Source organism: Paenibacillus sp. LS-5 (assembly GCF_056121505.1).
On record NZ_JBWAVA010000026.1, the window covers coordinates 1 to 53,859 of the forward strand.

General features: G+C 51.5%; 39 protein-coding genes and 1 riboswitch. Of the genes, 5 read left to right on the forward strand and 34 right to left on the reverse strand.

Going from position 1 to position 53,859, the window contains the following annotated elements:
• Positions 1–320: 320 nt before the first annotated feature.
• The 10 genes from AC0MA3_RS24840 to AC0MA3_RS24885 form a co-directional block, all read right to left on the reverse strand.
• Positions 321–3,071, reverse strand: coding sequence for an alpha-mannosidase (locus tag AC0MA3_RS24840; protein WP_474658157.1), 2,751 nt, complete (start codon positions 3,069–3,071; stop codon positions 321–323).
• A 27-nt stretch (positions 3,072–3,098) separates the two neighbouring features.
• A complete protein-coding gene (locus tag AC0MA3_RS24845; protein WP_474658158.1) occupies positions 3,099–6,281 on the reverse strand; it encodes a beta-galactosidase in 3,183 nt (1,060 codons plus the stop codon).
• Positions 6,278–7,597: a glycoside hydrolase family 125 protein gene (locus AC0MA3_RS24850; RefSeq protein WP_474658159.1), complete on the reverse strand. Its 1,320-nt coding sequence runs from the start codon at positions 7,595–7,597 to the stop codon at positions 6,278–6,280. The genes AC0MA3_RS24845 and AC0MA3_RS24850 overlap by 4 nt, the downstream gene beginning before the upstream one ends.
• A gap of 190 nt (positions 7,598–7,787) precedes the next feature.
• A complete protein-coding gene (locus AC0MA3_RS24855) occupies positions 7,788–11,063 on the reverse strand; it encodes an alpha-mannosidase (protein WP_474658160.1) in 3,276 nt (1,091 codons plus the stop codon).
• On the reverse strand, positions 11,050–13,419 hold the full coding sequence (locus AC0MA3_RS24860; protein ID WP_474658161.1) for a glycoside hydrolase family 3 N-terminal domain-containing protein: 2,370 nt from the start codon (positions 13,417–13,419) through the stop codon (positions 11,050–11,052). The genes AC0MA3_RS24855 and AC0MA3_RS24860 overlap by 14 nt, the downstream gene beginning before the upstream one ends.
• Positions 13,420–13,447: 28 nt before the next feature.
• Positions 13,448–14,365 carry a carbohydrate ABC transporter permease gene (locus AC0MA3_RS24865; RefSeq protein WP_379164107.1) on the reverse strand — a complete coding sequence of 306 codons (918 nt, stop codon included), beginning with the start codon at positions 14,363–14,365 and terminating at the stop codon, positions 13,448–13,450.
• Positions 14,366–14,388: 23 nt separating this feature from the next.
• The gene (locus tag AC0MA3_RS24870; protein WP_379164200.1) at positions 14,389–15,321 is read right to left on the reverse strand and encodes an ABC transporter permease; all 933 of its coding nucleotides are present in this window, start codon (positions 15,319–15,321) and stop codon (positions 14,389–14,391) included.
• A gap of 84 nt (positions 15,322–15,405) precedes the next feature.
• A complete protein-coding gene (locus AC0MA3_RS24875; RefSeq protein ID WP_474658162.1) occupies positions 15,406–16,902 on the reverse strand; it encodes an ABC transporter substrate-binding protein in 1,497 nt (498 codons plus the stop codon).
• A gap of 176 nt (positions 16,903–17,078) precedes the next feature.
• Positions 17,079–18,605, reverse strand: a complete 1,527-nt coding sequence (locus AC0MA3_RS24880) for a response regulator (RefSeq protein WP_379164112.1) — start codon at positions 18,603–18,605, stop codon at positions 17,079–17,081.
• Positions 18,598–20,424, reverse strand: coding sequence for a cache domain-containing sensor histidine kinase (locus AC0MA3_RS24885; RefSeq protein ID WP_474658163.1), 1,827 nt, complete (start codon positions 20,422–20,424; stop codon positions 18,598–18,600). The genes AC0MA3_RS24880 and AC0MA3_RS24885 overlap by 8 nt, the downstream gene beginning before the upstream one ends.
• 579 nt (positions 20,425–21,003) lie before the next feature.
• Between AC0MA3_RS24885 and AC0MA3_RS24890 the strand changes: the two genes are divergently transcribed.
• On the forward strand, positions 21,004–21,129 hold the full coding sequence (locus tag AC0MA3_RS24890) for a DUF4023 family protein (protein WP_074084383.1): 126 nt from the start codon (positions 21,004–21,006) through the stop codon (positions 21,127–21,129).
• 72 nt (positions 21,130–21,201) lie between these two features.
• Here AC0MA3_RS24890 and AC0MA3_RS24895 read toward each other — a convergent pair whose 3' ends face one another.
• Both AC0MA3_RS24895 and AC0MA3_RS24900 read right to left on the reverse strand, forming a co-directional pair.
• Positions 21,202–21,915: a hypothetical protein gene (locus AC0MA3_RS24895; protein ID WP_474658164.1), complete on the reverse strand. Its 714-nt coding sequence runs from the start codon at positions 21,913–21,915 to the stop codon at positions 21,202–21,204.
• Between the two features lie 101 nt (positions 21,916–22,016).
• Positions 22,017–22,541 (reverse strand): GNAT family N-acetyltransferase, encoded by a 525-nt coding sequence (locus AC0MA3_RS24900; protein WP_474658182.1) that lies wholly within the window; start codon positions 22,539–22,541, stop codon positions 22,017–22,019.
• A gap of 281 nt (positions 22,542–22,822) precedes the next feature.
• Between AC0MA3_RS24900 and AC0MA3_RS24905 the strand changes: the two genes are divergently transcribed.
• Complete coding sequence (locus tag AC0MA3_RS24905) at positions 22,823–24,418, forward strand: acetate--CoA ligase (RefSeq protein WP_474658183.1); 1,596 nt, start codon at positions 22,823–22,825, stop codon at positions 24,416–24,418.
• A 113-nt stretch (positions 24,419–24,531) separates the two neighbouring features.
• Here the strand turns inward: AC0MA3_RS24905 and AC0MA3_RS24910 are convergent, their stop codons facing one another.
• The 3 genes from AC0MA3_RS24910 to AC0MA3_RS24920 all read right to left on the reverse strand — a co-directional run bounded on the left by AC0MA3_RS24910 (position 24,532) and on the right by AC0MA3_RS24920 (position 26,623).
• On the reverse strand, positions 24,532–25,422 hold the full coding sequence (locus tag AC0MA3_RS24910; RefSeq protein WP_474658165.1) for a lysostaphin resistance A-like protein: 891 nt from the start codon (positions 25,420–25,422) through the stop codon (positions 24,532–24,534).
• 73 nt (positions 25,423–25,495) lie between these two features.
• Positions 25,496–26,092, reverse strand: coding sequence for a hypothetical protein (locus AC0MA3_RS24915; RefSeq protein ID WP_474658166.1), 597 nt, complete (start codon positions 26,090–26,092; stop codon positions 25,496–25,498).
• 90 nt (positions 26,093–26,182) lie between these two features.
• Positions 26,183–26,623 carry a HEAT repeat domain-containing protein gene (locus AC0MA3_RS24920; protein ID WP_474658167.1) on the reverse strand — a complete coding sequence of 147 codons (441 nt, stop codon included), beginning with the start codon at positions 26,621–26,623 and terminating at the stop codon, positions 26,183–26,185.
• 484 nt (positions 26,624–27,107) lie between these two features.
• Here AC0MA3_RS24920 and AC0MA3_RS24925 point away from each other — a divergent pair, with 484 nt between their 5' ends.
• A complete protein-coding gene (locus AC0MA3_RS24925) occupies positions 27,108–27,527 on the forward strand; it encodes a GNAT family N-acetyltransferase (RefSeq protein WP_474658168.1) in 420 nt (139 codons plus the stop codon).
• Between the two features lie 19 nt (positions 27,528–27,546).
• Here the strand turns inward: AC0MA3_RS24925 and AC0MA3_RS24930 are convergent, their stop codons facing one another.
• Complete coding sequence (locus AC0MA3_RS24930) at positions 27,547–28,260, reverse strand: DUF554 domain-containing protein (RefSeq protein WP_379164140.1); 714 nt, start codon at positions 28,258–28,260, stop codon at positions 27,547–27,549.
• Positions 28,261–28,565: 305 nt separating this feature from the next.
• Here AC0MA3_RS24930 and AC0MA3_RS24935 point away from each other — a divergent pair, with 305 nt between their 5' ends.
• On the forward strand, positions 28,566–29,750 hold the full coding sequence (locus tag AC0MA3_RS24935; protein ID WP_474658169.1) for a nucleotidyltransferase domain-containing protein: 1,185 nt from the start codon (positions 28,566–28,568) through the stop codon (positions 29,748–29,750).
• A 252-nt stretch (positions 29,751–30,002) separates the two neighbouring features.
• On the opposite strand, the gene AC0MA3_RS24940 is transcribed toward AC0MA3_RS24935, so the two are convergent.
• The 8 genes from AC0MA3_RS24940 to AC0MA3_RS24975 form a co-directional block, all read right to left on the reverse strand.
• Positions 30,003–31,802, reverse strand: a complete 1,800-nt coding sequence (locus AC0MA3_RS24940; RefSeq protein WP_474658170.1) for an ABC transporter ATP-binding protein — start codon at positions 31,800–31,802, stop codon at positions 30,003–30,005.
• Between the two features lie 13 nt (positions 31,803–31,815).
• Positions 31,816–32,274, reverse strand: a complete 459-nt coding sequence (locus AC0MA3_RS24945; RefSeq protein WP_474658171.1) for a lasso peptide biosynthesis B2 protein — start codon at positions 32,272–32,274, stop codon at positions 31,816–31,818.
• Complete coding sequence (locus AC0MA3_RS24950) at positions 32,271–32,576, reverse strand: lasso peptide biosynthesis PqqD family chaperone (RefSeq protein WP_474658172.1); 306 nt, start codon at positions 32,574–32,576, stop codon at positions 32,271–32,273. The genes AC0MA3_RS24945 and AC0MA3_RS24950 overlap by 4 nt, the downstream gene beginning before the upstream one ends.
• Positions 32,573–33,514 carry an aldolase gene (locus tag AC0MA3_RS24955; protein WP_474658173.1) on the reverse strand — a complete coding sequence of 314 codons (942 nt, stop codon included), beginning with the start codon at positions 33,512–33,514 and terminating at the stop codon, positions 32,573–32,575. The genes AC0MA3_RS24950 and AC0MA3_RS24955 overlap by 4 nt, the downstream gene beginning before the upstream one ends.
• 114 nt (positions 33,515–33,628) lie before the next feature.
• Positions 33,629–33,754, reverse strand: coding sequence for a paeninodin family lasso peptide (locus tag AC0MA3_RS24960; protein WP_379164158.1), 126 nt, complete (start codon positions 33,752–33,754; stop codon positions 33,629–33,631).
• A gap of 30 nt (positions 33,755–33,784) precedes the next feature.
• Entirely contained in the window at positions 33,785–35,716 is a 1,932-nt protein-coding gene (locus AC0MA3_RS24965) for an asparagine synthase-related protein (RefSeq protein WP_474658174.1), read from the reverse strand.
• Between the two features lie 388 nt (positions 35,717–36,104).
• Entirely contained in the window at positions 36,105–36,758 is a 654-nt protein-coding gene (locus tag AC0MA3_RS24970; RefSeq protein WP_474658175.1) for a M48 family metallopeptidase, read from the reverse strand.
• 162 nt (positions 36,759–36,920) lie between these two features.
• The gene (locus AC0MA3_RS24975) at positions 36,921–38,030 is read right to left on the reverse strand and encodes a Gfo/Idh/MocA family protein (protein ID WP_379164167.1); all 1,110 of its coding nucleotides are present in this window, start codon (positions 38,028–38,030) and stop codon (positions 36,921–36,923) included.
• A 109-nt stretch (positions 38,031–38,139) separates the two neighbouring features.
• Between AC0MA3_RS24975 and AC0MA3_RS24980 the strand changes: the two genes are divergently transcribed.
• Complete coding sequence (locus tag AC0MA3_RS24980) at positions 38,140–38,538, forward strand: winged helix-turn-helix transcriptional regulator (RefSeq protein ID WP_474658176.1); 399 nt, start codon at positions 38,140–38,142, stop codon at positions 38,536–38,538.
• A gap of 109 nt (positions 38,539–38,647) precedes the next feature.
• Here AC0MA3_RS24980 and AC0MA3_RS24985 read toward each other — a convergent pair whose 3' ends face one another.
• The 10 genes from AC0MA3_RS24985 to AC0MA3_RS25030 form a co-directional block, all read right to left on the reverse strand.
• Positions 38,648–39,670 carry an ABC transporter ATP-binding protein gene (locus AC0MA3_RS24985; protein ID WP_379164173.1) on the reverse strand — a complete coding sequence of 341 codons (1,023 nt, stop codon included), beginning with the start codon at positions 39,668–39,670 and terminating at the stop codon, positions 38,648–38,650.
• The gene (locus AC0MA3_RS24990; RefSeq protein WP_379164176.1) at positions 39,667–40,683 is read right to left on the reverse strand and encodes an ABC transporter ATP-binding protein; all 1,017 of its coding nucleotides are present in this window, start codon (positions 40,681–40,683) and stop codon (positions 39,667–39,669) included. Before AC0MA3_RS24990 ends, AC0MA3_RS24985 begins: the two co-directional genes overlap by 4 nt.
• Entirely contained in the window at positions 40,650–41,594 is a 945-nt protein-coding gene (locus AC0MA3_RS24995) for an ABC transporter permease (protein WP_474658184.1), read from the reverse strand. Before AC0MA3_RS24995 ends, AC0MA3_RS24990 begins: the two co-directional genes overlap by 34 nt.
• Before the next feature lie 32 nt (positions 41,595–41,626).
• A complete protein-coding gene (locus AC0MA3_RS25000; RefSeq protein WP_379164182.1) occupies positions 41,627–42,598 on the reverse strand; it encodes an ABC transporter permease in 972 nt (323 codons plus the stop codon).
• Between the two features lie 114 nt (positions 42,599–42,712).
• Entirely contained in the window at positions 42,713–44,452 is a 1,740-nt protein-coding gene (locus tag AC0MA3_RS25005) for a peptide-binding protein (RefSeq protein ID WP_474658177.1), read from the reverse strand.
• 599 nt (positions 44,453–45,051) lie between these two features.
• On the reverse strand, positions 45,052–46,284 hold the full coding sequence (locus AC0MA3_RS25010) for a GGDEF domain-containing protein (protein WP_474658178.1): 1,233 nt from the start codon (positions 46,282–46,284) through the stop codon (positions 45,052–45,054).
• 45 nt (positions 46,285–46,329) lie between these two features.
• Entirely contained in the window at positions 46,330–48,711 is a 2,382-nt protein-coding gene (locus AC0MA3_RS25015) for a GH36-type glycosyl hydrolase domain-containing protein (protein ID WP_474658179.1), read from the reverse strand.
• 197 nt (positions 48,712–48,908) lie between these two features.
• Entirely contained in the window at positions 48,909–50,330 is a 1,422-nt protein-coding gene (locus AC0MA3_RS25020; RefSeq protein ID WP_379164193.1) for a flotillin family protein, read from the reverse strand.
• 22 nt (positions 50,331–50,352) lie between these two features.
• Positions 50,353–50,880, reverse strand: a complete 528-nt coding sequence (locus AC0MA3_RS25025) for an NfeD family membrane protein (RefSeq protein WP_474658180.1) — start codon at positions 50,878–50,880, stop codon at positions 50,353–50,355.
• Positions 50,881–51,056: 176 nt separating this feature from the next.
• A riboswitch (cyclic di-AMP (ydaO/yuaA leader) is annotated at positions 51,057–51,245 on the reverse strand.
• A 463-nt stretch (positions 51,246–51,708) separates the two neighbouring features.
• Positions 51,709–53,859 (reverse strand): InlB B-repeat-containing protein (locus AC0MA3_RS25030; RefSeq protein WP_474658181.1); only part of this gene is annotated, 2,151 nt, incomplete at its 5' end.

Sequence of the window (53,859 nt, forward strand, 5' to 3'; positions counted from 1 at the left end):
CTTTTTTTCAACTTCATTTCGAGCTCGGCGTTACTATTTCTTGGCCGGAATAAGAATATACCATGTACAGGTTTTGAATGCAAGCATTACTTTTAGTTTTTTTCAAATCCTATTCTGATGTCCTAGATCGTAGCTCTCTTCAGGTCTAAGGTCCAGGCGGCTAAGAGACATACGAACAAATCTGTCCGCTGCTAAACTGTTATAGCTCTTATGGTAAATAAGACGACCTAAGATTCAAGAAAGTGAATCCCGATGATCCCAGTGAACTATTAAAGGTCCCCCGGCAGGGAAGCGCCGGGGGATCTTTTGGACAAAAACATTTAAGCTCTTAAGTGGATACCGAATGTGGCAATTTCGCAAGGCCCGAGTTCCAGCTGATACTGGGCATCTTCCGAATGAGGCAGCGGAGCCGTTCTCTCTTCTAATATCCCTGTGCAGTACAAATGTTCATGTGGGAGCTCTAGCCCTACTTCTAGCTGAGCATGCAACTCACTCATGTTGTACCAGCGCAGCAGGAGGTCGCCGGTAGTTTCATTCATTTTCATGGAGGAAAATGCGGCTTCGGTACCTTTCCAGCTTAAAGGTGAATACCCGGAAGGAATCGCACCGTTATGGACGCCCGTCTGAAAAACGGTCCATGGAACCTGGAACTGGTGTGCTTTGGCATATGCGCCAGAAGTAATGCCGTCTCCAATATGCGGAATCAGCATTAACTGCGCGGTATGCTCGCCAAGACATTGTGCCTCAGGTGTCGGAAACCAGCCCCAGTCGCCCAGCTCCCCTACACTACGCAGCAAAGTAACAGCAATCGTATTACGTCCGTCCCGCAGTACTTCATATTCGTTCAGACCAAGATTGGCTACAGTCAAGCCAATTTCTGTGTCGCTCATATCCACAAAGGATTGTTGATGCTGGGTATTGCTCGGATTCTGCCATTCTGCCGCTGGCTCATTATCCCGTCTGGCAATCTCAAACATGGAATCGGCATGATGCACCGGAGTGTGAATATCTGTAGGGAACAGCATCCGCACCCGGTGATCCTTCGCAGTATTGTTAATCGTGGACTCAATGTGCAGCCCTTCGGCTTCACGCTCCAGTGAGATGACAGTACGAAGTTCCAGAGTCACAGTCTCACTGCTGCGCTGAGCTTTACGCTCCGGATAGTACACAAGTGCAAGCTGTTCCTCTTTCAGGGTAGCATCAGCTGAAGCAGGAATCTCCCAGGTATGCTTGATCTCCAGGGACGCCCGGTAAGCTGTATCCTCAAGCACAGTGATAGCTGCATCGAGTCCTTTGGTAGTCAAAGGAATCTCGCCATCCGGCTGTCTGTACATGTATTCATTGCCAATGTCTCCGGTATTTTCATAGATGCCAAGATCACGGTATATAGCTCCACTCGGCTTGTGACTCAGGCTGAAAGAGCCGTCTGGGGAAACTTCAACACGGATTGTCTCGTTCTCCAGCACATGTTCGCCACGGATAAGTGAGACCTTCTCCGGATCAGCTGCTGCCTGCCCGGCAACCCAGGCATAAGCACGCAGTCCGAGCGCAGGCACCTCTGAGGCTTCGAAGGTGAGTTTTATACGGCGGCACATGTATGGCTGACGGAACTGATCGTCCGGCAGGTCATAGCCGAATTCCAGACCCAGATCTTCTACGGAGCAGACCAGCACTTTGCCGCTGTCATCTAACAATATCCGGCCGGAGAGATCAAACTCCTTCATTCTTCGTGAGGTTTCCTCGAGGCCGAGGCCTTCACGAAGGTATAAGCGGGCCGCGTCGAGCTCGATACTCACAGTGCCCGTGCGGGTCCAGCCTGTAGTGTTCATCACTACAAAAGGAACAGCTTGCTCACCTTCAGGGATGCCTGCAAAAACAGAAGTATCCACAGCCTCTGCAATAAATCTGGCGCTGTCTTCAATGATACTTTCTGCTACGTGGCGGCTTTTATCAAAACGGGTAACCATTTCGCGGTGCACCTCATCTACACTGCAGCCGCAGATGCTGTCGTGCGGATGGTTCTGCATGAGCGTCTTCCAGGCGTAGGTAAACAGGTGATGCGGATACTCCTTGCCAGTGAGCGCCGCAATGGAAGCCAGTGGCTCGGCTACTTTTTCGAGAAGAGTCTGGCCCTTCTGGTTCATCTGTTTCAAGTACACACGTGCCGAAGCAGTATTGACGAGTGTACCCCAGCCGTCGGTCCGTTGGCTTCGCAGTTCCCCTGTAACGGATGAAAGCTCACGTCCGCCTTGCTCCAAATCCGCATTCAGTGCATCCAGGTAATCCGGAAAGTTCGAATGAACGAACTCCATCTCCGGATAAAGCGCCTGCGCGGTGGCGATAGCCTCAGGCAAATCCAGTTGCAACGGCTGATGGTCACAGCCATTCATGAACAGCAGCTCACCAGTGGAAGCATATTTCTCGGCATCGGCCAGCTTGCGGTCCCAGAATTCACGTGCAGCAGCCCCGTCCGCCGGGACTTCATTCCCGTTGGAATACCAGTTGGCGAAGAGGATGCCGAGAATGCGGGAACCGTCAGGCCCTTCCCAGATCAGTTCAGAGAAAGAAGACTCATACCCGCCATCCGATACGGTGTTGTTGAAGCCGGTAGGTTTTACCCCTCTGCCAAAGAAAGCATTCTTAATACCGGACTGGAGCATGAGCTGCGGCGTCTGGCCGACAAGACCAAAGGTATCGGGAAAATAGCCGATTTTGGAAGGTTCCCCGTACTTCAACGCATCCTGATGGCCGATCTGCATATTACGTACATTGGCCTCACCGCTTGTAAGAAAAGCGTCCTGCAGAATGTACCAAGGACCTATCAGAATCCGGCCACCGCGGATATACTGCTCCAGCCTTTCTTTATTCTCCGGGCGGACCTGCAGATAATCCTCCAGAATAATTGTCTGACCATCCAGATAAAAGCTGCGGAAGGCTGTACTGCTGTCCAATTTATCAAGCAACGCATCCACCAGCTGAACCAGACGGACATGATGCTTCTCGTAGGGCAAATACCATTCCCGGTCCCAGTGGGTGTGGGAAACGATATGTGCTGTTTTTTTCTTCGTCATGAGTCCCATCTCTCCCTTAAATCTTGCTCAGTGTATTGTAATCGCAGTTTCTCCCGCTCTGTATACAGAGATCAGCTGCCCCTGCTTATCTGCCGAAAATAGGACAGAACGTTCCTTCTCCAGCCGGAAGCTGTAGCTCACACCGGTCTGCAGGTCTTTAACTTCAACGTCAGCATCCCAGGCGTATTCGGATACGAAAATATAAAGTGCTCCTTCGTCAAATTCGAGCTTCCGTCCGTAGATACCCGGCAAATCACCGCCGCGGGTCCACTCCAGCTCCGCAGGAACAGATGAACGCTCCACCGCATAGCGGTACAATTCGGCGATTGGTTCATCGCGGTCATTCAGCTCAAGCGGGAGCGGGCACCAGATCAGACGCCCCTTGCCAAGCGGAAGATCGATTACGGCATCGCCATCTTGTGTCGGCAGAGTGGCTTGCTCTGCATCACTGATTTGCACTTCTCTGACCAATTCAGCAATCCGGCGCTGTCCGTAAGATACGGCAAAGGTTCGCTCGTCAAGCTTCATCCGCTCCTCACGCCGCACGTTGCTTAGCTCACGCGCACCGAGGGCTGACTCAAGCCGGCCCGAAGGCTGCCAGTAGGAGTTCAGTCCCAATGCTCCTGTTACAACAAGCACCGCTCCAGTCCGTTCCACAAACCCAATCAGCTGTTCCATGGCGCTATCATCCAGGTTGTGTGCACTAGGCAGGAGAATCAGCTTTGGCGGCTGAGCCTCCAGTGCTTGCAGGCCATACTCCGAAACCGCACGGAATGGCAGGCGCAGCTGATAGGACAAGATGCGGGTCAGCCGGGTGGTGGCATCATAAGCGAGCTTGCGGTTGGAGAAATCATTGGAATACGGGAAAATAACCGCGATATCCTCAAGCTTACGTCCGTCAAAAAGATGCCCGCTTTCTGCAATGAAACGCCCAAAATCATAGGATACATCTGCCTCTGGCTTCTCTGTCCCGTCTGCGCGCAGTGCACCAATCTGCGATTCGTTAGCATTATCCATATAGAAGTTGGTATTCCAAATCCACTGGACAGCACCTGCTCCGCCCGCTGCAAACGCGTAGGCATACTTACGTTCAAGCATAGATCGCAGCTCTTCCTCAGATCGCTTGGCACGCCCGTCCGGGGTTTCGACATACATAATTCCAGTTTCCTGCACCAGGTTGGGCTTATTTTCTGTTTTGGCAAAAATTCCGCTCCAAAGCAGATTGTCGTTCAGCCACCAGGTGTGGACGGTTGTGTAGTCTACAGCCTGTTCGTAAAAGAACGGTGAAGGCCTCTGTGCGCCTAGCGCTTCGTCCTGACCTACAGTTACGAGATGCGCCGGGTTCAGCTCCTTGATAGAATCATACAGCTCCTTGGCCCACACATTGTGCATCTCCATAGAGAACAGGCAGTAGTCCAGCCAGCGGGTTCCGCGTTTGCCGGAGTGAATGTCCTGAATGCTGAAGTTGATCTCCGCTTGTTCCGGGGGACGTGCCGATACAAAATCCGGAAGCTCCAGCGGCGTCATGTTCCAGCGCTCCTGAAGAACGGCAATGCTGTCATGGCGCTCCGCCAGCCAGGCGGAGAACGCCTGCTGTTCATGGATATCGCCTGCACTGCTCGGTCCGTCCGAAAAGATACGAGGCGGGTCAAACATCGATGGCTCGTTGATCAGATCCCAATCCACATGGGCTGTGTGAACATGTCTGGAAACAATAGAGCGGATAAACCGCTTTTGTGCCTCTACGCTGCGCGGGTCCAGATAGGGATTGCTGCCTTCCCACGTCTCCGGTGTAAAGGAGAAGAACGTAAAGGTCACCTGAAGGTCATGCTTCGCCGCGGTCAGCAGAAAAGCATCAATCGCCCGCATCACCTCTTCAGAGGCATGGCCATCGACCTGCATGATATTGCGGTAAGCTGTCCAGATGCCGGTGCGGATCCAGTTGATCCCTGCCTTTTTCATCTGCGCCATGTCCCGGTCCCATACAGCAGCATTGGGCAGAAAAAGGAACTTCCGCGCCACATCCGAGGTCATATAGGTCATCCCTACAACCGGCAGCGGGCGACCATTCTTCTGAAAATAATCCCGGCCGGCCGTGATTGGCTTGCCCTCCGAGAGCAGTGCAGCGTCATAGCCCCAGAAACCCTGGCGCAGCACGCGCTGCTCGCCGTCTTCCGCTTCGGCACGGCAGATCAGAATGTACAGGCCCGGCTCAAGCTCTACGGGGATAGGAATCCGGAGGAAGTTCATTTCAGTGCTGATGGCAATCGTGCAGCTTTGTTCAAAACAAGGTGAAACTGATCCTTGCTTCTGTAGGCTTAAGGTAAGCTTCCATTTGTCTTGATCGCCCCCGGTCTGGATACGGCTGAGCCGCTGGCTCTGCAGGCTGATTACTGGTCGCTCCCCCTGTTCATAAGAGGCGTAATTCGGCTTGATCCATAATTCGGTGACGCCTTTGGCGGCGAAGTCCGTACAGTCTGCGAGCAGCTTCAAGCCTGCTTCACCGCTGAAATCAGGTGTAAGCGGCTGGCCGATGAAGATCCAGCGGCCGCCTGTGAAGGGACCGCCGACATGCTCCCATAGTACAACGGGAGCAGATACCTCGCGGCCTTCAGCAGAAAGGCCCTTCAGCAGCGGATAAATCCGGGTATCCATGGGGCCGCTTGCGCCCATCTGCTCCGGCAGATCGCTGCTCTTGGTCACATGCGGCACCAGATTCCAGGTGTCCGCCGGGTTCAGCAGGCCCTCGCAGCCTGCGAACAAAGGGATGTCCGCGAGGGCAGCAAGCGACTGCACACGGCCGCCGTCCACACAAAGCGCTTCATGAATATGAAGCTGCCGGTGGTAGGCGGTCTGCTCCGCTTCCGCCTGCCAGGTGCCATTCTGCGCACGCACCGGATATTTGAACGGTGCGCCGCCGATGTTCAGCAGCCCGCCGCCGCGCTTCAGGTAGGCGAGGATGGAGCCCCAGGCTTCCTTGGGGAAGTAAGGGGCGTGAAGGTTGATGAAGCATGTGCCAGGCTCAGCGGCATCCAGTGCTGCTGCCAGCTGCTCCGCATCAACAATGTGGACAGGATGGGCGTTATGGGCGGCATGGGCGGCATGATATAATCCCCCCTGCTGCTCCACCTGTTCCCGGAGCAGTCCTGCGGCGTCCGCGTAGCCCGGGAATAACGGGTCAACAAACAGAATTGCAGCACCAGCACTCACAGCTGGCCTTCCTTCATCATCCGGTACACAAGCTGGGAGAACAGACTGTTCGACCAGGCGAACCAGCTGCGGGTGAACACGGAGGGATCGTCAGCGTGGAAACCTTCGTGCATAAACCCGGTATCTGCGTCCGTACTCTCAAGGATAGCGATCAGTTCCAGCTTTTCCTCTACAGACTGTGCGGTAATTCCCTGCATAGACAAGGCCATGTGCCAGATATAGTTCTTCGGTGTATGCGGGCTGCCAATACCTTTGGCTGCTGTTCCTTCATAATAGAAAGGATTCTCTGTACTGAGTGCAAAACGTCTGGTGTTCTGGTAGATAGGATCATCCGCCGTGGTATAGCCGAGATACGGGATGGAGATCAGCCCTGGGGTTCCGGCATCATCCATCAGGCAGTAATTACCGAAGCCGTCTGTCTCGTAGGCATAAATCGGCCCGAATTCCGGATGGCGGTAAATGCCGTACAGCTTGATGCCGTAATCGACCTCGAATTCCAGCTCCTTGAGCTCAGCCAGCAGATCCATGTCACGGAATACCCACTCGGCGAATTCCTGCATTTGCCGCAAGGCTACAACGGCAAACATATTGCCGGGAATGTTGTAATGGAAATCGCAGGCATCGTCACTGGACCGGAATCCGGACCAGATCATCCCTGTAAAGTTCACCGGCATGCCGAGACCGCTGTTACGCAGCGAGTCCTCAGGAATGCCGTTATTGCGGGAAAAACGGTACGGTGACTGCTCGAAATGGCGCTGCTCTCTTTTGAACAAATCGATGATGATCCGCAAGGCAGACTTGAACTCCGAATTGAAGAAATCGGTAAGCCCGGTTTCCTTCCAGTAGGTATAGGCCAGCCGCACAACAAAGCAAAGGGAGTCAATTTCAAACTTCCGCTCCCAGACCCACGGGGACATCTCGGTAACATCGGTGGTGTTCCAGTGCCAATCGTTAGCCGACTCATTAAAAGCATTAGCGTAAGGATCGATGTGGATGTACTGAATATGACGTTTGATCAGACCGCCGATGACGCGCTGCAGGTCCGGGTCGTTGGCAGCCAAAGGCACATAATGAATGACCTGTTCCACAGAGTCGCGGAGCCAGGAGGCCGGGATATCTCCCGTTATGACAAATGTAGTGCCATCCTCCATTAGCTTCGTAGTCGTCTCCAGTGTATTGGGAAAACAGTTTTTGAACAGCTGCAGCAGCTTGGGACGGTGAGCCAGCTTCTCTTCAGCTTCTGCCAGCACCTCCTGTACGGCTTGTGGCAGCCCGAGCTTTGGCATCGGGATTTTGGGTAGTCTGAATTGTTCCAAGGAAGGTACACTCCTTCTATTCAATAGGTAGTTTATTTTTCGATATGATCGCCATTAGATTCCTTAGGGTTGAAGCGAAGTGGAATAAGTGGAACTAAATGGGCTTGAATTCTGTTAGAGAAGGCTTTTGCGGGATCTTGCACACTAATCAGCTGTCCTTCATTTAAGTCCAGCATATATTTAAAGAAGTTTATTTCATGTAAACCGTCTTAATCTCAAAAGGAGCGAAGTGCAGTTCAAATTCACCCTGGTGATGGACTATAGGCTCCAGTTGTTCTTCGAGAGCATTCGATATATAAATTTCACTAAACGGCTGATTCCAGGCCAGCTTCACAGTTTCACGCCCTCCAGAGGATTCATATAGACGCATAATACTTCCCTGTCCATCCTCGGAAGGCTTCACCGTATCCAGCACAACATGCTGCCCTGTAAAGCTGATAAAGGCTCCGGCGGGTGACAACTGACCCGTCTTCCCGCTGGCTGCGGCCGTCTGTACTTCATGATTCAGCTCCGCAGCCTTGCGCAGTGTGTGAGCAGTCCGCCAATCCCCTTGGTGGGGATAGAGTGAGTAGGTAAAGTCATGAGTGCCAAGGTCCGCAGTGGCATCAGGCCATTTCGGCGCCCGCAGTAAAGACAGGCGGATGGTGCTGCCCTGAATATCGTAGCCGTATTTGCAGTCATTCAGCAGACTGACGCCGTATCCATGTTCGGATACGTCCACAAAACGGTGGCCACAGACCTCGTATTGTGCCTGTTCCCAGCTGGTATTGCGATGCGTTGGACGCTGCAGCGCGCCAAATGGAATCTCATAGGTTGCTTTGTCTGCAACCACATCGACCGGGAAGCCCACTTTCAGCAGCTTGTGGGCTTCATTCCAATCCACATGTGTCTTGAAATCCATCCGCCGATCATGGGCATACAGAATCAAATCCTGGGTGATCAGCGACTTGCCCAGCTTCCAGCGGAATCTCAGCACATCCCGGACTGTGCCGGAGTGCAGCACGTATTTCTCTACCAGCTCTACTTCGCCAGCAGGCAGGGCTTCATAACGGCTGTCAATGTCCCAGGCATCCCACAAGGTCGGCCGGTCATGGAAGAAGTGGAATTGGTTGGCGCGGCCACCCTTCTGTACAATTTCCCGACCTGCCGCCTTGTCGAACAGACTGGTGATTTCACCCCGTTCGTTGAACGTCAGGCGGTAATGCGGTGTATCCCAGCGGTCATGCAGGACTGCTCGTTCAGGCAGTGCAGAGGATGCACCCGCAAGTAGGGCCGCTACGTCTGGAATTCTCACCGATGTTTCGGCGGCTGACATTTTCGCTGCTGTCATGCTATCCAGCCTATTCCGGGCTTCTCTACTCCCCAGCGTTATACATTCCTCGCGTCTCAGCCATATCGTCTTATACCCCAAAGCCGGGATTGCCGGGACATGTATATAAGCGGTCCATTGATTCGTTGTCTGGTGCGAGGTCTCATCCTCAGCTGACAAACCGGTCACAAGATCTAGCGGTAGTACGTTTCCTGACTCATCAAAAGCGGCCAGGACCCCTTCTGAATCTGATAGTTCTGTATCTGTTGATTCTGGATTAGCCAATTGAATTGCAACTACTGCATCACGAACCCAGCTAAGGCTATTGAACACCACGTAAGGCTGGCCTTCTCCTTCTGTTGCCACCTGGGCGGCCAAGACTTCAAGTCCCGGCTGCAGCGCTGCCTGACCCAGGCCGAACACCTCGCGGTATTCCTTCTCCGAGGTCTCATAGGCTTCGGTGATGGCCGAGCCTGGAATAATGTCATGGAACTGGTTCAGCAGCACCAGCTTCCAGCCTTGATGCAGTTGCTCTGTGCCGAGATTGAACAGCTCCGGCTTCATAAAAGGGGCTGCCAGCGTCTGCCACAGTTCTGCCTCGCGGTAGAGAATCTCCGCCTTGCGGTTGTTCCGTTTGTTGCGGCCATGCGTAGTATAGGTGCCGCGATGCAGCTCCAGATACAGATCACCGCGCCATTCCGGCAGTTTTGGCTGCCGTTCTTCAATGCCTGCGAAGAAATCTGCGGCACTGCTGAAGGTACTAGCCGGCTGGCCTATCATCAGGTCCGCACGGCGGATGTATTCCAGCATCTCGCGGGTTACGCCCCCGCCGCCGTCGCCATGCCCGTAGAGCAGCATCTGCTCGTTGTGTATTCGCTTTTCGCGGAAAGATTGCCAATGGTCATGCACATCCTTCGGTAACGTATTCTCGTTCACTCCATGGTTGAGATAAGAGAGCATCGGGGTGCCGTCAATGCCGACCCAATGGAACAGATCATACGGGAACACATTGGTGTCATTCCAGCCGAGCTTCGTGGTCATGAAATAGTTCACACCCCCATGCCGCATAATCTGCGGGAGTGAAGCGCAGTAACCGAAGGTATCCGGCAGCCATTCTATGTCCGAGGTCTGCCCGAATTCCTCCAGGTAGAAGCGCTGACCGTAGAGCATCTGGCGCATCAGCGATTCTCCGCTTGGAATATTCAGATCCGGCTCTACCCACATGCCGCCTACCAGCTCCCAGCGGCCTTCCTTAACTCTCTCTTTGACCTTCGCGAACAGGACCGGGTCGTTCTCCTTGAGATATTCGAACAGCTGGGGCTGGCTCTGAGCAAATTGATATTCCGGGTATTCGTCCATTAAGGCATTCACGGTGGAAAAGGTCCGGCTGGTCTTCCGCACGGTCTCTCGCACCGGCCACAGCCAGGCAATGTCGATATGTGACTGGCCGACCATATGGATAGTGCCTTCTGCATTGGCGCCGATCTTCGCAATGTCTGCGCGCAGCATCTCTTCCAGGGCAGCTGCAGCCCTTCCTTCATAGACGTCAGACTCGCTCAGCTTCAAATAACTATCCATAATACGGTACAAGGCTTCAAGCATCCGAGTGCGGCGCATATCCTCTTCTGGCAGCAGTATAGCTGCATCACGTACAATAACAGCGGTATACATCAGGCTCTGTACCGGCTCATTGACCTGTACCAGCCAGGTCCGGATGGCCCGGATCGGCGGCTGGATGACCGCCTGCTGATTCAGCGGATCCACCGGCTCAGGGATGGGATCGAACAATTCGATTTCCAGCTCTAGCGGTCTGCCGTCCGGAGAGGCCTCCAGAGCTACAAAGGTGTGATTCCGGTCAAGGCCTTGGCGGGATTCCCCGTTCACACGCAACAAACCTTCCCCTCCTGACTCAAAGATCAGACCTACACGCTTCCCGGTCCATTCCGCTGGAATCGCAAGCGTGCGGCGAAAAAAGTATGTGATTCCCTGAACACTGGGAAACAGTTCGAAATCTCCGCCTTCGGTATAAGGCCGCATCCCCTCATATTGACCCGGCACGGTATATACAGAAGCCTGAATATCCCATCCTTCCAGCACATGCTGCTCCAGCCATTGCCGTTCCGACAGCTCGCGGATAAATCTTCTAATCCGTTCCATGTGACCCCTCCATGACTTCGAGTGCGGCTTCCTGCACATCATTGACATGACTGCCCACCAGCACCTTGAAAGCTCCCGGCTCCACGACAGGCTGATAATCTTGGCCGATATATTGCAGTTGCTCCGCGCCGACTTCAAATTCTACAATTCGCGATTCTCCTGGAGCCAGTGTGATCTTGCGGAAGCCCTTAAGTTCCTTCGCAGGTCTGGATACCTTGCTTGCCACATCGGAGATGTAGAGCTGAACGACCTCGGCTCCTTCCCGTTCTCCCGTGTTGCTAACAGTAATACGTGCTGTTGCGGTTCCCTCTGCAGTGATCATTTGCGGCTCCACCTGGAGTTCAGAGTAGCTGAAGCTCGTATAGCTCAGTCCATATCCGAACGGATATTGGGGCTGCGAATCGGCTTCCAGATATTTTTTGCCTCGTGAACGCTTGCCGTTATAGTACACCGGAAGCTGTCCTGCATCCTTCGGCCAGGAGATCGTAAGCCGTCCAGAAGGATTCACATCTCCGAACAGAATGTCAGCCACCGCATGGCCACCCTCCTGCCCAGGATACCAGGCCTCCAGAATGGCATCAACGTGCTCTTCAATCCAGGGCTCACTCACCGGACGGCCGTTGATATAGACCACGACCACCGGCTTGCCCAGCTTATGGATCTCCTTCACCAGCTCCAGCTGCACACCCGATAGAGCCAGCGAAATCCGGTCAATCCCTTCGCCGCAGTCCATATCGCTCCAGGCATGCTCCGTCACCTTGGATGCCCCGGTCTTCAGGTCAATACTACCTTCGCCGAAGTCACGGGCGCTTGAGCCGCCGAGCACCATCACCACGGTCTCAGCCTGCGCGGCACAGGCCAGCGCGGCTTCGAAGCCTTCTCTGTCGTTGCCTTTGATCCGGCAACCAGGCGCGTATAGCACCCGCTCCGCTCCCAGCTTGCTGCGGATACCGTCCAGCACGGTTACAATGCCTGATCGCTGCTGCGGCGAGGTATAATCGCCCAGCTGATTATACGGCGCATCGGCGTTCGGGCCGATGACGGCAATCTTGCCGGCGCCACTCGCACTGACGCTGCCTTTCCTGACGCTGTCACCGCCAACGCCACCGTTAGCGCCCCCGTCACCAGCCAGTGGCAGTATACCGCCTTCATTCTTCAGCAGAATAATGCTCTCCGCAGCCAGCTTCCGGGCAAGCTCCCGGTGTTTCTCGCTGCCGATGAACTTCTCCGCCGCATCCGGATCGGCGTACGGCTGCTCGAACAGGCCGAGCTTGAACTTCAGCTCCAGCACGCGCTGAACGGCACGGTCCAGAACCTCCACTGCAAGCTTGCCGCTGCGGACGGCGCCGGCGAGATGTTCTCCGAACATGACGCCAGACATCTCCATATCGATGCCCGCATTGATAGCCTGCACCGCTGCATCCCGTCCATCTTCTGCCACATCATGGCCGTCGGCCAGCATTTCGATCGCTCCGCAATCGGTAATCACAAGGCCGTCAAACCCCCAGGCCCCCCGGAGAATATCCTCCAGAAGTGCGGTATTCGTCGTACAGGGCACACCGTCAATTTCATGGTAGGCGGGCATAATAGAAACAGCCCCCGCTTCCACCGCCTTCTTGAACGGCAGCAGATCCACTTCAAGCAGCTCGCGCCAGCCCATATGCACAGGGCCCGCATTGCGGCCGCCCTCGGAGCTGCCATAGCCGGCGAAGTGCTTCAGTGTAGCGCCAACGCTTTCCGGACTGCTCAGCGATTCTCCCTGCAGTCCCTCGACGGAGGCAACCGCCAGTTCGCTGATCAGATAGGCATCTTCCCCAAAGCATTCCTCCGTCCGGCCCCAGCGGGGGTCGCGCACCACATCCAGCACAGGGGAATAGGTAACTGTTCCGCCCTGGCTCCGGGTCTCCAGTGCCACTGCCCGGCACATCTCCCGGTACAGGTCTACATTCCACGAGCTCCCGAGCGACAGCGGAACCGGAAATACCGTTGCCCCAATCGCCATATGGCCATGTGAGCATTCTTCCCCGATCAAGATCGGAATGCCGAGGCGTGAGTTCTCGATGGCATAGCGCTGAATGGCATTCACTGCCTCCGCACCCTGACGCGGGGACAATCCGCTTGCCAGCGTCACTCCGGTCCAGGGATCCGCACGAAGCATGCCGTAGAGCGAACCGACGCCCGAATCCGCCACTTGGCGTTTAAAATCTTCCGTGAGCGTAATCGTTCCCTCTGTATGTTCATAGGCCTGCCAGCCAAAAGGCTGAACCAGCTGTGCGGCCTTTTCTTCCAAGGTCATCAGTCCGAGCAGTTGCTCCGCCCGTTCTTGAGCCGGTCTGCCTGGCTCTTTATATTTCATACTCCCCACTCCCTCTCTGCTGACGGTCTTATTCCTTCACGGCGCCTACCGTAAGACCCTGGATGAAATAACGCTGGAAGAATGGATAGGCAAAAATAATCGGCCCCGTCGCCAGCACCACCATCGCCATACGCGAGGTATCCTGCGGCATAGAGCGAAGCGCCTCCATGCTGAGTGAGCTGTTGGTGGAATTCTGCATAATGAACTGCATGCTGGTCTCGATCCGCATCAGCATAGACTGCAGCGGCACGAGATTCGGATCATCAATGTAGAGCAGCGCATTGAACCAGTCATTCCAGTAACCCAGGGTACTGAACAAGGCAATGGTCGCCAGACCGGGTAAGGAGAGCGGCAGTACCAGCGTAAGGAAGATACGGAATTCGCCTGCGCCGTCGATTTTACCGGATTCGAGAATGGCATCGGGAACGCTGGTGCTGTAAAAAGTACGTAGGATCATAATGTAAAAGGCATTGACCGCCAGCGGCATCACGAGCGCCCAGATCGTATCCTTCAGACCCAGAAACTGCGTAACAATGATATAGGTCGGAACGAGCCCACCGTTGAAGAGCATGGTGAAAAAGGCAAAGAAAGCAAAGAAATTGCGGTATCTGAAGCTTTTACGCGAAATGGCATAGGCATAAAACGAAATAAACAGCAAGCTGATCAGCGTGCCGAGCACCGTCACGAGGATGGTCACCCCATAGGAGCGCAACAGCATATCTCCCGACTGGAATACATATTTGTACGCACCCAGACTCCATTTGGCCGGGAACAGACTGTAGCCGTCTCTGGCCAGCGCGCCCTCATCTGTGAAGGAAATAATCACTACGAAGATAAAAGGAAAGACACAAAGCAAGGCAAACACACCGGCAAACAAATTAAACAGCACGTTCCAGGTTTTGGAGAGCTTATGAAAATCACGTTCTTTTCTGATAATCGTGGACATCTGGTTCACTCCTTTCGCCCTGACTAGAATAAGGCGCTGTCCTTGTTGAATTTACGCACGATATAGTTCGAGGTAATGACAAGCACGAAGCCGACAACGGATTGGTAAAGACCCGCCGCAGTACTCATGCCAATCTCACCAGTAGACTTGAGGCCTTGATAGACATAGGTATCGATAACGTTCGTAACACTGTAGAGCGTCCCGGAATTACGGGGCACCTGATAGAACAGGCCGAAGTCGGCGTAAAAGATTTTTCCGATGGCCAGCAGGGTCATGATCGTAATAATCGGGCTGAGCAGCGGCAGCGTGATGTTCCTGATCTGCTGAAATTTACCTGCACCGTCGATCATCGCCGCTTCGTACAGCGATTTGTCGATGCCCATAATAGCTGCCAAATAGACTACGCTGTTATAGCCAAGCGCCTTCCACAGATACACGAGCACGAGGATAACCGGCCAGTATTTTTTCTCGGAATACCAGTTGATAGGTTCTGCTCCAAAATAACTCAGGATCTGGTTCAGCACACCGCTCTCTGAACTGAGAAAGCTGAAGGCAAAGTAGCCGACTACGACCCAGGATAGAAAATACGGCAGGAACATGCCGGTCTGGTAGACCTTGGCCAGTTTTTTGTTGGCAATCTCTGCGAGCACAATCGCCATCACGACCGACAGCACCAATCCCAACAGAATGAAGACTGCATTATATAAAAGGGTATTGCGGGTGATGATATATGCGTCATTCGTGGTGAACAGAAACTTGAAGTTGTCCCAGCCCACCCACTTGCTGTTGATAATGCTGGCCCAGAACCCTTCCCGGCTGTACCGGTACTCTTTAAAAGCGATAACCGTCCCCACCATCGGCAGATAGGAAAAAAAGAGGAACCACAGCGCGCCCGGTAGGACCATGAGCAGCATAACTTTATCTTTGATGACATTTCGGATGAATCCGCCAATCATTTTCACGTTGAGCCCTCCTAAACTGTAAAAGAAAAGACCGGGCTAGAGGCTTGGCACCCGCCCGATCTTCCTTAAGGGAATGAATTATTTATTGTTCGCGGCTTTCCAGGCGTCGATTTGGGTCTGTGCTTCTGCGATGATTTTGTCGAGTCCGGCAGCTTTGAATTTCTCAATCGCTTTTGGCAGATATTCGTCAGGATCTACGGTTCCTGTCATCAGCGGCGCCCAGAACTCTTCCTTCACGTTCTGTACAGCGGCAATTTCATTCGTTACCTTGGAGGTATCAAAGTTGAAGCCGAGCAGAGGAGCATTGACGCCTGCTTCGTTAAACTTCTTGAACTGCTCCCATTTGTCCGCAGGGTCGCCTTCGTTCAGATAGTTGATCATGATATTGCCCAGAGAGAAGGACGGCATATCATAGTTTTGCGCCTCCGGCAGGTTCTTGATGGTGTTATCATTGATTTTCTCGTAATGTACGCCTTCAATACCCGAGTCGATCAGGTTGCGCAGATAAGGATCGGTGTTCAGCAGGTTCAGGAATTCCATAGCCTTTTCCGGATGCTCGGAGTTGGCGGAGATCGCCTGCATTGAACCCATTACGGACCAGTTATAGATGTAAGATTCGCCTGCAGGGCTGGAGACAACAGGGTAGCCATAGCTGGCCGTCCACAGATTGTCAGCCATAGGCTGTGTAGTGGCACGGTCCATGAACCATTTGCCGGCTTTATACAGATCATCCACAGAGGAGGTTGTCGCTACTTCAGATGATACATAACCTGCCTTGTAATATTTGTGTACGGTTTCAAGACTGGATTTCAGCTCTGGACTTTCCAGGATGTTGACGATTTTATAGTCCTTGGTATCCAGATATACGGCCATTGGCATTTTTTCAATAATATAATCGAAAGGCAGTACCGGCATGTAGTCCTTTACCATCGCATATGGTGTGACGCCCGGTTCGTTTTCCTTAATGGTCTTGAGCATAGGTTCAATGCTGTCCAGTGTGGTTGCACTGCTGATATCGAACTTATATTTGTCTACAAGCTCTTTGTTGAAGCGCCATACTTCCTGTGCCGGAAGCTCTTTGTTGGCCGGGATTGCATAGTTGTGTCCGTCAACCTTGGACCCTTCCAAGAATGCTGGGTCAATGGTAGACTTGATGTCTTTACCGTACTCATCAATCAGGCTGTCCAGTTCCATGAATGCGCCTTTGCGGGCATTCTGCACATAATCCAAGGCCCATGAACTGGTAAACATAATGTCCATAGGTTCACCGGAGGCTACCTTAACCTGCATTTTTTGCGAATAGTCGCCGTAGTCAAGCATATTGATTTTGAGAGTTGCGTTAATTTTCTCTTTGGTGTATTTGTTGATTTCAGCCACGACCATGTCCAGATCCTTCTGCGGCGCACCGATGGTGTACCAGATCAGCTCGACCGGCTTCTCCGAATTGCCTTTGGATCCCGAAGCAGAATCATTGGAGCTTGCATTGTTCGAACCGCCGCCACATGCGCTAAGCAGTACTGAGAATGCCATCATCGATGTCAGTAACAGGGCCAACCGTTTGCTTTTCTTGCTCATTCTTTATAACCTCCCCTTTATTCACCTCGATACTGCAGGACCATATGAAGGTCTGTTCGGCCTCTGTCCTCTCAAGGATTATCTTAACTTTAGTTGATGTAAGCATTCTCAGACAGAAGCTAAACTAAATAAATCATGTAGAAAATAAAGAAAAGAACTTGCCCGGCAGACAGCCGTTACACAAGTCCTTTATATTCGGTGGGGGAAATTCCCACATATTTTTTGAATTGCTTATAGAAATAACCGGTCTCCCAGTAGCCGACATTCCTGGCGATTTCATGCACCTTGGATGAGGTTTCGCGCAGCTGTTCCTTGGCTTTCTCAATCCGGTAGCGGTTAATATATTCAGTGAACGTATCCCCTACTTCCTTGCTGAACAGCTGTCCCAGGTAGACCGGGTGGATATTGAACTGTGCCCCAAGTGTCTTCAGCGAAATATCCTCCGCATAGGACTCCTGAATAAATTTAAGCACCTGCTGCACGACCGGACTCTTCACATCACGGATCAGCAGATCAATCGTGAACGATGCGGCGTCCTTTAGAATCTGAATCCATTCGTGAATCGAGGTGGTTTCGCGAAGTCTGCGGAAGCCCTCCTGGAACAGTTCGGGATCTTCACAATGCCTGATTTCCTTCAATTGCATTTTTAAGCGGATCAGCCATTCCATGGAGAAATCCTGGAGGACCTCCGGAGTTACGCCTTCCATATGCCGCAGCTGCTCGAACCGCTCATCAATCCGCTGCAGCAGCGCCTCCTTATCCTTGGCGAGAATAAGCTTCTGCACCTGCTCCCAGTTCTGGGTGACCTCACGCCCGTCCGCCTCACTTCGGCCGGCGATCTCCTCATAGCGGATCACTGTCCGTTCCGGAAACAATATGAAATATTCCCGGGCTTTCTTCGCCTGCGCGTAGCTTAGGGCTGCTCCTCCTTCTGTCTCCACAACAGACCCCAGCGAGAAGCAAAGCGGCTGATAGGATGACAACCGCTTCTCCAGTTGCTCATGACAATGCTCAACCTCTTCCTTCCCGCGCTGGTATTCACTTAAACCATGCAGAAGCACGGCATCCCCATCCATATCCTGAAAAATAATAGTAGAGCTGCTGTCCCCAAGCGCATTCGCAACTGCCTTCATAAATTCCGTATCGCCTGCCCCTCTTCCCGGCCGCAGCAATGCAGCCAGCAATAGCGGCTTGTTCAGCTGAATACCCAGCAGTTCCGAGCGCTCCCGGAATTCGCTGCTTCCAATCTGTTCCCGGAGCCAGCGGTGCATAATATTATCTCTTAATATAGAGAAGCTCTGCGCGTTCAATTCATCTTCCACTCTGCTCATATGAAGCTTCTCCACCGTATTGTTCAGTGTAGCCTTGAACTCCTCCAGATTAATCGGCTTCAGCAGATAATTCTCAATGCCGAGTGTCATACCTTCCTTGAGATAACCGAACTCATCATACCCGCTGAGAATAATGACCTTCAGCGCCGGCTGGAGGACGCGGACTTCACGAATCAGATCCAGTCCATTCATCAGCGGCATGGAAATATCGGTAATCAGAATATCGGCACGGAGCGAAGTGAGCGCCTCTAGGGCCTCCTGGCCATTCTCCGCCCTTCCGACAATCTCCATCCCCATTCCGGCCCAATCGACAATATCATACAGTCCTTCAATGATAAAAGGCTCATCATCGACGATAAACACCTTATACATAGGTCGGTTCCTCCTCTCCCAGATCTGGAAAACACAAGGTCACGGTGGTTCCCGCACCTTCCTCGCTCGCTATGGCTAACCCGTGGGGCTCCCCATACAACAGTTTCATCCGTTCGTGAATGCTCCGCAGTCCGAAAGACTGAGAAGAACTGTCTGTATCCAGTAGATTCTGCTGAATCTGTGCAAGCCGCTCCTGCTTAATACCACGGCCATTATCCTTAATCACTGCCCGGAGTATACTGCCTTCCTTGACCAGATGAACCCCGATATGGTTATCGCTGCGGTCGGTCCGCATCCCGTGGAGGATATAATTCTCGACGATGGGCTGCAGGGACATCTTCAGCACGACCCGCCCTTCAAGATCCTTGGGGCAATGGAGCTCATAGGAGAATTTATCCTTATACCGGATGCGGAACAGCTCCAGATAGAGCCGGCAGGCTTCCAGTTCGTCCTTCAGGGTATGCTTTGCCTTGGGATGGACATAGCTTTTGAACAGAACAGAAAGACTGTAGATCATCTCTCCGACATCTCCCGCCCCCTGCGAAATAGCGCGCATGCGGATGACTTCCAGTGTGTTATAGAGAAAATGCGGGTTGACCCTCGCTTCCAGCGCAGCAATCTCGCTATGCTTCTGCTTGATCTCCGCCTTGAATACCCGGTCGATGTAAAGATTCAGCTCGTCCAGCATATCATTGAAGCTTTTGGAGATCTGGCCCAGCTCGTCTTCCTTCACATCCGTGATGCGGGCATTCAGATCCCCATTCTTCACCTTGCGGGTAAAGCGGATAATGTTATGCGCCCGGGTGGCAAAATTACTGATAAACAGCGTGGGTGTGATGACCGCAAACAGAATACAGATCAGGCAAATGGTAATAATCATGTTGCGAAGACCTCTGTAAGTGGCCGCCAGCTCACTTTCCGGCACCGCACTCAGTACAGTAAAGCCGCCCTGGGTATGCGTCAGCTTCGTGATCAGCATGCCGTTCACTTCCTCGCCGTCGGCATAGATCGCTTCAATCTGCTCAGGATAAGGATACTTCTTGCCATAAAATGTCCCGGAGCTGTCAAACAATACATCATTGTCAGCCGACAGCACGATAATATCGCCTTTGAAGTCATCCTTGTAGTCCCCCATGCTCGACCAGATATGGTCTGCATCATAGAATACCAGAAGCTGCCCGATATTACGCAGCGACTGCTTATCATTGATCGGTACACGGATGGAGAACATGGGCGAATCTGCGAGGGATATCGTTTTGCGGACCCAAATATTTGGAGTCGTTACACTGCTGGCTTCTTCCAGATACAAGGCATCCGGCACAAATGAATGTGCTGCATTAGTAGAAATAATATTGAAATTCTCCCGTTCGTTGAATACGTACAGCTGCTGTTTGGCAGAACTGTAGAGCAACAGACTGCGGATATCCGGATCATCCTCCATCTGGTTGCGGAAGAACTGTACACTGTCCGTGGTGGTGCTGCTCTCATTGAGATAGCGGTCAAGCCTGTAGGTGACATAATCCTGATACGGATGCTCCAGCAAGTAGGACGTATTGGCTGTAAGTTCGCTGTCCCGGTAGACATCGCGCATCATCGTCTGCACGGCATCGTATTTATGCTGCATATAGTTGTTCACGCTCTCCACGGTCCGCTTCTGGATCTCCAGCTGTCTCTGCACTACAGATTGTGACATCAGCAAGAACATCAGATAAGAGAAGGTAATCGTGGTTACCACCGCTATGATAGAGAAGATCAGGATGATCTTCATGAACAGATTATTCTTAAAATGCTTTTTGTACCATTTGCCGGGGAGCAGCATAAGGTCTCTCTCCCTCCTATTCGTGCAGGTTGATTGCCACATTATATCACGCAAGAGGAAAACGCTGCTGAGATCCCATCCCGGGGAGGGTCGGTTCAGCAGCAATAGAAGGCCTAGCTTATATCACGAATGCGGGCGCTCTGGGCGCGGGGCGTGAGTGTGGCGGAGGCCGGCGCTGCCACTCCAACAACGGCATTTTTGCCGCTAATCACATCGTTGTCAAAATGCTCACACACCATGGCTATAATTCAACAATAAGCTACGGACAAATGTGCAAACAGGGTAAATTCTAAAGGTTTACTGTACAAAATAAAGGTTAACTCTTTCAAGCATACCCGCTGGCGAATGTATGATTGAATGAACTTGATTAAAAAACGTTGTATGACTTTGCTATGAAGGCGCTAGCCCTGAACGAATGCTAATGTTCCCTTGTCTGCCCTGAGAGGTATGATCTTCCGCGATAGTGGATACAGTAACATCAGGTCTAGGAAGCAACGTTCACATCACTTGGCTGTTGCTTCCGATGTAAGTTTGGCTTAACACAGAAAGCAGTGCTCACAAATCTTTAGGAGGATACCAATGGACACGCACGAGTTCGTGGAGAAGTTTCAGGAGAATATGAAAAAAGCGGAGAAAAACAAGCGCCGCGGCAAAGGTTCACCGGAAGCCAGACTAGCAACTAAGCAGCACGGCACGAATAAATAATATCAAACAAAGGGGATGCCCGCTCAGCCGGTTGGCTTTGTCGGACATCCCCTTTTCACACGGTTCTATAGGTTATTTGCTCAATTTGGCAACACTTGAAGCCACTTTCTCAAGCTGGGTTTTGCTCAGCGCTTTATCCGGCGAGCTCAGGGTGACGTAGCGGTCATCCAGTTTGAAGGTCAGCATCGGGATATCCGAAGGCGTATACCACTTGCCTTCTGCTCCGGTCGACAGCTTCACTGGGGTGCCGTCATATTCGTAGGAGTAATCCCGGGGGGAGATATCCACGTTCATGTGGCTGAAGAGAAATCTCACACCATCGGAGCCTTCGGCTACCTTCTGGAAGACGTCTCCATTGACCATTTGCATGGGTGCATAGGCTGTCTCGAAGCCCTGGAAAGCAGCAAATGCCTTGGTGATGGCTTCTTTTTGTGCAGCACTGTATTGAACAGTAGCTAGAGTAACGGCCGATCCGTTACCTGGAGTGGTTGTTCCCGCCGAACCCAAAATGACCTGATTGGTCGAAGGATTGAAGGTAACCGGCACCTTGAGCGCATCCGCCATGGCACGGACAGGCAGGTAAGTTGTGTCCTTATAAGTGATTGGCGCAAGCGTTCTGCCATTGTTGTCTACCGGCGTATACTTGGCACCATTGACTTGGAACCCGATGCTGTGATTAAGATACGCGCTGATCTTCTGGAGGTTGGTTCCTGCATATACGCCCGCCGAGCCTGTAACGGCCATTCCGAATACCATGGTTGCTATGATCATTTTTTTGCTTTTCATTATTATCGTCTCCTTGTGAATTCGTTTGTGGTGTTCGTTGCTATAGATACATTTAATCATCAACTTGTTTCCAACTTGTATCGTGATTGTAAAGAAATAATTCAAATCCGGCGGCCAGGAACCGGGACATTATATACTCCGGTGTACAGGATTTCTCTAAACTTCAGGAATTCCTGCTTCGTTGCCGGCCGGGGATAAGTCATTAAGCGCAGCGGCAGATCAGCCTGCCCTTCACGCAGCGGAGGCTGCACGTAATCATACGGATTCAGATAAAAGCCCAGCCGCTCATAAAAGCCGATCCTGCGTGCTGCAAGCTCACTTTCAGGAAGCTCCACCTCCAGCACAACCGGCTTGTCCGATACGGCGAGATAGGTCTGCATCAGCTTCCTGCCGATGCCGCTCCCGCGAACCTTCGGATGCACCGCAAGATGCTCAACAAAGCTCAGCTCCGGGAATTCCCATGCGGCCAGGAAGGCCTGAATGCGCTTCTCCGTATCCAGTTCGGTATGGAGCTGGTAGCAGGGATGGTCTAGCAGTGCTTTTTGCCCCATGAAGGTTCTTATCTCAGTGTCAGGAAAGGAGGCTTCCATAATGGCGTAAATTTCATCAAAAGCTGTAGGGTTCATATTCATCGTCTTTGTCCTGCTTTCTTGATAGTTGCCGGTTAGCGGCAAAAGAGTCCTTTAATAATTTACCCTTAATTGCTCAGGGATCACCGTAAAAGATATACATAGACCTCATTAGTATAGCCTGCATTAGCATTACCAGGTATTAGGGATAACTGGTACAACGGCGGAAATAGTCACAGAACATTCTGCTGTTATCCCCTCATTTAGCATCTGGTACTAGGAGAACGTGCTATACTATACCTATTGAAAAAACATCACGTTTATATTAGGAGAGATTCATTTTGGACAATCAACATTGGATTGCACCTGAATTCTACAATCTCACTTCGGAAATGGAGCACCATCCAGCCGATAAGATTGCACTCAAGTGGCTGCAAGAGAACGGAAATTACGAAGAAATCACCTATGGTGATCTTATGAAGCAGGCGAGCCGCCTTGCCGGCGGACTATCCGGTCTAGGCTTTAAGCAAGGTGACCGTGTGCTCGTCATGGTCCCGCGCCGCATTATCGCTTACGTCATTTATCTGGCCTGCCTGAAGCTCGGGCTTGCCGTTATTCCTTCTTCCGAAATGCTCCGGGCCAAGGATCTGGCCTACCGGCTGCGTCATTCCGAAGCCAGAGGAGTTATTGTCTGGTCTGAAGTGACCGGAGAAGTTAATAAAATCACCGAAGATATGCCTGCACTTGATTACCGCCTCTCGGTTGGCGGAAGTGAAGACACGCTTGGCAGCGGATGGACTGACCTGGAGGGCCTGATGGACGGCCAGCCGGAGACGTTCCCAACTGTAGCCAGCCGCCGCGATGACATTGCTATTCTGGCTTATACCTCGGGCACAACCGGCAATCCCAAAGCTGTCGTTCATACGCATGGCTGGGGGTACGCACACCTGAGAATCGTCTCTTCTCTCTGGTTCGATATCCGTGAATCCGATACCGTCTGGGCTACAGCCGCACCGGGTTGGCAGAAATGGATCTGGAGTCCTTTCCTCACTGTTCTAGGCAACGGAGCAACTGGCTTTGTCTATAACGGCCCTTTCCATCCGGACCGTTATTTACAGCTGCTACAGGATCAGCAGATTCAGGTATTGTGCTGCACACCAACCGAATACCGCTTAATGGCCAAAACCGAAGGTCTGCCGCACTATGACCTGTCCAAGCTGCGCTGTGCCGTATCCGCAGGTGAACCGCTCAATCAGGAGGTCATCAATACCTTCCAGGAGCATTTCAACATTACCATCCGCGACGGCTACGGACAGACGGAGAGTACGCTGATTATTGCGGCACTCAAGGATGAACCGATCCGTGTCGGATCCATGGGGAAATCCATTGCTCCCGGCATTGTTGAAGTAATTGACGAAGAGGGGAACCCGATGCCTGCAGGAGTCGTGGGAGATATTGCCGTGCATTTAAGCATGCCGGCCTTGTTCCAGAATTACTATAAGGACCCTGAACGCAAGGTGAACTGCTCGCATGGCGAATATTTTGTTACCGGAGACCGGGCCCACAAGGATGAGGACGGCTACTTCTGGTTCGAAGGCCGTGGCGACGACATCATCATCAGCTCGGGATATACCATTGGACCGTTTGAAGTGGAAGAAGCCCTGATGAAGCATGCAATGGTCAAGGAATGTGCCGTAGTGGCAAGTCCTGACGAGATCCGCGGTTCAATTGTCAAAGCCTTTGTAGTACTGAAGGACAACGGCGCGGGTACACCGGAATTGGTCAAAGAACTGCAGTCCCACGTTAAAGAATGGACAGCCCCTTACAAATATCCGCGCAAAATTGAATTTATCGCGGATCTCCCAAAAACCGCCTCCGGTAAAATCCGGCGCGTGGAACTGCGGGAGCAGGAAAAGAAGGCTGCTCAGGAATAGCTGCTCCACTGGAAATAATCTAAATACGGTAAGTTTCCTCTATAGATAATCAAACGGGTGTCTCCCTCAATATGGGAGACACCCGTTTTGGTAGCCGTGGAGATATGAACATTTTAATAACGAACTGAAGTTTTTGTCCGCTGTGTTTTCCCGCGCTGCTTCATCAAAGTCACCAGCAGCAGGCTTGTACAGACCAGACCAAACACGATTGTAGTCAGAATACTCGCCTCCAGGCCGAAGCTTCCGCCAGTCATCCAGGCAGGGCCTTCCTGCGTCACCGGATATAGGCCTTGTGGTATTTTCCCGCTGACCGAGACTCCAAACACATACCCCTGAACCAGATTCCATGAGAGATGCAGCGCCATAGCAAAATACAAATTCCCCGTCCGAAGGGTCGCCCAGGAAAAAACACAGGCAATCAACACAATATTCAGTGCACTAATTGCATTATAGCCGGGGTTGGCCATATGGGCCGCCGAGAACAAAACAGAGGTGATGGCTATAGCCCACACCGTTCCCAGACGGCTAGTCAGCAGGTGCTGAATGTATCCCCTGAACAGAACCTCTTCGCAGACTCCGGCTATGCAAGCAGTGACGATCAATCCGGGCAGATCCAATTGACTAAAGTGAGGCCACAATCCCGCATTCTGAAAAGCAGCATTCCCAAGCGCCCATAGAATGGTAATGACCATAGTCAATAATACTGTCCCACTCAGGAAACCTTGGGTGAATCTTTTCATATCCGGCCTCGACAAGCCTATGGAACTGAGCGGACGCCTGCGGATGAACCGGACCGTAAAACAAACTACGATCAGCGTATAGAGGCCGCTTGATTTGAATACCCGCACCCAGCCGTCCGGATCAAACAGCTGCCTGGAATTCACCCGCAGAGATAAACCAAAAGTCATCACCATGACCAGAAGAAAAATGGTTGCGGCAACAAGAAGGAGTTCCCATCCGGCCCGCAGCTGGCGTGTTTGATTTCTGAATATGTAGCGCACCACAATTCACCCTCTCTGTATACTCTGTCTATTAGACAGAGTATACAGAGAGGGAACACTGCAAGAATGCAGGAAGTTATTCTGACCAATAGTTTGCCGATGGATTCAGCGCTGCGCCAACTTCCCCTTCGAGAACCAGATCGCAGTCCAGATAACCTTCCTCATCCAGAAAATAAACGTCCTGCTTGTAGAATTCGCAAAGGGTCTCCAGAAACTTCTCCGGGGAATCGTACATCACGACCAGGTCGCCGTAATCATGCAGCAGGTCGCAGATCCGCTCGGTTCCGTCCTCACTTTGCAGATAACAGATGAAATCACTTCCGTAGTTGGTCAGGATAGGCAGCACAGTACCTCCGCCGCTGTAGCCCTTTTCTTCCAGAATACTTCGCAGCACCTGAACTTCCTGCGCATATTCCTGAATATGAATCAGCCGGTAGCCCGGAATGAATTCGACCAGACTGGGCTCCTCTTCGTCGCTGCTGGTACCGGAAACCTGGCTGTAGATTGCCTCCAGAAGCTTCGGCGCGTCCGGTACGATGCCGCTGATCGCCGGGCCTCCTGCCGCCCCCCCGCTCCCTAAGCTGTCAATATAGCCGGGACGCAGTCCAGCGGACAACTGGAGAAACTCCTGAAATAGGCGTGTTAATGATTCATTCGATGAATTGTTAAGCATGTTGTCATCCTTTACTTGATTCGTATTTGAGAACCGTCAAAAAGCGGAGCGATAGGGAATCCTCCCCGTCTCTCCGCTCTATGGCTTTACTTATTTAGTGGCCGAAACCCACATTTTCTGCAGCCAGGCGTCAAAATCCTCGCCCTTCTCGCCTTCATATGCATCGTAGACGTCGATCCGCATCTTCTTCAGCTTCTCCTTGAACTCTTCATACGAATGATCCCGCGGAAGACTCTTCTTGATGCGCAGCACAATCTTGGATACACCTCTGAACAGCTCAGGTTTGTTCTTGGACGGGACTTTGACCTCTTCACCGAAGGCCTTCAGCTTCTCGTATGCAGCTTCTTGGACGGTATATACAGGATCGCTGATCATCAGACGATTCAGAATATCGATAATTTGTTTATGGTTATAGCGGCCAAGCTCCTCCACGGCCTCAAGACGTGCTCTCCAATCGGCAGAGCGTCCGGCAGCCTTCTTCAATTCCTCGTAATTCTCCGGCAGCCCGTTGTTCATATCTTCATTATTCAAACGTTACAATCCCCTTCTTGGTTAAATCTGCTGTTCGTATAGCAGGCCTGAAATTCTGAACATTCTTAAGCAAGCCTATATAGTGCAATTCTACCGTACTGCAGCCGTTTATTTCAATCTTTTGGGCAAAATATTAATCTTCTGCTGCCAGGAGGTATAGCACACCATCCACCGGGAAAAGTCTCATCAGCAGCCTGCGCCCCGCCAGATCCTCGACATATAACTTCCGGTCACCTGACCAGCCCTTTAGCGAAGGTTCTACTGTTGTCCACGACTAGGCCCCCGGGCCCCCGCTTATAGCATCTATGATTTCCTCACAGCCTTCCCATTTATTCATGCTGAGTCGCTTGACAGGCAGCATATCCGAACAAGAGTAAAAAACAACTCGAATTGGATTTTATCCCCAATCCAGGGTAGCTATATGATAAGGTTATGTTATTGCATTTGCACAGGCTCAATCCACACTGAAAGGAAGTAACTCGATATGGAGCTTTTTATTTCTCAGTCATCAATCCCAGCCGACAACACCTATGTATCAGACAAAATAAGAGAGTTTAACTGGAGTCATCTTCCTGATTCCTTAAAAGGCAAATATCAGGAAGTACAGCTGTTGCTTAAAAATGCGGAGGGGGTTAATTACGGCGGTCTTACCGGTGAAATCTGCTGGAACTGGCTGGAGGTGCGCTACCTGTTCGTGGAAGTATCCTGCCGCAAAACCGGCTATGGTAGCCTATTGATCGCTGAAGCGGAGCAACTTGCCCGCAGCAAAGGCTGCGATTTCATCAAGCTTGACACCCTGAGCTTCCAAGCGCTGGATTTTTACCTGAAACATGGTTTTGAGGTGTATGGCACCCTTCCCAATGCCGGAGGTTACAACCACTATTATCTGAAAAAGGATCTCTGAGCAGTGTTCTGCTTTCTTTTCAAATATACTGTCCGTACCCGTAAATGATCGCCACCAGCAGCACCGCCACAAGAATGCCCGGCAGCAGATTAGCCACCTTGATCTTAGTAATCCCCAGCAGATTGAGGCCTATAGCCATAATCATTACCCCACCGGCTGCGGTCATCTCGGTTATCATGCTGCTCATCAAGGCATCTGGAACAAAACGGGTTATCTGTGTAGCGCACAGAGCAATGGCTCCTTCATAGAGGAAAACGGGGATTGCGGAGAATAATACGCCCATGCCCATAGTAGAGGTCAGTATTATGGATATAAATCCGTCCATGATGGACTTGGTATACAGAATCTGATGATCCCCCTTCATCCCGCTGTCCAGTGCGCCCAGAATGGCCATTGCACCGACCACGAACACCAGACTTGCGGTGACAAAACCAAGCGACAGGCTTCCTTGCTCGCCTGAACCTATCTTACGCTCCAGCCATTCGCCTACCCGGTTAAATTTCTCATCAAGATCTATCAGTTCGCCTGCCACGGCTCCGATGACGAGACTGAGGATGACAATGAGAAAGTTCCCGCTTTTGAAGCCCATTTGAATGCCCAGAACAATAATGGCAAGGCCAATTCCCTGCATGACTGTGTTTTTCATACTCTCTGGAATCCGCTGCAGCAGCTTGCCCAGCAGTGTTCCTGCAACAATCGCAATCCCGTTAACTATAGCGCCTAGTAGTACCATTCTTTTTGCTCTTCCTCCACACTTCCCGCTAGATTTCTTCCCAAGGAAAAAATGAACATCTGCGTATTTAATGAATCCAAGTACTCTCCCTAGTCTAACAACTACCTTAACTGCGTCAATAGTCTATCTTCATGTTATATACATTCTAAGGAATTCTGAAGAAATTCAGATCCGTAGTAGCATCAAGCGGGCAGTGTCCAGTAAATTGACAATTTTCTGGTTTCGGTGGTACGCTCAACGAGTGTTCTTTAAACCGAACGGATTCCTAGAACAAAGCATTACAAATCCAAGTAAGGAGATATTCTATGAGTGACGGGTATGGCCTGGATACAACAAGCTTTTCCAGAGAGCTCCAGCTTCTTTTAGCAGTCCTTAATGCAGACGACATCGATGACATCGCCAGACAGAACCGGCAGTTGTTCACGGATATCGACTGGGGGCTATGGGTACAGTTGTCCCTGCATCATCGAGTATTTCCTTATATTTATCCCAAGCTCAGCCGGATGAGGGAAGAGCATGTGCCCACAGAGGCTACCCGGCGATTGAAATGGGAATTCCGCAGAAACACTGTTCAAATGCTACAGCTCAGCGGGGAGATGGGGTATATCGGAGAGGAGCTTGCGAAGCTGCAGATTCGTTCCTTGTTCCTAAAAGGGCCGGTGCTTGCCCAGGAGCTGTATGGCGATATCTCTCTGCGCACCTCGCGCGACCTCGATTTCATCGTGCCGATGGCACAGCTGGCAGAAACAGAGTCACTGCTCGTCCGCCTTGGATATGTGAAGGAGGAAGACTTCGAAAGTATATTGGGAGACTGGAAATGGCGGGAGCATCACACCACATTCAATCATCCGGACAAAGGCATTAAGGTCGAGGTGCACTGGCGTCTAAGTCCTGGCCCTTCCAAGGAACCCGGATTCGACGAGCTGTGGACGCGTGCCCGGACGAGCAGCCACTTCGGGAAGAATGTCTATTATCTGGGCAGCGAAGACTTGTTTCTTTTTCTGGCAGCCCATGGGGCCCGCCATGGCTGGTCGAGATTAAGATGGCTGCTGGATATCCGTCAGCTTCTGCTGCATAAGCCCGATACCGGCAAACTGACCGCGCTGCTGCAGCGGTACAATTACAAGGATGTCGGCGGTCAGGCGCTTCTGCTTGCTGCCGATCTGCTGGCCGCCCCGGTCGAGCCTGCACTGGCCAGCCTCGCGGAGCGGCCCAAGGCGCGGCGGATCGCCCGTCTGGCGCTTTTCTACGTGGCGCGCATGATCAATCTGCACAACCCTCCTCTGGAACCGGAGGCAGAGCGGCATTATAAATACTATCAGCCGGCGATCCTGTCGCGCTGGCATCAGTTTCTGTACATCACCAGCTTCCTGTACCCCTATGCGGTAGATGCCAAGACTCTGCCTCTGCCAAAGAAGCTGCACGTGCTCTACTTTCCTTTACGTCCTTTCTTGTGGACTTGGCGCAAAGTGAGCGGCCAGGAGAAATAGGAGGCTAACATTGACTAATCAGCCTCCTATCACCGCTGCGCATTGCGAAGTACAACCAGTCAGACACGCACAATATGCTTCTACTGCAGAAAGTACTGCAGATTACAGCTTTCTGCACTCAAAAAAAGGATTCTGCTGCACTTTCTGCAGCAGAATCCTTTACTTTTGTTCCTTGATAGAGCTTCCCCCGCTGGATAAGAATCTATTGCAGAGAATGCAATCAGAGACTCGGCAGAGACTCACCCGCAGGACCTACATTGCCTCTTCCTGGCTGCTGAGCAGGCGGCTGAACATACCGCCTTTTTCCGAGGCCAGGCCGCTGAACACTCCCTGCTGGATCACCCTACCCTGGTCAATGACCAGGATCTGATCTGCTCCCCGGATGGTCGACAGCCGGTGTGCAATGACGATAACTGTAACAGACAACTTCAAACGCTCCAGTGCCTCCTGAATCCGCTTCTCATTCTCGGTATCCAGCGCACTCGTCGCTTCGTCCAGCACCAGGATGGAAGGCTTGCGGATGATTGCCCGTGCCAGTACAAGTCGTTGCCGCTCTCCGCCGGATAGACGGACCCCGCGGTCACCAAGCAGCGTATCGAGCCCCTGGGGCAGCTTGCGGACAAAGTCAGCCGATGAGGCAAATTCCAGTGCTTCCCACAGGTCTTCCTCACTTGCATCCGGCTTGATCATCGTCAGGTTATCCCGGATCGTCGCATTATATAGAAAAGGGTCCTGCGCCACATAGCCGATAGAACGCCGGTAGGGCAGCAGCCTCTCCCCGGTAACCGGCTTCCCGTCTGCCAGTATTTCTCCCGATTCCGGCTGCATCAGTCCCATAAGCAAGTCCACTAGCGTGCTTTTTCCCGCACCGGAGCGTCCCACAATAGCAGTCATTTGGTTTGCCGGAACCCGCACATTCACACCGCGCAGAGAGTACTCCTGCTCTTGCGGGTTATAGCGGAAGTCTACATTACGCGCCTCCAGGCTATCCTTAAGCGTCAGTCCTGCAACCGCATCTCCGGATTCACCCTGTGCACCATGTTCCACAGCCTGCAGACATTCCTCCTGCAGCAGCTGCAATTGCCTAAAAGAAGGCAGCACGGAAGCCAGCTGCTCCAGCAGACTCTGCAGCGTGGAAAAGGTCGGCCACAGCCGGGCAAACACCAGAATCACCAGCAGCAGATAAGGTCCTTCCACATGCAGGAAACGGAAGGAGACGAAGATAAACAACGCAATCAGCAGCGTCGAAGACATTTTGTACAGCAGCTGGGAATTCGTGCGCAGCCGCGTATAATCCAGCTGCTCTTTTTTGACCTCGCCGGTGAATTCATGCATCCAGTCCAGCCGGGAGTCTTCCAGGTTGTTGCTCTTGATATCCTTGATTCCGTTCAATTGATCCGTAATCCCAGCCAGATACTGCTTGCCTAGCTCCGAACTCCGGCTGCCCAGCCTCTTCGCTTTACGGATAAACCTTCGGGAGAATATGGATAGCAGAACCGCGCAGACGAGCACGGCAAGAGTCATCCGGGGAGACAGCCAGAATGCGAAGCCAATCTGCACCAGCGTGAACAGCAGCGAAGTCAGGAACTGCAGAAAACCGCTGATCCCTGCAAGCACCCTCGCGAGCTCAGTCGTCATTACATTAATAAGGTCGGAGGTGCGCTTTTTCAGAAAAAAAGACCACTCCGCCCGCAGCAGTGCACCATACACCTCATATCGCAGCTTCCGGCCGTAGTTCTGCTGGATTTCGACATTCCTTATGGAGACAAAACGGGTGATCAGATTCTGGAAGAGTACAATGAATACATAAGCGCCAAGCACCAGTGCAAGCGCTTCGGTCTGCGGCAGGTCTGACAGGAAACCGAGCATAGGCAGATCGAGACCCGCCGCTTTTCCCCCGAGCTGAATGCCAGCCATCCCCAGCATGGGCACCAGCAGTAGAACAGCAGAACTCTCCAGTAGGCCGCTGATCACCATGCCAAGCAGATTCAGATACAGTGTGATTCCGGACAAGCGCTGAAGCTGCCGGATGTAATACATTATCGCTTGCATGGACCCACCTCGATCACTCGGTATATAACACTTTGGCGAATTTCTCTACCACCACAAAGCCCTTCATGGCATCATCGCCAGAGACGTAATAAGAGCCGCTGCGCAGCCAGGCGTGAGCAATCATCTGTCCCTGCTTGTCCTTGGCGACCCCCATGTACAACGTGCTCTCGATCCCGCGTTTTTCGAGCATTTTGAGTCCTGCTACCGCCCGGACCATACAAGTGCTTTTCCAGGGGGTATAACGGCTCATGACCCGTATCGCTTTGGTTATATGCTGAATACGGGCGATATCGCTTTCTTTGGATACCACAGGAGTCTCATGAGACTGTATACCCAGCCGGGGAGCCATTTTGGCAAAGGGAAACAACAGCTGGATCCGAACGAGAAAAAGCCTCCAAAGCGCCTCAGGAATGAGGGCCAAGGCGGCTTTGTCCACCGTCAGCAGTAAGCGTAGACGCCGCATGGTAATCATGGCTGACTTACAATAGCCGCGAGATCCTCATTCAGCAGGCTCTGCAAAAAAGCAAACACATCCTGGCGGGCGGTCTCTTCCGGAACCTCGAAGCTCTCCTGAATCACTTCTACCACCCGTGCTGCAGTTACAGGCGACGCGAGCGCTGTCCAGATTTCTCCGCCAACTTCACCCAGATTATAATACTTGCCATTCTTAACATTCAGCATGACCTTCTCGCCGTCCATATCACTGGCAATATTCCCCTCACGCTGTACTAGCACGGATTCGGGGGACAGTACACCTGTAGTATTCATATTCATGGATTCCTCTCCTTTATCTGATGCTGCTGCAACGCTTCAAGAATAAGTGCGGTTTGCTGCGGAGCACTGAAACCCTGTTCAGGCCGGGTCAGCCGATACATCGGCAGCCGCCCTACAAAAGAAGCCAGCATTCCGAAATGCCATTCACGGATACCGATCCGGTCGACAATTGCCTTTTGATAGGTATGATTGTACAGGGTGTGGAACCGCTCCATCCCGTTAATGGCCTGCAGGCTGACCGGAGACTCCGGCGCAGCGGAGAGTTCAAACAGGCCTGCAAGCTGCAAAGGCTCACTATAAAAGCGGTCATGCACAGGTACGGCATACTTGGTCTCCCTCTCAAACAGCGGGCGGTAGAGAGACGAATTCATTCCCAAATAGTCCAGGCTCTGCTGCCACAGCTTCTGCTGAGGATAACCTGGAACGGCTAATGGATATCCATTTTGCACCATAACGGGAATAACGTCGTCACTGATCAGCGGACACCCCTGATCCATGAGATAGGAGGCCAGCGTTGATTTGCCTGCCCCTGAACGCCCAACGAACGCGTATGCTTTGCCCTCAATAACAAGCGCGCTTCCATGAAGCGGAAGAATCTGTTTCTGCATTAGCAGAATCCCCATGCAGCTGCCCAGAATGAAGAGTCGGATACAATCCGGATCTGCTCCAGGAGCCGGTGATACTGTAATCGTATTTCCATTCTGAATGGCAAAGATGGCTGTACCCTTCGCCTCGAACATGACCTCATGCCCGGATACCCCAAGGCTCGGCGTGATCTTCGGTATAACTTCCCAGCGCTCATTCAGATCTTCCTGAATAACCGAGATGCTGCCCATCATTCCCGGCTCACTGGTAAAAGGAAGCTCCGGCAAAGAGATTTCGCTGTTAATTTGCAGACCAAATGCTTTGTAAGCCACACCTTGAGCGGTACTTGCCATACGATTCACTCCATATCTTTGAGTTCACCCGCTTTTGGGTGGATATTGTAAAGATAGCCCTTATCCCCCTCCAGCAAGCTCAGGGGGATGAGGGCCTCGCGAATCAAAAGTATCTTAGGAGTAATGTACAACCTCATCCGGATCATCTTGGAAGGAGTCGACGAGAGCGAGACCCGCTCCAGCCATAGTCATTTTTACGTCAAGCACTTCCAATGCAGGCTTGCTGTATTCCTTTTTCATAGTTGTCACCTCCTTTCAAACATTCTTTCATCAGGATAGACGCTTCAAGAAACGATGGAATACCAATCCCCGTGTCAGAAGGCGAAAATCCGAATTGAAAATCAAATGGGGTTCGGGCTCACTACCCAGCCGGTTCAAACATCCGGCGAGCCCGGGACTATTCAGATAAGCTGAGGTTCGGGGATCTTTGATCATTTCGTGAAGCTCTTCTATAAAAGCATCCCACCTCGGAAGCATCCGGTAGATCCCATCCGCACCCTGGACGCCGCGCCGTTTCCGGTTCAGCCGCACTTCATCCGGCAGCAGTCCGTCCATCGCCCTGCGGATCAGCGAGCGGTCCACCCCATTCTGTACGTACTGGCTTTCCGGCACGGAGAGACAAAAGCGGATCACGCGCAGATCATTCGTGGGGTCACGGTCCCACACCCGGTATTTCAGCGACAGCTTCGTGGCTACCGTACCATTCGTGTTCCAGACATGCGGCTGTTCAAAATGCTTGCGCCGGATATCATAGGCGGTCTGTGAAGATCCGCTGTTAATCCCCAGCGCCTTCAGCCGTACCCCCACTTCCGTCCGCTTGGCGAACTCAGGGTGAATCAGATCAGGAAGAGCTTGGTTGTGCTTCGCTGGCAACAGCCCAGCCAGAGACGGAAAGGCTTTTTTGCCGACAATCTGAAATACCTTCTTGCGGTTGGCTTCCATTGACTCATTGTACTTCCGGTTTTCCCGGTAAAAGGATATCCAGCGGAATTCACGAATCAGCTTGGCCTGATAATCCAGCGCCGGCCCCCAGGATACACTCCAGTTGCCTCTCTGTCCGCTAAGCAGTACGCCAATGTTCTTCATTTGCGCCTGTTCAAAGATCCCTTTTAGCCAGTAGGAATTCTCGATAAATTTATAAGGCATCTCCATAATATCCAGCCACTCATCCATGTCATTGTAAGGACTCAGATCGGGAAAATTCAAAAAGTTAGGCTGAATATTCCCCACATGATTGATGGTTTCCTGAATATAGGGACGCTCGTCGGCGACACGTCTGCCGATATTGAAATCGACAAAGTTGTCTACCGGATAGGAACTGAAGGTATGCAGCGGCCGGCCCTGACGGCGAAGCTCTCTAGCTGCGAAACTGACTACAGAGCCGGAATCTAGACCCCCGCTCAGATTGGCTCCAACCGCTCTATGTGTCCGTAGCCTGTCCCGGACTGCTTGCCCAAACACCTCACGGAAAGCTTCCTCGTACTCCCGGTCCGACCGTAACCGCAGCTCGGCTGGAGCCTGCAGTGTGCAGTAGCGGGAGAACAGGATATTCCCGCCGCTGACGGAAATAGAATGGGATGGCGGCAGTTGTTCAATGGATTGATAGACGGTGGAGTACAGGTCCGAAACATCGGTCCGTGCATGGATGGCCAGGAACTCGGAGGCCCATCCCTCATTCAGTGTCCGGTCCGCGCCCGGCATCGACAGGAGCGGATGAATGACGGTACAAAAAGAAAACAACCCTCTGGAACGAAGGAAGTAGAGCGTCCGGTTTCCGGAGAAATCTCTGGCCCCGAACAATGCCCGTTTCCGTTCATCCCATATCATAAAGGCAAAGTCACCGACAAGATAAACCGGTGCCTGATCGCCCCATTTCTCATATGCGAGCAGAATAAGCAGACTGTCCGGCATGGAGCTTCTATCCCCCTGCGGCACTTGAAGCCGTTCGAACAACTCTTCCCGGTTATCAATAATGGCGTCAGCCGTAATAGCCAATCTCCGCTCAGTATCGTAAAAGGGAAGCGTCTCTCCGAGGGATTGCGGCGTGATCCACTGTGTCAGACAGCCCAGGAAAACGTCTTTGCTCTGCCACATCCCCGTCTCATCAGCAGGATAGCGGTTAAGCTGTTGCATTAGGGCTGGTCCCTGTTCCGGGTCCAGAGGTTCATGCTGCAAATGATAGATTCCGGCGATCGCGCTCATGGTAAGGCCCCCACCTGGTTCAAAAGCCTCCAATTAGTGCTTCCTGAAAGCACTAATTGGAGCTTTTTCACTGGTTCTTAATAAAGAACATTTCGTTATATATAAGATAACGCCCATCCCATTAATTGTGAATAACACCAGCGGGTACTTTTAGGTATCCTTTAGCGTATTGACACTTCGTGCATTGTATGTTATTCAGCATCATTCTGTGGGAGCAGAGACCATAGGACCTGCAGGTATAGGTCAGGTTTATTGAGTATTTTCATCAACAACTATTGGCGAGGACAATCATATGCTAGCGGAGGGAATGGCAGGGGAAGGCAAATGATACGCTGGAGGATGAGTTCAACGCCTCAAATGCAGAATGAGAAATTTCTCTTAGACTACCTTACAGCGTCATGAACTGCCCCTGCCGCGCAAGAAAAGCTTCCTTTTCTTTGTAATCCGGCATTACGCTCCCAAGGCGGCGCCAAAAGGAGCGGTCATGGTTCATATGCAGCAGATGGCATAGCTCATGGATGATAACATAATCGATGACTTCTAGCGGCGCCATAGCGAGCCTATAATTGAAGGTCAGCTTTTTATCCGAGCTGCAGCTCCCCCACTTGGTCCGTGACTCTACGATTTCAATGGATCTAGGCTTCACCTTCAGCACTGTCTGATATTGGATAATCCGCTCGGCGACGATTTTTTTGAGGCTGGCCGAATAGAACTTCTTCAGCTCTAGCTTCAGCTTCTCCTCATCCCGCTCACCGGTTTCAATCAATTCGTGCAGCAGAACCTCCTTCCCGAGGTAGAGGAACCGCCCTTTCTGCTGATACTCCTTGGGAGCCGGAAGCTGCCTGGCCGCTGCATTCCTCTGCAGACTCTCCAGAATCCATTCTTCATGCCGCTGCACTGCATCACGGATGGTCTCTTCCTTGGTGCCCGTAGGCGCCTTAACTATAATAAGCCCCACCATATCAATCTGTAGGGAAATTTTCTTCCGTTTTGAATACTGAACATGAAGCTGCAAGGTCTGATCTCCGAGTTGAATCTGCATAGCCACCATCGTTTCTGTAAGTTAGACATTTTCTTAAGCTTAACATGAATGCACTATTGATTTCGATAAAATCCCACTCCGTGGAAATATCAAGCAATTTCCACGGGCGGGGTCCAGTGCAGGTTTTCGTTCATTCCGTAAAACTGTCTCGGAATTACACACCTACAGCTTCTGCCGGGTTCCGGTTTCGGCTGCTGCGCGAATCTGATCAAACAGCTTATGGATTGCCATAGCGGTATAAAAATCCGGCGCGTTGCGGGTATTCTCCCGCAAGTCTCTGTTAATCCCCTGATAAAGCTGAGCAACATTATAGGCAGGACCAGTGCTCAACCCTTGAGGCACCCGGTCATATTTTGCCGGAACAGCTAATACCTTAAAGCTCTTATCTCCGTCCTGTGCCCCCTTAACTACTAAGGAATCGATTTGGAACATGAAATTGTCCTCGGATACCAGCAGCAGGTCTCCTTCGGTACCGTTAATCTCAAGTAGCAGGTTGCCCTGATACGTATTGCGGATTTGGCTGCTCATCACGGCTCCGTTCGCCAGAATACCCTGCACAGCTACATGATCTGGTGATGTGGGATGAATAAATGCTCCAGTTTCCATTACCTGTACCTGTGCCGCATGGGTTCTCAAGATGGCAGACAGCTCGGAGAAGGGCCCCAGTATATGCATCAGGCCATCCAGCAAATGCCCCGCAGTAATAGTTAACACATTGGCCCCATGGGTATCTTCCAAGAGATATTGATGAGCTAGATCTATTTGTTTGGAACGTGTCGGGTAGACTGGTACCGAGTAATTGCAATGTACAGCCCTAATATCTCCAACATAACCATCAGCAATCAGATCCTTCACGTAGTTAACCGCCGGATTGGCCCGGGCCTGCAACCCGACAAAATGACGGACTCCCTGACTCTCCGCCGCTTGAAGCAGATTGGCCGTCTCAGCCGTAGTCCGTCCAAGCGGGAATTCACAAAACACATGTTTTCCGGCCTCAAGAGCGATTCTTACCAGCTTATCATGCTCGGGAACCTTTACAGCAACCGTCACTAGGTCCACGTCAGGATGCCGTGCCAGCTCATTGGGGTCAGTAAAAGCATTCGGAATGCCATACCGCTCCGCGGTCTCATCCGCACTGGCTTGACGGGTCGTGCTGATCGCGGTCACCTTGAAGTTAGGCAAAGCCTGCAAGGCAGGAAGATGCGCCGCAGTCCCCCAGCTTCCATTCATACTCGCACCGATTATTCCCACTCTCCATACTTCCTTGCTCATCATAAAGCCCTCCTTATTGGTCTAGACATACAATAATCTAAATACTAGACTTAGTTAAGTAGGCACTTATACGTTCGCTAGGTACTCAAAAGTGCATAGGAGGTGTGTTATGATGACCAGAAAGGCAGCAGTCAAGCCAGATATCTCGCTCACAGCATGTGCTTATCGGCGGATGCTTGAGATCATATCGAACAAGTGGGCAGTGCTTGTTATTTATGCCTTGGAGGATGGGACCAAACGTTACGGTGAAGTGAGGCACCGCATTTCCGGCATATCGCAAAAAATGCTGACCCAAACGCTTCGCCAGCTGGAGAGAGACGGATTCGTCACACGCGAGGTTCATCCTTCCGTCCCTCCGTTCGTCGAATATACCCTAACCCCGTTAGCGCATACACTGCTCCCGCACTTGCACCAAATGAAGCAGTGGAGCAACAAACATTATGCACTTGTCGAACAGGCCAGAAATGAATATGACTCCAAAAACGGCCAGCTCCCGCTGTCCGAATAACCATCCCTTATAAGAATGACCAGAAAGGGCATGTTCCCGCAGCCGCTTGCAGGCTTCTGGAACATGCCCTTCTTATCGTACCTTATCTATGATTACATTGGTTCACATCTCATGACTTTACCAGGGGAAAGTGGCAGGCCACCATTCGACCTGGAAGCAATTCCTCAAGCGCCGGCTCCTGCTGGCGGCATTTCTCCTGGGCCATCGGACAACGGGTATGAAACCGGCAGCCTGAAGGCGGATTAGCTGGTGAAGGAACGTCGCCCTGCAGCACAATCCGGTCTTGCTTCCGTCTTGGCGTTGGTTTGGGAATGGCCGAGAGCAGCGCTGCCGTATAGGGATGCAGCGGAGCAGCGAATAACGTCTCGGTCTCTGCAACCTCAACCAGTTTACCCAAATACATAACGCCTACACGATCCGAGATGTGACGGACCACATTCAGCCCATGCGCAATGAACAAAAAGGTCAGTCCAAGCTCCTTCTGCAGCTTCATCAGCAGGTTAATCACCTGGGACTGCACAGAAACGTCAAGCGCAGATACCGCTTCGTCGGCTACAATGAACTGCGGATTCAGCGCAATCGCACGTGCAATCCCGATCCGCTGGCGTTGCCCGCCCGAGAATTCATGCGGATAACGGTTTCTCCGCGATGCGTCCAGACCCACCAGTTCCATCAGCTCCACGACTCTGGCATCGATCTCCTTGGCTGACATGCTCCGGTGAATCCGCAGCGGCTCGCCTATGATATCCTTGACCAGGAACCTCGGATTCAACGATCCGAACGGGTCCTGAAAAATAATCTGCATCTTCTCCCGCAGCTTTCGCATATCCTGATGGCTCAAAGAGTGGATATCCCGGCCACCAAACAGTACTTCTCCCTCAGTGGCACTCTGCAGTCTGAGCAATACCCGCCCAAAGGTGGACTTGCCGCATCCGGATTCACCAACCAGCCCAAAGGTTTCCCCTTTGCGGATAGACAAGGAGACACCGTCTACCGCCTTTACCTGCCCAACGGTCCGGTTCAAAAGACCTTTAGTGATCGGAAAATATTTCTTGATGTTCTTCACATCCACTAGAACTTCAGCCGTGGAGGTTGTCTCCATCATCGGTTCGACTGCTGTCTCATTCGTCATGCGTGTCTCACCTCATCTTTGTTGTCAGCTTGAACCGGCTTATCCTGAAACAGCCAACAGGCCGTACGGTGATCATCTGTGATCATGAAATCCGGCGGCTCCTTCATAGTGCAGACCTCCATTGCATGCGGACAACGCGGATGAAAGCGGCAGCCTGCCGGAAGCTGGCCGATTGGCGGAATGGTTCCTTTTATCGTATACAGCTCTCCGCCGCGTCCCCCCTCAAATCCGGGAATGGATTGCAGCAGACCAATCGTATAAGGATGACTAGGATGATCAAAGATTTCTTCTACGGTACCTTCTTCTACAATCGCCCCCGCATACATAACAGCAATACGGTCCGCCATTTCAGCCGCTACCCCCATATCATGGGTGATCAGCAGAATGGACATACCAAGCTCCGCCTGAAGCTTGCGCAGCAAGTCGAGAATCTGAGCCTGAACCGTAACATCCAGGGCGGTTGTCGGCTCATCTGCGATCAGCAGCTCAGGATTACAAGCGAGGGCAATCGCGATAACCACCCGCTGGCTCATCCCGCCTGACAGCTCATGCGGATACTGCTTTGCCCGGATTTCCGGTGCCGGAATGCCAACCAGCTTCAGCAGGTCGACAGCCATTTCGGCAGCTTCCTGGGCGTTTTTATTCTGATGCAGCTGCAGACTTTCGGCAATCTGATCGCCTATCGTGAACACCGGATTCAGTGTGGACATCGGATCCTGAAAGATCATAGCGATCTGATTGCCGCGGATTCTTCGCATCTCTTCCTGCGACTTGGCTGCGAGATCCTTGCCGTGGAAATTAATATTGCCTTCAAGAATCATTCCGCCTGCGTAATCGATCAGCCGCATAATCGCAAGCGAAGTGACACTTTTGCCGCTGCCGGACTCACCCACCAGACACACCGTCTGACCTTTATCCACTGCAATGGAGATTTGGTCGGTTGCCTTAACCATCCCTTTTTCTGTAATAAAGCCGGTGGTCAGTTTCCGGATTTCGAGTAATTTTTCCGCCATTTGTCCAGCCTCCTCCGGGATTTGGTCACTTGCTGTCTGGGATCCAGTCCATCCCGAATTCCATCGCCGATAAAGTTAACCGCCAGTACCACAAGCAGGATGCATAGTCCCGGATAAACCGCCTGCAGCGGATCTACGAGCATGAATTCCTGTGCATTACTGAGCATAAGCCCCCAGCTGGTAGCCGGAGCCTGAATACCAAGACCCAAATAGGACAGGGCCGACTCACTCAGAATCGCACCTCCGACCATTAGAGTCGCATTTACGATAATCGGGAAGCTCGCATTGCGGAGCAGGTGGCGGAATATAATCCCCCAGCTTGACACCCCGATTGCCTTTGCGGCCTCCACATACTGCATTTCTCTAAGCTGCAGGAAGTTCCCCCGGACTAGCCGTGCGATACTCATCCAGCTGGTCAATGCCAGAATCAGAATCATATACTCGATCCGGGAGCCGAATATCGCCAGCACGAGAATATTAAGGAATAGCGTAGGCACCGAGTTCATCACGTCCACAATACGCATGAAGACGGTATCCACCCAGCCGCCGAAATAACCTGAAATCGCCCCGATAATCGAACCGATGGCTACGGAAGCAAAGGCTACTGAAAACCCGATAATCAATGAGATTCTTGCACTGTACAGCAGCCGGGTGAGAATGTCACGGCCGAGCTCGTCTGTCCCAAGCAAATGCCCCTCAGCTCCGGGCTTCAGGTTGGCGAACATCAAGTCAATGCCATCCGGTTTATACTTAGTGAGAAGAGGAGCGAGCATTGCAATCACTATGAAAAAGAGCAATACGACAAGTCCGCTCATCGCGTATGGGTTATGTGAGAACTTTTTCCACAGGATGACCCAAGGTCCGGGAGGCTTTTTGAATTTAGCCGCTTGTTCCAGATCCAAAGCAGGCATTGCATCAGCAGGCAATTGTGAAGGCTCAGTACTCATGCTGTTTTGCCTCCCTGCTTACCGAGCTTGACCCGGGGATCTACTATTGCGTATAAAATATCCGCCAGCAAATTGCCCAGTACAACCATGACCGCCGTTACAATGGTTATAGCCATGAGCACTGAATATTCGCGCTGGGTGGCCATTTGCACGAACCAGCGTCCCATGCCCGGCCAGTTGAACACACTCTCCGTTAAGGCAGCCCCTGCCACCAGGATAGGAAGATCCAACCCCAGAATGGTAATGATCGGAATAAGTGCATTGCGCAGCGCATGGTGGAAGACTACCTTGCGTTCCTTGACACCCTTGGCGCGTGCTGTCCGGATATAATCCTGGTCTAGCACTTCAAGCATGCTTGCCCGTGCATACTTCATATAGGAGGCTAAAAATCCTAGTGACAACACGGTTACAGGCAGCACAAGGTGCATGAACAGGTCACTGATGTCTCCTTCTTTTCCCCTTGTATGCATATCAGACAGAGGAAACCAATTGAGCTTCAAGGAGAACCACTGCTGCAGCAATATCCCGAACCAGAAGGTCGGCATAGCAAAACCAAGATACGAGATAAAGGAGGCCGACTGATCGGACAATCCATATACTTTGGTACTGTTATATATCCCCCAGGGAATTGCAATGATTAGAGACAACAGCCACGCAGCTCCCATGAGAATGAAGGTGTTGCCGATACGGGGCCAGAGCAAGTCCGCAACCGGCAGATGATTCTTAAACGTATAGCCCAAGTCGCCCTGCAGCAAGCCGCTAATCCAGCGCACATACTGTACAGGGACAGGTTTATCCAGGCCAAGATTATGTGCTTGCTGCTTGAAGACTTCCGGTGAAAGTCCAGGAGACAGCATCATCTGGGTCGGCCCTCCGGGAGCCGCATGAATGAGAAGAAAGGTAAGTATCGTAATCAAAAAGATCACCAGTACCGATTGCAGTACGCGACGGATCAGATATTCTGTCATCTAATGTCCTCCTAGAGATGGTAAGGCACAGAATCACGTTCCCCCAAGACAAAAGGAGAAGAGGAAAGAGAATTCTCTTTCCTCCCCGTAATTCTATTTCCTGTGTCTGCTCGTTTAGTCGGTAACCCACCATTTGAGAGCATGGAAGTACTGTCCATAGCCCAGTGACGGCTCAGGAGCATCTTCCTCTGCCCAGTGAACTCTAGGCCCCGTACCAATGGCTTGCCCGTATTGATACAGGAATACGTAAGGCAGGTCAGTAGAGATTTCTTTACCTACTTCTTTATAAATTTCTTTACGCTTCTCTTGGTCAACCGTAGAATAACCATCTACCCACAGCTGATCCAGCTTCTCATTCTTATACCAGCCGCTGTTCTGTCCAGCAGGTGGGAAGTACTTGGAGGAGAAGATGCTCTCTGCATCCGGATCCGGAGTGTTCAGAGACCATGCCAGCAGCAACGCTTGGAATTTACCCGGTGTTACGTTCTGGTCAATCCAGGCTGCAAAGTCAATGGCTTTCGGCGTTACTTCAATACCGACTTCCTTAAGATTCTGCTGGATGACTGCTGCGACCTGCTCACGACGGCTGTTGCCCGCGTTATACTGCAGTTCGAAGGAGAACCGGTGTCCGTCTTTGGTGAGAATGCCATCCTTACCGGCAACCCATCCGTCTTCTGCCAGCAGCTTCTTCGCTGTTTCCGCATTGTAGTCATAGTTGACAGCTGCATCCCCCGGATCAGCCCAAGTATCCGGCAGGAACGGTGCGTTCATTAGGGCTCCGACACCCTTCAGAATGTTATCGACCATCCCTTGGCGGTTCAATGCGTGTGCAATGGCCTGTCTGGTCTTCTGTCCCGTGAATAAACCGTATTTGTCTTTGAAGTTCTTGGCATCGAAGTTGAACATTACATATTCGTACTGAGCGCCCGGCTTCTGAATGATATGAATCGAGTCGTTGGCCTTGACGGCCTCAACCTGTGTAACCGGAATAGCACTGATATGATCCGTGTCGCCCTTCAGGAGAGCTTGAACCTCGGTATTCTGATCAGCATAGATTTTGTAAACCAACTGTGCGATATGAGGTTTAACTTCGCCCCAGTAGTTGGGATCAGCATCAAGAGTATGGCTGTCACCCTGTTTCCAGGAAGTCCATTTCCAAGGTCCGCTTGTGACGGTCTTGGCCGGGTCAGTACCATAAGCATTGGTTTGCATTTCTTTCGGTGCAACATCCTTCAAAATATGCGATGGTACAATAGCCTGGCAAAGCGCGTAGAGGAAAGGCGCATAAATCTTGGACATTGTAACTTTTACTGTGTGGTCATCCACTTTCTCTACGGTCTTCACTTTGTCAAAAGCACTCGTAAGCGGTGAGCCGGTTTCCGGATTCTTAGCAGTTTCAATGGTATATACCACATCATCGGCTACAATCGGCTGACCATCACTCCATTTAATGGTATCTTTCAATTTAATCGTGTACGTCAGTCCGTCTGCAGAGATTTCCGGCAAAGACGCTGCCAGAGACCAAGGTTCTGCCTGTACGTTTCCTTGACGGTCCAGATCATAAAGCTTGGCAAATACGAATTCTGCCAGATCACCCGAAGAAGTGTCGTTAATCATAAGAGGATTAATATTTACGATATCGGAAAATGTGCTCATTACCATCGTACCGCCATCCACCGGGGCATCTACAGCCGGTTCAGAAGCAGCGGGAGCTTCACTTGCGGCTGGAGCAGAGCTCTCTGCCGTAGCACTTGGTGAATTAGTTGCGGTGTTATTTGTACTGCACCCTGTGAATAGAACCCCTACAAGAGATAGAACCAGTAAGCCAGACCACCATTTTCTCTTTTTCGCCATCCTGTTTACTCCTCCTTTTGTTAGATCCGTGTAACGTCTGAACTACCAATACCGTTGCAACGCACTCTCTGTCCTAATAAACCTTTGTTCAACCTCCCTTGTGTAAGTCAAACGTTTTTGCCATGTGTCATCAAGGTATGTAACAATACCTTACAAGGAATCTTTTACTCCTTAAGCCGCTATCCGCTGGAATAGACCGAAGGTCAATTAGCTACAGGACAGCACCTATAGGGAAGCTAAGCTTTCCCGTATAAATTATGGTTTATATTACATGTTAAATTTTCTTACGTCAATATCTTTTTTATCCGTTTTTTACCTTGTATTATTTCTATATAATGTATTTGATCTCCTTATTCATCCATTATATTTCCTGCGCAAGTTATTAATTCCACTAATAGTTAAGGAAAACAAATAGATAGGCCAAATGTTACCTTATCAATGTAAACATTATGTAAGATTTTCATTTATGAATATACATTTTCATACAAAAAAAGAAGCAAACGCTGTTAAGAGGCCGTCCACCTCTTCGCTGTTCGCTTTTTTAATATACAGATTGTTGGATCGATGTCCGTCAACCAGTCGAGTATGTAGTTGCCCCTTTACTTGCTCACACAATTTCTACCTTTTTTCTTCGCGCGGTATAGGGCGGTGTCCGCTGATTTCATTACACTTTCCGTGGTTTTGTTCTTCTCGTTCTTCTGGGAGACCCCGATGCTTACAGTTATGTAGATTTGCTTTGCGGCTTTTGTGCCGGAGGATCTTTTTTTGGATTTGCTTTTGGATCGGCCCTTGGCGCGCAGGGTGAAGGCCCGTTTGGATATCTTTTCCCGCAGCTCTTCGAGATGGGGCAGCACATCATTGATGTTTTTACCCGGAAAAAGAATCGTGAATTCCTCCCCGCCATAGCGGAAGGCCCTCCCTCCGCCAGAAACGTCCTGTAAGGTCGATGCCACCAGCTTTAACACTTCATCTCCTGTGTCATGCCCGTAGGTATCATTGAATTTTTTGAAGAAATCGATATCCAGCATCGCAATAGCATAGTTAAAGCCCAGCTTCATCATGTCCTGCTTAAGGGCCCGCCGCGAGGGCAATCCGGTAAGCTCATCGGAAAAAGCCATCGAATACGAGTCCTGAATGATTGATAGAATAAGAACAATCCCTGAAATGGCAAAAAATATTGAATACAGCAGCGGACTGCTGCTCTGATGCAGCACGTAGAACATGGCTAGCAGGACACTAATGAATGAAATTTCCTGTGTGGAGGACCGGTGAACGATGAACCGGACCATCAGGATGGCAAAAGTGACCACAAATGCAATAACCGCCAGCTGCGGTATGGGTGTCATATTGTGAAGATTAACCGGCACTACCTCAGTATTTAATAGGTTTAACCATTCTCTCTCTCCTGATTTGATCTGCCAAAAGAGAAACAGGCATTCTGCCAGGATCAGAGCGATCCGAAGAGTTCCCCATAAACTGATAATGCCCCGTTCTTTAAAAAACGAGAACAACGCAATATTCAGCGGAATCACCAGGCAGATGATGGAGTAAATATCCTCCGGTCGTACTGCAATGCCTGGGATTTCCGGTAAATAGGTTGTTGAGGCCAGACAAACCGCCAGAATAACCAGAATGTAGAATTCCCTGCTCCGGTTAAATTTCCAGGATAATATGGCTCCCACCCCAAAAATAACATAAGGAGAGAGCCTTACCACCCCAAGCTGCGAATCAGACAAAGTATTCATTTGGACAGACAAAAAGTAGGCTGCTGCAAGAAGAAAAAAGGGTATGGCTCTGGAAAAGAAAGCTGTAATCGTCGTTCTCAAGCTCAATAATTCCCTTCATGGAGTATTTCTGTGGCTTCCTATTATATCGGTTTATTGAGGCGGCAGCTTCACCACAACGTCATATTCCCTTCCAGCTTCCACATCTTTGATTATGCCATCTTCGATGCGATTGCCGTTCACGTACACTTCCGTAGCAGTCACACCAGCTTCACGTTTCATCGTGATATGCAGCTCCGCTCCTCTAAAGCTCCGTTTGACCGACGCCTCTTCCCATTGCGCAGGAAGCTGAGGGTGGATACGGATTCCTGCCTCATTCCCCTGCACTCCAAACAGGCCGTCAATCAGGCAGCGGTATACCCATGGTACTGTCCCTGTATTGAACAAATGACTGGAGCGCCCGGCGGTACGCGGGAATTGTCTGTAAGCACCCCGATAATAGTTAGGGATGAACACAGGCAACTGGCCGCGTCTGACCAGATCCTCAGTATCCGGTCCGGGGATCATTTTGCGCAGCAGGCGGTAGGCATCCTCTTGTTCTCCCACAGCGTAAAGCGCATAGATGTAAAAAGCTGCCGCATGGTTATATACCGCGCCATTCTCGGCGGTTCCCGGATGCTTCTGTGTGACTCTGCCCACATCCTCGCGCATGGCGGTGTAGGACGGCGCCAGCTTTTCCAGACCATAAGGTGTTTCCAGCTGCTCCTTGACCGCCTGCATCAGCTTCTCCTGCTTCGAGGCATCCGCAGCCCCGCACAGCAGAGCCCAGCCCTGAGGATTAATAAAAATCCGTCCCTCCGTATCCTTGCTGATACCGAACACCACATTATCATCAGTGATTCCCCGGGCATACCAGTTGCCGTCCCACAGATATTGGTTAATGGCCTCATTCGCCTTGTCCGCCGCCGCAACTAGTGTTCTGCCAAGATCCGGCTGTCCGCTTTTGCTGCAGATGTCCGCCCAGATCAGGAAGGCATAAGCGGATGCCATGGTCAGCCAGCCGGAGACACCTTTACCTTTGTAGCCCACCATATTCATCGGATCACACCAGTCGCCCTGGTCGATATAGTTCAAACCGCGCTCATCCGTTGCCTCCATCAGCCAGAACATCGCCCGGTTAATATGTTCCAATACAGTAGCCGTTTCTTCTCCGCCCGCAAAAGCAACCTCTTCCTCCAGAATGGTGTAATCATTCGTTTCATCCAGGTAGGTACTGAGGCAAATCGGCAGCCAGACACAGTGATCCATATGCGGAACCTGATTGATATACTTCAGCTCAGCCGCTTCATGCAGAATAATTCCATCCGGCATAGCTCCGTTTGCCTTTTGCTGGCTTAATGCCGTAAGAAACGCATTTCTTGCCATCTGCGGCTTGATATAGCTCATTCCCATATTGTCCTGGAGGTAGTTCCGGGTCTGGGGGTCTGTGGTTAGACGGTTGGTCTGGCCATGATAATACATTTGCCGCGGCAGCCAGTGATTTACGAAGTTGTCCAGATCAGGATCAGGCGTCTTAATCTCAATGCAGCCTTTGCCCTCCTGTATGTACCCGGCATATTCCCGCTCCGCCGCAGCAAAGCCGTCCTCACCGCCGGACTCCGCATTCAGGAAATACCGCTGGCGGATCTGCGCGACCTCTTCTTCCGTCTTGGCTGGACCAAAAATAAAGCGGTAATGCTTGTCTTCACCAGGCGCAAGCTCCGGGCTGTATTGCAGGACACACAGCGGCATCTCATAGCGGGCATCCCCTTTGGAGAGCTCTTCCTGCTGAACGGCCGATGGCATACCAATCCCGCCCTCCCCTTCAAAGGCTTCCTGGCTGGCTTCCCAGGCGCGCGGCGGCTGGTCGGCAAGAAGAAAAGTTCTATCCTTAAGTTGCTTGATCTTCGCATAGTCCTGATATTTCTGATACGGGGTAATTGCGGTGCAGACCATCGCCTGCAGCTCCTCGTGGTACTCCGCCGACTGATTCATCCAAGACATATAGCCCACCGTAAAATATGGATAGATGCTCAGCTTCCGCTTCCGGTCCGAGAGATTCTTCACCTTTACACGCCATAGCTCCATGGCCTCGTCTTTGGGCAGACTGAGTGTCATTTCTACAGCAATACCAAGATGTTCAAGCTTCCAGACAATATGGTGTTTTCCAACCGCAAAAGTATACTGATCCGGCAGAACGCGAACAGGCTCATATGGCGCCGAGAAAATCTCCCCGGTCTCTTCATCCTTCACATAGAGAAACCGGCCGGGATGATGAGCATAGTAGGGCTGCTCCGGCTGCATAAAGGTCTTCGCTTCCAGATTCGGCGCATAGGAATATTTGGCAGGCTCAGGCTGCATAAACTGCGCGACCGCATACCCGCGGCAATTGACGTGAATCATCATCTTCTCATTCCATAGAAACCCTGAAGCTTTGGGGAGCTGAGTGGGGCTCGTCAATTCAACATATTCATTGTCTTCTGTAGCTCTAATCATTATTTAGCCTCCCTATATTAAGTACCTATTCATTCTAATCACATAGTAGTTTTAGTATAACGGTCATAGATGAGATAGTACATTGTCCAATGGTAACGTTTTCGGCAGCAGCAAAATAAGGGATGTCCCGTAAGTGGGACACCCCAGCAGTATTATGAGTAGGAACTTTTGTAGTATAGAAATACAAAGCCGTGAAATTACTGCTCTTTGTTCCGGCCGAGCAGCCCACTGAGAGCCTCTGTCACGTTCATACCGGTAAGGGTCTGAGTTAATTCAGGAACCTGGGCCATGATTTTGGCGATATCACCGGTAATTTTGTTCACGCCGGATGAAGTTCCATCCTGGGAAATCACTGTAATCTTATCCACCTTGGCCAGCGGAGAAGCGATCTTTTCTGCCAGCTCTGGCAGTACTTTTAAGAATTCCACTGTAAGCGCGGCTTGCGTGAACTGTTTGTACGCTTCAGCTTTCTTCTCGAGCGCCCCTGCTTCTGCCGCTCCAGCCAGTTGAACAATTTCCGCGTTGGCTCTCCCCTTCGCCAGTTCTGCTTCCGCAGTCGCCAGCCCCCGTTTGGTCATGGTGGCCGCCTCTGCTTCCGCCTCAAGAATCTGCCGCTGCTTGGCGGCTTCCGCTCTCATGATCGTAGCCTGGTTCTCCGCCTCAGCAGGCTTGATCACCGTCGCCTCCAGTTCTTTCTGTCTCAACTCAACTTCGATTTCCCGGACGGTACGGTTAGCCTCTGCTTCCATCTGCGTGATCTTGACCTGCTCGGTAACCAGCGACTGTTTGATCTTGTTCTGCTGCAATTCGTACGCAAGATCCGCCTGCGCTTTCTTCACTTCTGTCTCCAGCTTAAAGTCTGCCTGCTTAATGTTCAATTCCTTCTCGAACTGGGATTCCTTGGCGCGGGCTGCAGTTCCTGCTTCAATGGTAGCCTGATGCGCATTGGCTTTGGCAATGGAGGATTCTTTCTCCGCCTCGGCTTGCTTGATCTGAATGTCGCGTTCCGCTTCGGCTTTGGCGATGCTGGCATCACGGCGGATGCGCTCAATCTCCGGAACCCCCATATTGTCGATATATCCTTTGTCATCAGTAATCTTCTTAATGGTGAAGCTGACTACCTCAAGCCCCATCTTGTCGAGATCTTCCGAGCAGGTCTCCCGCATCTTGCTGTTAATCTCGTCAGGAGTTTTTAGAATAGATTCCACCGTTAATTGTCCGATCAAGCCGCGCAAATGACCTTCCACCGAATGTAGAATAATCGTCTCGCGGTCTTCCTCCGGCCGGTCGATAAACTGCTCACTGGCAGTCAGAATAGCCGTAGGATCGCTCTTAATCTTTATCTGGGCTACCGCCTCCAGGTTAAGCTTGATGCCTTGCTTGGAGAACATCGCCTGCGCCGGGATAACATCGAAGCTCATCAGCATCATGGAGATGGTCTTATTGTTCTGGAAGCCGGGGATAACGAACGTCCCGCCGCCCTGAACTACTCTTTTTCCGCCAAGGCCGTATACAATCATTGCCTGATTGGGCGGAACCTTTTTATAAGCGTTCACGATACTGAACAAAGCCAGCAGAATTACAACAACGATTCCCGAGATTAAATAAAGAATAACCATTATGTCCGACACTCCCCATTAATTATAATTGTTCGATTTCACTCTCGAAAAGAGTTACTGTCGCCATTCCTTTATCCACCTTCAAAATAATCACCCTGTCGCCCTTGGCAAGCTGCTGGTCGGTTTCTGCCCGCACTCCAATAGAGCGCATCGTCCCGTGCAGTACATATTTCATTTCTCCAACGGCTCCATCCACCGCAGGTATGCTGATGTACCCGAGTTGCCCAACCTGCTCATAATCCATTTCATTCATGCTGCTGTCATACCGGGTCATCACCCGGGCCAGCACCGTATACATCAAACTGCCGAGCAGCAAGGCAACCACGGTGCAGATCAGCACCACTGCAAGTAGATTCATTCCTGTAAATCGGGTAAGCACATAACCAGTCCCGCCCCAGACCGTGACGAACACCATCAGAGGGAGTATGGGCACAAAGCCCGGACCGCCAGCATCGGCGCCTCCCGCATGAAGATGACCCGCCAAGCCATGCCCATGAAATCCTCCGCTGAGGAGGAGCAATAGTCCAACCCAGAAGCACACGATAAACACAGTAACGATAATAACACCCCCTTTAAAGCATTTAAAATAATGCCCAATTGCTCTAATTCCCGTTGTTATAAGATTTTCAGTTCCTTATACAGACCGTCTTTCCTCTCTGTATGCGCAACAAAAAGACCACAGAAGCGGCAGGGCTCTCCGTGGTCGGTTAATCGATCATGGCGCTCATCCTCTCTCTTCGAGGCTTACGGGGTTAGCTGACGGATTCGGGCAGCGAGATTGCCCTACCCTGCTGGTACTGTGCTATTCAGTATGCAGCAAGGATTCACCCCAGGGTGAGCGGCTGCTATCTGAGCAAAGCCATATTCACCATTGGTTCCCCCGTTCCCGTTGCCGGAATTCAGCCATTTGAGAACAGTTATATTACATTCGGTTGTTGATTTGAATCTTACGCCTGTGGCCATTTATTGTAAAACATGGCGGACGACAAAAGAAACCAAAAATGCCGCCCCTTCACGTATGAATGCGTATTCTTTCGTTTCGCTCTTAAGCGGCCGATGATTTGCTCCTTTTTGCTCCATTTCTTGCAAGCTCTCCCAATGGCCGAAGCCAAGGCGCACGCACTATAAACCTTAGGCGCTTACGGTGTTGACAGCCGGGTCGAAATCCGGAAACAAAGCTGACCGCTGCCGCTTTTCCGCAATCTGTCCGTCCTCTCCGCTAAAGCAAGCCACCCATGACCAAAAACGCAGAGCAGCGATCCTTCAATAACTGAAGAATCGCTGCTCTGCTCACTTTTTGTGGTTTTAAGAATGAAGAAAACTGCCTTCCGTTAACAGCCCCAAATTACACTTGTCCCTTTTTCCCAGAGAACCGTCATTAGTTAAGTGAATCCAACAACGTCTTTAATTGCGGGTTGAGCTTCAGCGCATTCAGGATGATCTGCAGTGCTTCTGCACGTGTGGCATTGCTCTTAGTATGAAATTTCCCATCTGCTTTGCCTCTTATGATACCAGCTTGTGCTTCAGCTTTGATCTCGTTTGCTGCATAGGAGCCCTTCAGGTCATCGAAATTGCCTTTGGTGGTGTCCTTCGTTACGTTGCCAAGGTTTATGACGCGGGACAAAAGGACAACCATTTCCTCGCGGGTGATTGTTTTATTTGGCTTGAACGTAACATCCTCGTAGCCGCTGATAACTCCTGCCTCTGCGAGCTTCTCGATGGCGCCTTTAGCCCAGTGGTTACCGACGTCCTTAAAAACAACACCAGTATTGCTGCCGTCTTTGATATCGAATACCCGACTCAGAATCACTGCAAATTCAGCGCGTGTGATCTCACCATCCGGCTTGAACGTACCATCCTTGTAACCTTCAATCACATGGAGCCTCACGAAAGTATCGATAGTTTTTTCGGCCCAGTGTCCTTTCGTATCAGCAAGTTCAATCTTAACATTAGATTTCTTAGCTTCCTCTACCTTGGACTCGAAAGCATTAACTAAGTTTATTACATTAACAATGCTGCTATTAAATACATCAACTGCTGGTTTCGTAGAACCAGGTGGTGTCACTGTTGGCGTTATACTGTCCGCCGGCGTACCACCCGGTGATGGCTGCCAGGATACATCCTCCCGATTCACTGTTACCATATACGTATTGCCAGTCCCGTCCGGGGCCGTTACGCTAATCTGAATCAGGTTCGCGCCCACCTGTAAATTGTTGGCTCTATACGTATACATATTGCCGGTTACGGAACTGTATACGGCTCCCGAAACGGTAAACGTCGCATGAGAATCCGCTGTGGTAAAAGAAAGATTGCTGCTTGAAACGGAATTAGCTACACCATTCACGTTATATTTCATAGTTGCTGCTGTAAATGCTGGTGTCAATGTCCCTTGATCCACTGACAAGCTGGACAACAGTGCATTTGATGAGATCCATTTCGCATAGAGAATGGCATTCGCCGATCCCATGTTGAAAGTGGCATTCGAAGCGTAGTCGGTGCCGCTTCCGTTAGCGGCAGTGTTCCAGCCTGCGAACGTATAGCCCGTCTTCACCAGTGCTCTAGTGTTCCCCAGCACCGTCACTGTGTTCCCTTGCTGATAGCTGTTGCTGTCGGTCGGTACTGCACCGCCGGTGCTGCCGTTTCCGTCATACGTTACGGTGTAGGTCGGATTCGCCGTCCACTTCGCATAAAGCGTGGCATTCGCCGATCCCATGCTGAAGGTGGCATTCGACGCGTAGTCGGTACCGCTTCCGTTAGCGGCAGTGTTCCAGCCTGCGAACGTATAGCCCGTCTTCACCAGCGTTCCCGTGTTCCCCAGCACCGTCACCGTGTTCCCCTGCTGATAGCTGCTATTGTCAGTCGGAACTGTACCGCCGGTGTTGCCGTTTCCGTTATACGTTACGGTGTAGGTCGGATTGGCTGTCCACTTTGCATAGAGGGTGGCATTCGCCGATCCCATGCTGAAGGTGGCATTCGAAGCGTAGTCGGTACCGCTTCCGTTAGCAGCGGTGTTCCAGCCTGCGAACGTATAGCCCGTCTTCACCAGTGCTCCAGTGTTCCCCAGCACTGTCACTGTGTTCCCCTGCTGATAGCTGTTGCTGTCGGTCGGTACTGCACCGCCGGTGCTGCCGTTTCCGTTATACGTTACGGTGTAGGTCGGATTCGCCGTCCACTTCGCATAGAGGGTGGCATTCGCCGATCCCATACTGAAGGTGGCATTCGAAGCGTAGTCGGTGCCGCTTCCGTTAGCAGCGGTGTTCCAGCCTGCGAACGTATAGCCCGTCTTCACCAGCGTTCCCGTGTTCCCCAGCACTGTCACTGTGTTCCCCTGCTGATAGCTGCTATTGTCAGTCGGAACCGCACCGCCGGTGTTGCCGTTTCCGTTATACGTTACGGTGTAGGTCGGATTCGCCGTCCACTTCGCATAGAGGGTGGCATTCGCCGATCCCATACTGAAGGTGGCATTCGAAGCGTAGTCGGTGCCGCTTCCGTTAGCAGCGGTGTTCCAGCCTGCGAACGTATAGCCCGT

Coding starts and splice junctions, on each gene's coding strand:
- AC0MA3_RS24840 (WP_474658157.1), bottom strand. CDS start 3,071: ATGACGAAGAAAAAAACAGCACATATCGTTTCCCACACCCACTGGGAC.
- AC0MA3_RS24855 (WP_474658160.1), bottom strand. CDS start 11,063: ATGGAACGGATTAGAAGATTTATCCGCGAGCTGTCGGAACGGCAATGG.
- AC0MA3_RS24860 (WP_474658161.1), bottom strand. CDS start 13,419: ATGAAATATAAAGAGCCAGGCAGACCGGCTCAAGAACGGGCGGAGCAA.
- AC0MA3_RS24865 (WP_379164107.1), bottom strand. CDS start 14,365: ATGTCCACGATTATCAGAAAAGAACGTGATTTTCATAAGCTCTCCAAA.
- AC0MA3_RS24870 (WP_379164200.1), bottom strand. CDS start 15,321: ATGATTGGCGGATTCATCCGAAATGTCATCAAAGATAAAGTTATGCTG.
- AC0MA3_RS24875 (WP_474658162.1), bottom strand. CDS start 16,902: ATGAGCAAGAAAAGCAAACGGTTGGCCCTGTTACTGACATCGATGATG.
- AC0MA3_RS24880 (WP_379164112.1), bottom strand. CDS start 18,605: ATGTATAAGGTGTTTATCGTCGATGATGAGCCTTTTATCATTGAAGGA.
- AC0MA3_RS24885 (WP_474658163.1), bottom strand. CDS start 20,424: ATGCTGCTCCCCGGCAAATGGTACAAAAAGCATTTTAAGAATAATCTG.
- AC0MA3_RS24890 (WP_074084383.1), top strand. CDS start 21,004: ATGGACACGCACGAGTTCGTGGAGAAGTTTCAGGAGAATATGAAAAAA.
- AC0MA3_RS24895 (WP_474658164.1), bottom strand. CDS start 21,915: ATGAAAAGCAAAAAAATGATCATAGCAACCATGGTATTCGGAATGGCC.
- AC0MA3_RS24900 (WP_474658182.1), bottom strand. CDS start 22,541: ATGAACCCTACAGCTTTTGATGAAATTTACGCCATTATGGAAGCCTCC.
- AC0MA3_RS24915 (WP_474658166.1), bottom strand. CDS start 26,092: ATGCTTAACAATTCATCGAATGAATCATTAACACGCCTATTTCAGGAG.
- AC0MA3_RS24925 (WP_474658168.1), top strand. CDS start 27,108: ATGGAGCTTTTTATTTCTCAGTCATCAATCCCAGCCGACAACACCTAT.
- AC0MA3_RS24930 (WP_379164140.1), bottom strand. CDS start 28,260: ATGGTACTACTAGGCGCTATAGTTAACGGGATTGCGATTGTTGCAGGA.
- AC0MA3_RS24935 (WP_474658169.1), top strand. CDS start 28,566: ATGAGTGACGGGTATGGCCTGGATACAACAAGCTTTTCCAGAGAGCTC.
- AC0MA3_RS24940 (WP_474658170.1), bottom strand. CDS start 31,802: ATGCAAGCGATAATGTATTACATCCGGCAGCTTCAGCGCTTGTCCGGA.
- AC0MA3_RS24945 (WP_474658171.1), bottom strand. CDS start 32,274: ATGATTACCATGCGGCGTCTACGCTTACTGCTGACGGTGGACAAAGCC.
- AC0MA3_RS24950 (WP_474658172.1), bottom strand. CDS start 32,576: ATGAATATGAATACTACAGGTGTACTGTCCCCCGAATCCGTGCTAGTA.
- AC0MA3_RS24955 (WP_474658173.1), bottom strand. CDS start 33,514: ATGGCAAGTACCGCTCAAGGTGTGGCTTACAAAGCATTTGGTCTGCAA.
- AC0MA3_RS24960 (WP_379164158.1), bottom strand. CDS start 33,754: ATGAAAAAGGAATACAGCAAGCCTGCATTGGAAGTGCTTGACGTAAAA.
- AC0MA3_RS24965 (WP_474658174.1), bottom strand. CDS start 35,716: ATGAGCGCGATCGCCGGAATCTATCATTTGCAGCATGAACCTCTGGAC.
- AC0MA3_RS24970 (WP_474658175.1), bottom strand. CDS start 36,758: ATGCAGATTCAACTCGGAGATCAGACCTTGCAGCTTCATGTTCAGTAT.
- AC0MA3_RS24975 (WP_379164167.1), bottom strand. CDS start 38,030: ATGAGCAAGGAAGTATGGAGAGTGGGAATAATCGGTGCGAGTATGAAT.
- AC0MA3_RS24980 (WP_474658176.1), top strand. CDS start 38,140: ATGATGACCAGAAAGGCAGCAGTCAAGCCAGATATCTCGCTCACAGCA.
- AC0MA3_RS24985 (WP_379164173.1), bottom strand. CDS start 39,670: ATGACGAATGAGACAGCAGTCGAACCGATGATGGAGACAACCTCCACG.
- AC0MA3_RS24990 (WP_379164176.1), bottom strand. CDS start 40,683: ATGGCGGAAAAATTACTCGAAATCCGGAAACTGACCACCGGCTTTATT.
- AC0MA3_RS24995 (WP_474658184.1), bottom strand. CDS start 41,594: ATGCCTGCTTTGGATCTGGAACAAGCGGCTAAATTCAAAAAGCCTCCC.
- AC0MA3_RS25000 (WP_379164182.1), bottom strand. CDS start 42,598: ATGACAGAATATCTGATCCGTCGCGTACTGCAATCGGTACTGGTGATC.
- AC0MA3_RS25005 (WP_474658177.1), bottom strand. CDS start 44,452: ATGGCGAAAAAGAGAAAATGGTGGTCTGGCTTACTGGTTCTATCTCTT.
- AC0MA3_RS25015 (WP_474658179.1), bottom strand. CDS start 48,711: ATGATTAGAGCTACAGAAGACAATGAATATGTTGAATTGACGAGCCCC.
- AC0MA3_RS25020 (WP_379164193.1), bottom strand. CDS start 50,330: ATGGTTATTCTTTATTTAATCTCGGGAATCGTTGTTGTAATTCTGCTG.